At 48.6% G+C, this 57,671-nt stretch carries 55 protein-coding genes, 2 tRNA genes and 1 pseudogene (2 of these 58 cut by a window edge); 20 read left to right on the forward strand and 38 right to left on the reverse strand.

The genetic code is table 11. From position 1 onward, the window contains the following. On the forward strand, positions 1-407 hold the 3' portion of the coding sequence (locus tag HCX92_RS11240; RefSeq protein WP_169295066.1) for a TIGR00730 family Rossman fold protein. 262 nt of this gene lie to the left of the window's left edge; only the last 407 of its 669 coding nucleotides appear in the window; its start codon lies beyond the left edge, outside the window; the stop codon is at positions 405-407. Between the two features lie 50 nt (positions 408-457). Here the strand turns inward: HCX92_RS11240 and HCX92_RS11245 are convergent, their stop codons facing one another. Further along, positions 458-736 (reverse strand): hypothetical protein, encoded by a 279-nt coding sequence (locus HCX92_RS11245; RefSeq protein ID WP_169295067.1) that lies wholly within the window; start codon positions 734-736, stop codon positions 458-460. Between the two features lie 190 nt (positions 737-926). Here HCX92_RS11245 and HCX92_RS11250 point away from each other — a divergent pair, with 190 nt between their 5' ends. The 14 genes from HCX92_RS11250 (at position 927) to HCX92_RS11315 (ending at position 16,523) form a co-directional block, all read left to right on the forward strand. Next, the gene (locus tag HCX92_RS11250; protein WP_169295068.1) at positions 927-1,652 is read left to right on the forward strand and encodes a helix-turn-helix transcriptional regulator; all 726 of its coding nucleotides are present in this window, start codon (positions 927-929) and stop codon (positions 1,650-1,652) included. Positions 1,653-1,810: 158 nt separating this feature from the next. Then, positions 1,811-4,468, forward strand: a complete 2,658-nt coding sequence (gene leuS / locus HCX92_RS11255; RefSeq protein ID WP_169295069.1) for a leucine--tRNA ligase — start codon at positions 1,811-1,813, stop codon at positions 4,466-4,468. 7 nt (positions 4,469-4,475) lie between these two features. Beyond that, positions 4,476-5,057, forward strand: a complete 582-nt coding sequence (gene lptE / locus HCX92_RS11260) for an LPS assembly lipoprotein LptE (RefSeq protein ID WP_169295070.1) — start codon at positions 4,476-4,478, stop codon at positions 5,055-5,057. Position 5,058: 1 nt separating this feature from the next. Beyond that, positions 5,059-6,111, forward strand: coding sequence for a DNA polymerase III subunit delta (gene holA, locus HCX92_RS11265; protein WP_169295071.1), 1,053 nt, complete (start codon positions 5,059-5,061; stop codon positions 6,109-6,111). A 22-nt stretch (positions 6,112-6,133) separates the two neighbouring features. Next, on the forward strand, positions 6,134-7,396 hold the full coding sequence (locus HCX92_RS11270) for a glutamate-5-semialdehyde dehydrogenase (RefSeq protein ID WP_169295072.1): 1,263 nt from the start codon (positions 6,134-6,136) through the stop codon (positions 7,394-7,396). Between the two features lie 9 nt (positions 7,397-7,405). Continuing rightward, positions 7,406-7,828, forward strand: coding sequence for a CopD family protein (locus HCX92_RS11275; RefSeq protein ID WP_169295073.1), 423 nt, complete (start codon positions 7,406-7,408; stop codon positions 7,826-7,828). A gap of 12 nt (positions 7,829-7,840) precedes the next feature. After that, positions 7,841-9,385 (forward strand): class I SAM-dependent RNA methyltransferase, encoded by a 1,545-nt coding sequence (locus HCX92_RS11280; protein ID WP_169295074.1) that lies wholly within the window; start codon positions 7,841-7,843, stop codon positions 9,383-9,385. Positions 9,386-9,387: 2 nt separating this feature from the next. Then, positions 9,388-9,879, forward strand: coding sequence for an RDD family protein (locus tag HCX92_RS11285; RefSeq protein ID WP_169295075.1), 492 nt, complete (start codon positions 9,388-9,390; stop codon positions 9,877-9,879). A 145-nt stretch (positions 9,880-10,024) separates the two neighbouring features. Beyond that, positions 10,025-11,035 carry a hypothetical protein gene (locus HCX92_RS11290; RefSeq protein WP_169295076.1) on the forward strand — a complete coding sequence of 337 codons (1,011 nt, stop codon included), beginning with the start codon at positions 10,025-10,027 and terminating at the stop codon, positions 11,033-11,035. Continuing rightward, entirely contained in the window at positions 11,032-12,438 is a 1,407-nt protein-coding gene (locus HCX92_RS11295) for a hypothetical protein (protein WP_169295077.1), read from the forward strand. Before HCX92_RS11290 ends, HCX92_RS11295 begins: the two co-directional genes overlap by 4 nt. Before the next feature lie 128 nt (positions 12,439-12,566). Beyond that, positions 12,567-13,928 (forward strand): AMP-binding protein, encoded by a 1,362-nt coding sequence (locus tag HCX92_RS11300; RefSeq protein WP_169295078.1) that lies wholly within the window; start codon positions 12,567-12,569, stop codon positions 13,926-13,928. 11 nt (positions 13,929-13,939) lie between these two features. Continuing rightward, a complete protein-coding gene (locus HCX92_RS11305; RefSeq protein WP_169295079.1) occupies positions 13,940-14,461 on the forward strand; it encodes a gamma carbonic anhydrase family protein in 522 nt (173 codons plus the stop codon). A 29-nt stretch (positions 14,462-14,490) separates the two neighbouring features. Further along, positions 14,491-15,411 carry an Hsp33 family molecular chaperone HslO gene (gene hslO, locus HCX92_RS11310; protein WP_169295080.1) on the forward strand — a complete coding sequence of 307 codons (921 nt, stop codon included), beginning with the start codon at positions 14,491-14,493 and terminating at the stop codon, positions 15,409-15,411. An 83-nt stretch (positions 15,412-15,494) separates the two neighbouring features. Then, a complete protein-coding gene (locus HCX92_RS11315) occupies positions 15,495-16,523 on the forward strand; it encodes a TadE family protein (RefSeq protein ID WP_169295081.1) in 1,029 nt (342 codons plus the stop codon). 23 nt (positions 16,524-16,546) lie between these two features. Here HCX92_RS11315 and ftsB read toward each other — a convergent pair whose 3' ends face one another. The 7 genes from ftsB to HCX92_RS11350 form a co-directional block, all read right to left on the reverse strand. Further along, a complete protein-coding gene (ftsB, locus tag HCX92_RS11320) occupies positions 16,547-16,906 on the reverse strand; it encodes a cell division protein FtsB (protein ID WP_169295082.1) in 360 nt (119 codons plus the stop codon). A 15-nt stretch (positions 16,907-16,921) separates the two neighbouring features. Continuing rightward, complete coding sequence (gene eno, locus HCX92_RS11325) at positions 16,922-18,214, reverse strand: phosphopyruvate hydratase (protein WP_169295083.1); 1,293 nt, start codon at positions 18,212-18,214, stop codon at positions 16,922-16,924. A 43-nt stretch (positions 18,215-18,257) separates the two neighbouring features. Further along, positions 18,258-18,683: a MarR family winged helix-turn-helix transcriptional regulator gene (locus tag HCX92_RS11330; RefSeq protein WP_169295084.1), complete on the reverse strand. Its 426-nt coding sequence runs from the start codon at positions 18,681-18,683 to the stop codon at positions 18,258-18,260. After that, positions 18,684-20,291: an MFS transporter gene (locus HCX92_RS11335; protein ID WP_169295085.1), complete on the reverse strand. Its 1,608-nt coding sequence runs from the start codon at positions 20,289-20,291 to the stop codon at positions 18,684-18,686. It abuts the gene before it with no gap. Positions 20,292-20,444: 153 nt separating this feature from the next. After that, the gene (gene kdsA, locus HCX92_RS11340) at positions 20,445-21,296 is read right to left on the reverse strand and encodes a 3-deoxy-8-phosphooctulonate synthase (protein ID WP_169295086.1); all 852 of its coding nucleotides are present in this window, start codon (positions 21,294-21,296) and stop codon (positions 20,445-20,447) included. Continuing rightward, positions 21,293-22,951 carry a CTP synthase gene (locus HCX92_RS11345; protein ID WP_169295087.1) on the reverse strand — a complete coding sequence of 553 codons (1,659 nt, stop codon included), beginning with the start codon at positions 22,949-22,951 and terminating at the stop codon, positions 21,293-21,295. Before HCX92_RS11345 ends, kdsA begins: the two co-directional genes overlap by 4 nt. 616 nt (positions 22,952-23,567) lie before the next feature. Further along, positions 23,568-23,957 (reverse strand): cupin domain-containing protein, encoded by a 390-nt coding sequence (locus tag HCX92_RS11350; protein ID WP_169295088.1) that lies wholly within the window; start codon positions 23,955-23,957, stop codon positions 23,568-23,570. 242 nt (positions 23,958-24,199) lie between these two features. On the opposite strand from HCX92_RS11350, the gene HCX92_RS11355 reads away from it, so the two are divergent. Then, positions 24,200-24,613: an Hsp20/alpha crystallin family protein gene (locus HCX92_RS11355; protein ID WP_200232934.1), complete on the forward strand. Its 414-nt coding sequence runs from the start codon at positions 24,200-24,202 to the stop codon at positions 24,611-24,613. Between the two features lie 70 nt (positions 24,614-24,683). Next, complete coding sequence (locus HCX92_RS11360) at positions 24,684-24,872, forward strand: oxidoreductase-like domain-containing protein (protein WP_169295089.1); 189 nt, start codon at positions 24,684-24,686, stop codon at positions 24,870-24,872. A 6-nt stretch (positions 24,873-24,878) separates the two neighbouring features. Here the strand turns inward: HCX92_RS11360 and HCX92_RS11365 are convergent, their stop codons facing one another. Continuing rightward, positions 24,879-25,370, reverse strand: coding sequence for a YciI family protein (locus HCX92_RS11365; protein ID WP_169295090.1), 492 nt, complete (start codon positions 25,368-25,370; stop codon positions 24,879-24,881). 304 nt (positions 25,371-25,674) lie between these two features. On the opposite strand from HCX92_RS11365, the gene HCX92_RS11370 reads away from it, so the two are divergent. Next, positions 25,675-26,034: a hypothetical protein gene (locus HCX92_RS11370; RefSeq protein ID WP_169295091.1), complete on the forward strand. Its 360-nt coding sequence runs from the start codon at positions 25,675-25,677 to the stop codon at positions 26,032-26,034. A gap of 128 nt (positions 26,035-26,162) precedes the next feature. Here HCX92_RS11370 and HCX92_RS11375 read toward each other — a convergent pair whose 3' ends face one another. The 5 genes from HCX92_RS11375 to HCX92_RS11395 all read right to left on the reverse strand — a co-directional run bounded on the left by HCX92_RS11375 (position 26,163) and on the right by HCX92_RS11395 (position 33,810). Further along, positions 26,163-28,463, reverse strand: coding sequence for a nitric-oxide reductase large subunit (locus HCX92_RS11375; RefSeq protein ID WP_169295092.1), 2,301 nt, complete (start codon positions 28,461-28,463; stop codon positions 26,163-26,165). Between the two features lie 287 nt (positions 28,464-28,750). Then, entirely contained in the window at positions 28,751-29,704 is a 954-nt protein-coding gene (locus tag HCX92_RS11380) for a hypothetical protein (RefSeq protein ID WP_169295093.1), read from the reverse strand. Next, entirely contained in the window at positions 29,701-30,699 is a 999-nt protein-coding gene (locus HCX92_RS11385) for a hypothetical protein (RefSeq protein WP_169295094.1), read from the reverse strand. Before HCX92_RS11385 ends, HCX92_RS11380 begins: the two co-directional genes overlap by 4 nt. Positions 30,700-30,813: 114 nt before the next feature. Further along, positions 30,814-31,887, reverse strand: coding sequence for a response regulator (locus HCX92_RS11390; protein WP_169295095.1), 1,074 nt, complete (start codon positions 31,885-31,887; stop codon positions 30,814-30,816). 177 nt (positions 31,888-32,064) lie between these two features. Further along, entirely contained in the window at positions 32,065-33,810 is a 1,746-nt protein-coding gene (locus tag HCX92_RS11395) for a VWA domain-containing protein (protein WP_211182378.1), read from the reverse strand. A 514-nt stretch (positions 33,811-34,324) separates the two neighbouring features. On the opposite strand from HCX92_RS11395, the pseudogene HCX92_RS11400 reads away from it, so the two are divergent. Next, a pseudogene (locus HCX92_RS11400) lies at positions 34,325-34,441 on the forward strand (transposase domain-containing protein); the annotation flags it as partial. A 372-nt stretch (positions 34,442-34,813) separates the two neighbouring features. Here HCX92_RS11400 and HCX92_RS11405 read toward each other — a convergent pair. The 15 genes from HCX92_RS11405 to HCX92_RS11475 form a co-directional block, all read right to left on the reverse strand. Then, the gene (locus tag HCX92_RS11405; RefSeq protein ID WP_211182379.1) at positions 34,814-35,635 is read right to left on the reverse strand and encodes an IclR family transcriptional regulator C-terminal domain-containing protein; all 822 of its coding nucleotides are present in this window, start codon (positions 35,633-35,635) and stop codon (positions 34,814-34,816) included. Between the two features lie 20 nt (positions 35,636-35,655). Beyond that, positions 35,656-36,816 (reverse strand): C4-dicarboxylate TRAP transporter substrate-binding protein, encoded by a 1,161-nt coding sequence (locus HCX92_RS11410; RefSeq protein WP_169295097.1) that lies wholly within the window; start codon positions 36,814-36,816, stop codon positions 35,656-35,658. A gap of 44 nt (positions 36,817-36,860) precedes the next feature. Then, positions 36,861-38,315: an NAD-dependent succinate-semialdehyde dehydrogenase gene (locus HCX92_RS11415; RefSeq protein WP_169295098.1), complete on the reverse strand. Its 1,455-nt coding sequence runs from the start codon at positions 38,313-38,315 to the stop codon at positions 36,861-36,863. A gap of 24 nt (positions 38,316-38,339) precedes the next feature. Continuing rightward, complete coding sequence (locus tag HCX92_RS11420; protein ID WP_169295099.1) at positions 38,340-39,650, reverse strand: TRAP transporter large permease; 1,311 nt, start codon at positions 39,648-39,650, stop codon at positions 38,340-38,342. Continuing rightward, the gene (locus tag HCX92_RS11425) at positions 39,647-40,165 is read right to left on the reverse strand and encodes a TRAP transporter small permease (protein WP_169295100.1); all 519 of its coding nucleotides are present in this window, start codon (positions 40,163-40,165) and stop codon (positions 39,647-39,649) included. The genes HCX92_RS11420 and HCX92_RS11425 overlap by 4 nt, the downstream gene beginning before the upstream one ends. 78 nt (positions 40,166-40,243) lie before the next feature. After that, positions 40,244-41,320, reverse strand: coding sequence for an alcohol dehydrogenase (locus tag HCX92_RS11430; protein WP_169295101.1), 1,077 nt, complete (start codon positions 41,318-41,320; stop codon positions 40,244-40,246). A gap of 321 nt (positions 41,321-41,641) precedes the next feature. Continuing rightward, complete coding sequence (locus HCX92_RS11435) at positions 41,642-44,383, reverse strand: cation-transporting P-type ATPase (protein ID WP_169295102.1); 2,742 nt, start codon at positions 44,381-44,383, stop codon at positions 41,642-41,644. A gap of 276 nt (positions 44,384-44,659) precedes the next feature. Then, positions 44,660-45,619 (reverse strand): ectoine hydroxylase, encoded by a 960-nt coding sequence (gene thpD / locus HCX92_RS11440; RefSeq protein WP_248290047.1) that lies wholly within the window; start codon positions 45,617-45,619, stop codon positions 44,660-44,662. Between the two features lie 12 nt (positions 45,620-45,631). Beyond that, positions 45,632-46,027, reverse strand: coding sequence for an ectoine synthase (locus tag HCX92_RS11445; protein ID WP_169295104.1), 396 nt, complete (start codon positions 46,025-46,027; stop codon positions 45,632-45,634). After that, positions 46,024-47,331: a diaminobutyrate--2-oxoglutarate transaminase gene (ectB, locus tag HCX92_RS11450; protein ID WP_169295105.1), complete on the reverse strand. Its 1,308-nt coding sequence runs from the start codon at positions 47,329-47,331 to the stop codon at positions 46,024-46,026. The genes HCX92_RS11445 and ectB overlap by 4 nt, the downstream gene beginning before the upstream one ends. 85 nt (positions 47,332-47,416) lie before the next feature. Beyond that, positions 47,417-47,983, reverse strand: coding sequence for a diaminobutyrate acetyltransferase (gene ectA, locus HCX92_RS11455; RefSeq protein WP_371808418.1), 567 nt, complete (start codon positions 47,981-47,983; stop codon positions 47,417-47,419). Next, a complete protein-coding gene (locus HCX92_RS11460) occupies positions 47,980-48,519 on the reverse strand; it encodes a MarR family winged helix-turn-helix transcriptional regulator (RefSeq protein WP_169295106.1) in 540 nt (179 codons plus the stop codon). Before HCX92_RS11460 ends, ectA begins: the two co-directional genes overlap by 4 nt. A gap of 356 nt (positions 48,520-48,875) precedes the next feature. Further along, a tRNA-Asn gene (locus HCX92_RS11465) sits at positions 48,876-48,951 on the reverse strand. 124 nt (positions 48,952-49,075) lie between these two features. Beyond that, a tRNA-Asn gene (locus HCX92_RS11470) sits at positions 49,076-49,151 on the reverse strand. A gap of 161 nt (positions 49,152-49,312) precedes the next feature. Further along, complete coding sequence (locus HCX92_RS11475; protein ID WP_169295107.1) at positions 49,313-50,221, reverse strand: polyphosphate kinase 2 family protein; 909 nt, start codon at positions 50,219-50,221, stop codon at positions 49,313-49,315. A gap of 138 nt (positions 50,222-50,359) precedes the next feature. Between HCX92_RS11475 and HCX92_RS11480 the strand changes: the two genes are divergently transcribed. Next, positions 50,360-50,608: a hypothetical protein gene (locus tag HCX92_RS11480; RefSeq protein WP_371808419.1), complete on the forward strand. Its 249-nt coding sequence runs from the start codon at positions 50,360-50,362 to the stop codon at positions 50,606-50,608. Positions 50,609-50,763: 155 nt separating this feature from the next. Here the strand turns inward: HCX92_RS11480 and HCX92_RS14790 are convergent, their stop codons facing one another. The 9 genes from HCX92_RS14790 to infB all read right to left on the reverse strand — a co-directional run. Beyond that, on the reverse strand, positions 50,764-50,976 hold the full coding sequence (locus tag HCX92_RS14790) for a hypothetical protein (RefSeq protein WP_211182380.1): 213 nt from the start codon (positions 50,974-50,976) through the stop codon (positions 50,764-50,766). 216 nt (positions 50,977-51,192) lie between these two features. Further along, entirely contained in the window at positions 51,193-51,825 is a 633-nt protein-coding gene (locus HCX92_RS11485; protein WP_169295108.1) for a copper chaperone PCu(A)C, read from the reverse strand. A 54-nt stretch (positions 51,826-51,879) separates the two neighbouring features. Further along, entirely contained in the window at positions 51,880-52,380 is a 501-nt protein-coding gene (locus HCX92_RS11490) for a copper chaperone PCu(A)C (RefSeq protein WP_169295109.1), read from the reverse strand. A 34-nt stretch (positions 52,381-52,414) separates the two neighbouring features. Further along, the gene (locus HCX92_RS11495; protein ID WP_169295266.1) at positions 52,415-53,008 is read right to left on the reverse strand and encodes an SCO family protein; all 594 of its coding nucleotides are present in this window, start codon (positions 53,006-53,008) and stop codon (positions 52,415-52,417) included. A gap of 236 nt (positions 53,009-53,244) precedes the next feature. Continuing rightward, complete coding sequence (locus tag HCX92_RS11500; protein ID WP_169295110.1) at positions 53,245-53,595, reverse strand: hypothetical protein; 351 nt, start codon at positions 53,593-53,595, stop codon at positions 53,245-53,247. A gap of 293 nt (positions 53,596-53,888) precedes the next feature. Next, positions 53,889-55,715 carry a translational GTPase TypA gene (gene typA, locus HCX92_RS11505; protein WP_169295111.1) on the reverse strand — a complete coding sequence of 609 codons (1,827 nt, stop codon included), beginning with the start codon at positions 55,713-55,715 and terminating at the stop codon, positions 53,889-53,891. Continuing rightward, positions 55,712-56,464 carry a tRNA pseudouridine(55) synthase TruB gene (gene truB / locus HCX92_RS11510; RefSeq protein ID WP_169295112.1) on the reverse strand — a complete coding sequence of 251 codons (753 nt, stop codon included), beginning with the start codon at positions 56,462-56,464 and terminating at the stop codon, positions 55,712-55,714. The genes typA and truB overlap by 4 nt, the downstream gene beginning before the upstream one ends. Before the next feature lie 23 nt (positions 56,465-56,487). Beyond that, positions 56,488-56,901 (reverse strand): 30S ribosome-binding factor RbfA, encoded by a 414-nt coding sequence (gene rbfA, locus HCX92_RS11515; protein ID WP_169295113.1) that lies wholly within the window; start codon positions 56,899-56,901, stop codon positions 56,488-56,490. A gap of 8 nt (positions 56,902-56,909) precedes the next feature. Next, on the reverse strand, positions 56,910-57,671 hold the end of the coding sequence (gene infB / locus HCX92_RS11520; RefSeq protein ID WP_169295114.1) for a translation initiation factor IF-2. Its footprint extends 2,340 nt past the window's final position; the window shows 762 of its 3,102 coding nt (coding positions 2,341-3,102); its start codon lies beyond the right edge, outside the window; the stop codon is at positions 56,910-56,912.

The following is a 57,671-nucleotide window of genomic DNA, read 5'->3' on the forward strand; positions in this document are numbered from 1 at the left end:
CCAGCATTGGGCTCAACATCAAGCTCCCGCACGAACAGAAAGACAATCCGTTTCAGTCACAAAGCATTTATTTCAAATATTTCGTTTCAAGAAAAACCACATTTTTCATGAACAGCTCTGGCTATATCATTTTACCGGGCGGGTTTGGCACCCTTGATGAGCTCTTCGAAGCGCTTACCCTGATCCAGACCGGAAAAGCCCATAAAGCCCCCATTATTTTGGTGGGCACCGAATTCTGGGATGGTCTGCTGCAATGGATAAAAAAACAAATGCTGGGCAACCACTATATTTCACCCAGCGATATGGATCTGTTCGTGGTTGAAGACGACCCGGACCGCATCGTCGCCCTCCTCCAGGCCCATCACCAACAACATCTGGAAGAAAAATTCCAGCTTGGGCTGTGCTAATTCCACTTCAGGATAGCATCTGAATTCATAAACGCCCGAACGGGCGTTTTTTAATTTGCGGTACCGGCCTGATCCCCGGTGTCCGTTTGCGGGGGACGGCACACGACATAAGCGACCGGCACGTCTTCCTCTCTTATTTCGCTCTCCATCACCCTCCCCGACAATGTATTGACACAGCGGTCTGTCATTTTCTGCAGGCACACACTTTCATTCTGATAACAGGGAAGAATAAGATGGACATCGGTCTTCTCATATAAAATTTCACCGCTGCCACATCCCGTCAACAAAACAGCCACCATCCCGGCCACCTGCGCTTTGCTCAATTGCACGTCTGCTCTCCTGTTTATTCTCCTGAACAGAAAAATCATTTTCAAATAATTCACTAATGCTCATCATTTCAATTTATTTATTGAAATAAATCAAACAAACAGACATTATCGGGCTCACATCACTGCTTGCAGGCTAATATTAACAAAAATTAACCATGCATAACATATATTGTCAAAAAGAGAAACAAGAATGACAACCGATAAAAACCTTGATGCCGTCTTTGATCCATTTGACCAAATAGAACAGCAGGCGTTTTTAGAACAATCATTGCAAAAGGCCGATTTTGAATATTATATTTATATCCAGAACACGCCTTTTCCCTTCAATAATACCGAATCACAATTCCTGTGCGCCAGCAATCTGCCCCATTCAAGCCTGAAAAACCTGCAGGATGGCATTGTGCTCAATAAAAACCCACTGGCCTGCCTCAACAACGACTCAACAGCCCATTACCAAACATTCTCCTGGAACAGACATGCGCTTTCCAATCCTCCCGAGCTGACCAGACTGCTTAAAGACTTCCCACAATTACACGGCCTGCATTTTCCGTGCCGGAATATTTCCGGCCATAAAAAAAACTCCCTAACCCTGCTCAGGGCCTGCCATCCTGTTTCGATGCAGGAAATCAGGCAAAACCTGTTCCCCCTAAGGCATCTGGTTTTTTCCGCCCGCTATTTGATCAGACAAAATCTCATCAGTCATTATTTGAACACCATGCATCCAACCCTCCCACCACGGCAAATGGAAATAAGCCGGTGTATCGTGGCAGACATGAGCAATAACGATATTGCCAGGCTGCTTCGAATCAAGAACGAAACCGTGACCTATCACGTAAGACAGATTCTCAGAAACACAAACTCCAGTCGCCGAACGACAGGAGCGTTCAAGGCACTATTGCCGGAATTGATCACCTAAATACCCTGCGCCACTGAAGGCACTGCCCGCAACCCTGTCCTGGCCCCTTTATTTCTATTCAATCCCAAGTGGCAAAACAACCTACTTAAATCAGTAAAGACTTATAATAATACGTTTTACGGGATTTATCCCTGGCCCATTTTTTACCGCAGAAAGTCATGTTGGAACAATATAACCCACTAAAAGTAGAACAAAACGCTCAACGCAACTGGCAAGATGCCAATGCCTATCTGGTCAGCGAGCATGCCAAAGACAGCAACGGCAACGACAAACCCAAGTTTTATGCCTGCTCCATGCTGCCCTACCCTAGCGGCAAGCTGCATATGGGCCATGTCCGTAACTACACCATCAACGATATGATGGCGCGCCAGCTGCGCATGCGTGGATTCAACGTACTCATGCCCATGGGCTGGGACGCTTTCGGCATGCCGGCCGAAAATGCTGCCATCAAATCAAAGGTCCCTCCCGCAAAATGGACTTACGACAACATTGCCTACATGAAAAAACAAATGCAGGCAATGGGACTGGCCATCGACTGGTCACGCGAAATGTGTGCCTGCGACCCCGATTACTACAAATGGAACCAATGGTTCTTCCTGAAAATGCTTGAAAAAGGCATTGCCTACCGTAAAACCCAAACCGTTAACTGGGATCCGGTCGACAATACCGTGCTGGCCAATGAACAGGTCATTGATGGACGCGGCTGGCGCTCGGGTGCACTGGTTGAAAAACGTGAAATTCCCGGCTACTACCTGCGCATTACCGACTACGCCGAAGAACTGCTGCATGAAGTCAAGCACAATCTGCCCGGCTGGCCCGAGCGCGTACGCCTGATGCAGGAAAACTGGATCGGCAAAAGCGAAGGGGTCCGTTTTGCCTTTACCCATGACATCAAAAACAATGAAGGCCAGCTTATTCAGGATGGACGCATGTATGTGTTCACCACCCGCCCCGACACCATCATGGGCGTTACCTTCTGTGCGGTTGCCCCCGAGCACCCGCTGGCTACCCATGCCGCGCAAAACAACCCCGACCTGGCGGCCTTCATCGAAACCTGCAAGCTGGGTGGCACAACCGAGGTCGAAATGGCCACCCGTGAAAAAGAAGGGTTGCCCACCGGCCTGTACGTGACCCACCCCATTACCAATGAACAGATTGAAATCTGGGTTGGTAATTATGTCCTCATGAGCTACGGTGATGGCGCCGTCATGGGCGTACCTGCCCACGATGAGCGGGATTTCGCTTTTGCACTGAAATACCGGTTGCCGATCAAACAAGTCATCTCGGTTCAGGACAAACCCTACTCAACCGAACAATGGCAGGAATGGTATGCCGACAAACAAAACGGCATTGTCATCAACTCAGGCCTGTTCAACGGCCTTAACCACCAACAGGCTGTCGATGCCGTTGCCGAAGTACTTTCCGGCAAGGGTCTGGGCGAAAAGCAAACCACCTGGCGCCTGCGTGACTGGGGCATTTCCCGTCAACGTTACTGGGGTACCCCCATTCCCATCATCCATTGCGCAGACTGCGGTCCGGTTCCCGTACCCGAAAAAGACCTGCCAGTCAGACTGCCCGAAGAGCTGATTCCCGATGGCAGTGGCAATCCGCTTAACAAGCACGAAGCATTCCTGTCTTGCGCCTGCCCCAAATGTGGCAAGCCTGCCCGTCGCGAAACCGACACCATGGATACTTTCATCGACTCCTCCTGGTACTTCATGCGGTACACTTCGCCCGGCAACAACAATGCCATGGTTGATGCCCGCAACGACTACTGGATGCCGATGGACCAATACATTGGCGGCATTGAACACGCCGTGCTGCATTTGCTGTATGCCCGCTTCTGGACCAAAGTCATGCGCGACATGGGCCTGGTCAAATTTGACGAGCCTTTCAAGAAACTGCTTTGCCAGGGTATGGTGCTTAACCACATCTACTCTCGCAAAAACGAAAAAGGTGGTATTGAATATTTCTGGCCAGAAGAAGTTGAAAATATTTACAACGAAAAAGGCAGCATTATCGGTGCCCGCCTGATCAAGGACAACTCACCGGTCGACTACGGCGGCATTGGCACTATGTCCAAGTCCAAAAACAACGGGGTAGACCCGCAAGCCCTTATCGACACCTTGGGTGCCGATACCGCCCGTCTGTTTGTCATGTTTACCAGCCCCCCAGAACAAACACTGGAATGGTCCGACTCCGGTGTGGAAGGCTCTCACCGTTTCCTCAAGCGTTTGTGGGCCATGGCTTATAACCACAAAGAAATTATTAGCCGTGCACCTGCCACTGCCCCCGACTGGAGCAACGCACCCAAGGCCGTGAAAGAACTGCGCCGGATCGCTTACTCCCTGCTCAAGCAGGCCAATTACGACTACGAGCGCATTCAATACAACACCGTGGTTTCTGCCAACATGAAACTGCTCAATGCGATTGAAGACGCCAAACTCGAAGCCGGTCCCGAAGCCGATGCCGCCATCAAGGAAGTAATCAGCATTCTGCTGCGCATGCTTTACCCTGTGGTTCCGCATATTACCTGGCATCTGTGGAATGAGCTTGGCTATGCCCAGCAGCACGGTGACCTGCTTGATGCACCATGGCCGGAACTTGACGAACAGGCGCTGATTGCCGATGAAATTGAAATGATGCTGCAAATCAATGGAAAACTGCGCGGCTCGGTTAACGTACCTAACGGAGCCCCCAAGGAAGACATTGAAAAACTGGCAATGGCACATCATTCAGTAGAGAAATTCCTTGAAGGCCGTGCGCCCAAAAGGATCATCATTGTTCCCGGCAAGCTGATCAACATTGTAGGATAAGTAAAAAATGCAGACACAAGCACGCTTCATCTTCCCACATACCAAACGTGTACAACTGTTACTGGCAGCAGGTGTTCTGCTGTGTCTGCTCATTGCCGGCTGCGGCTTTAAAATGCGCGGTCCCACACCACTGCCTTTTTCCACCCTGTATACCAATATCCCGCAAAACTCCGCCTTTGGCTCAAGAGTCTGGCGTGCCATTCAGGCCAACTCGCCCGGTACGACCGTCACTGCCGATGCTGCCCTGGCACAAGCAAAGCTGATTCAGGAGGATTTTAGCCGCTCACGGCGTGAGGTTTCCCTGGACGCCCAGGGTAAGGTCGAGGAATACGAACTCAACCTGGTTCTGACCTTCAGCATGACAGACAGTCATGGCAATGAACTGATCCCAACCTCACGGATTGAGGCCACCCGCCAGCTGCCTTACGATGAAGATGATGCATCGGCCAAGCAGGAAGAAATGGCACAATTGTATACAGACATGGAAAAAAGCATCGCAGACCGCCTGATCCGTCGCATTACATCCCCGGATGTCATCACGACCTATCTGCAACATAACCCGACGCCGGGTTTTGTACCTGCGCAGTAGTATGGGGCAAACCTTTAATCATGATTCGTTTGCCAGTCATATTATCCAGTCTGCTACCGCACTGGATACGCTTTATTGTGTCTGCTCCGATGAACTCTTGCTACGCAATGAAACCGTTGACAGCATACGTCAGGCCTGCCGGGACAAAGGGTATAACGAACGAACCAGCCTCATTCTTGACGCCAATGGCAACTGGAATGCCATTCAGGAATGCACCCAAAGCATTTCCCTGTTTGGCGATCTGAAAATCCTGGAAATCACCATTCCCACCGGCAAACCCGGTAAAACCGGTGCCACGGCACTTATCAATCTTGCAGCACAGGTCCAGAAAGGTGAAATTACCGACACCATTATCGTTATCAGCCTGCCCAAACTGGACAAAACCACGGCCAAAACCAAATGGGCCCAACAGTTGCTGGCAGCCGCTACCGTTGTCAATATTGCCAACATTGATCGCCAGCAATTGCCCGCCTGGATCAAACAACGCCTGAAAAAACAAAATCAGTCTGTCGATGACGCCACGCTTGCCTGGATGACCGACAAGGTAGAAGGCAACCTGTTTGCCGCTCATCAGGAAATTCTCAAGCTGGGTCTGCTATACCCCGAAGGTCAAATCCAGGCGGAAGATATCGAAAAGGCCATTCTGGATGTTGCCCGTTACGATGTTTTTTCCCTGTCCAATGCCATGCTTGAAGGCAATGGACAAAGAACGGTCAGGATGATACAGGGATTGAAAGCCGAAGGCGAGGCGCTGCCGCTGGTACTGGGCGTCATGACCCGGGAAATACGTACCCTGTACACGCTGGCAACTGCCCGTCAGCAAGGTGAAAACATCTCCGGACTATTCAGGCAATTGTATATTTTTCCGCCACGCGATAAATTAATACGTCAGGCACTTGAACGGCTTTCACTCAGGCAATTAATGGGCATGATCCAGCACGCCCATGACATAGACCGCCTTTTCAAGGGCTATCCCGTTAATGGCCGCATGGACGACGCCTGGGAAGAAATTACCCGTCTGGCCTTAAAGGTCGTCAATCCGGCCATCTTATGAATAACAAGGTAGATATTTAACAATGACCCAATCTGTAGATCAGCTCATGGAGCAAATCGGTGCACAGGCCCGCAACGCTTCCAAATACATCATGCAAGCCTGCGATGAACAAAAGTCGGCGGCTTTGCGCTTCATGGCACAGCGTTTGCTTGAAAAGGCCGACTATCTAAAAACCGAAAATGCCAAAGACCTGGAAAATGCCCGCAAGAACAACCTGGAACCTGCCCTGCTTGACCGCCTGACCCTTTCTGACAAGGCCATCGGCTTAATGGCTACCGGACTCAACCAGATTGCCGGCATGGCTGATCCGGTAGGCAGCTTAAGTGCCACACGTGTGCTGCCCAATGGCATCAACATCGCCCAAATGCGCGTACCGCTGGGGGTCATCGGCATCATTTACGAATCGCGCCCCAACGTCACGATTGATGCCGCCGCACTTTGCCTGAAGTCAGGCAATGCAACTATCTTGCGCGGCGGCAGCGAAGCTTTTCATTCAAACCTGGCCTTGGGCAATATCATTCGTGAAGGCCTGGAACACGCCGGCTTGCCTGAAACCGTGGTACAGGTTGTCAGCACCACCGACCGCGCCGCGGTTGGCAAACTGATTACCATGACCGAATACGTGGATGTGATTATTCCCCGGGGTGGCAAAAACCTCATCAAGCGGCTTAGCGAAGAAGCCCGGGTTCCCCTGATCAAGCACCTGGACGGCAACTGTCACATTTATATTGACCAGTACGCTGATCCCGAAAAAGCCTTTCAGATTGCCCTGCATGCCAAAACCTTCCGCTATGGTATTTGTGGCACCATGGAAACCCTGCTGGTGCACGCCGCCATTGCCCCTGAAGTATTACCCCGTCTGGCACAGGCCTATGCCGAACACCAGGTAGAGCTGCGCGGCTGCGAAAAAACCCGCTCCCTGATTCCTGCCGTCAAACCGGCCACCGAAGAGGACTGGGATACCGAATACCTGGCACCCATTCTGGCCATCCGCGTGGTGGACAGCCTTGATCAGGCCATCGAGCACATTGCACGGCACAGTTCAGGCCATACAGAATCCATTATTACCGAACGCATTCACGAAGCCAGCCTCTTCCAAAGACAGGTTGACTCAAGCTCGGTCTATGTCAACCTGCCCACCATTTTCGCCGATGGCTTTGAATATGGCCTGGGTGCGGAAATCGGCATTTCCACCAACCGGCTGCATGCCCGCGGACCTGTCGGCCTTGAAGGCCTGACCACTTATAAATGGGTCTTGAACGGTAACGGTCAACTTCGCAAATAAGAGAAAAAAATGTTGTACTTATGGCTTAAAACCCTGCATATCGTTTTTGTCACTTCCTGGTTTGCCGGGTTGTTTTACCTGCCACGCATTTATGTCAACATGGCGCAAACCACAAATCCCGATACGTATCAGGCCATGCTGGGCATGGCTGCCCGCCTGCTGCGTTTCACCAACAAACTGGCCATCCCCGCCGTCATCTTCGGTCTGTGGATGATGATCCAATTCAAAATCGGTCTTACCGACGGCTGGATGCACGCCAAACTGCTTTTGGTCGCTGGTGTGCTTGGCTATCATTACTCCTGCGCCCGTATTTACCGGCAATTCGAACAACACAAAAACACCCGCTCTCATGTTTATTACCGCTGGTTTAACGAGATACCTGTCTTTTTGCTGCTGTTGATCGTTGCGCTGGTCATTATCAAACCTTTTTAAAAAACAATATACATGTCAGAAGACAACACACCACCCCGCAAAAAGCTCGTACTAAAAAAGCCATCCGGCCAAAATGAACAAAGCCCAGCAGGCGAATCCCAAAAGCCGCGCCTGCGTTCAGGGGCACGTGCCCGCAACGTGGCACTGGCCAGTTTTGCCGAATCCAGCACAAGCGCCGACAAAACCATCAAAAACAAGATTCAGTCACGCCCCCTGCCCCGCACCGCAGGCTATGCCAAGCATCGCCCCAGCCTTGCCGACCGCTTAAGCCGTGGCGCTGAAACCATCGGGCAATTTCCCGATACACAAAAAAACACCCGCAAACCCGCTGTGGTCAAGGGTGACTCGTCCTACGAAGCGTCTAGAAACCCTCGCAAAGAGCCACGCAGACAAAGAACCCAGTACCAGCACACCGAAATATTCCGGGTATTTGCTCCCTGCCCCCAAGGGCTTGAAGACGTCCTGTTCGAGGAAATCAGCGCCCTGGGCTTTGAAAACGTGGAAAAAGGACGTGCCGGCTGTGCCTTTAGCTGCGACTGGATGGGTATCATGCGGGCCAATCTGTATTCACGATTGGCCACCCGGATTCTGGTACAGGTCTCACATGCTCCCATCATGACCGAAGATGATATTTACGAACTGGCTTATGACACGCCTTGGGAGCAATGGTTTGGTGCTGAACACACGCTACGGGTAGACACCTCTGCCATCAAAAGCCCCATGAAAAGCCTCATGTTCTGTAACCTGAAGGCCAAAGACGGCATTTGCGACCGCCTGCGTGACCGTGAAGGCGAACGTCCCAGCATTGACACCGTCCGACCCGATGCCAAGGTTCACCTGTTTCTGTCCAGCGACAGCGCTACCCTTTATCTGGATACCTCTGGCGAATCCTTGTTCAAGCGTGGCTGGCGCCTTGACAAAGGCGAAGCTCCACTTCGGGAAAACCTGGCCGCCGGCATTCTGGCCCTCTCGGGCTGGGACCCTTCCATGCCCCTGTATGACCCATTTTGCGGCAGTGGCACCATTCTTATTGAAGCGGCCTGGATTGCCCAGGGCGTACCGCCCGGTATTTCACGCCCGTTTGGCTTCGAACGCCTGCGCAATTTTGACTACCGTCGCTGGAAAGACCTGAAAGCAGATGCGCTAAGCCGCATGGCACCCAAACTGGAAACGCCGTTATATGGGTCTGATATCAACCCGCACGCCATTGCAGCGGCCAAAGACAACCTGCACCGGGCCCGTCTGTCCGACGCCTCTATTTTCTTTGATGTCAAGGATGCCCGCTTCACCCAGGCTCCGGCCGAACGTGGCTGGCTAATCACCAACCCGCCTTATGGCGAACGCATGGACCCTGAAGACGACACCCTGTGGCGCGAATGGTCTTCCTGCCTGAAAAAAGAATTTGCCAACTGGAACGTGCATATTATTTCCAGTGACCTTGACCTGCCCAAAAAACTCAGGCTCAAACCCAAACAGCGCATTCCGCTTTTTAACGGCGCGCTTGACTGCCGCCTGTTTGCCTTTGAAATGGTCAGCGACAGCTATCGGAACAAATAATAATGACTTACCCTGCCAGACTGCGAATTTTTGCCTGCATGATGTACGAAGGCGTACTTTTGTTTGGCCTTGTTTTTTTCGCTTCCTATATTTTTGACACCTTGACCCAAAGCCGTCACGGCCTGATGTACCATGCCCCCCGGCAAGCCCTGCTGTTTTTGGTGATTGGTCTTTACTTCATTACTTCATGGAAGCGCAAAGGGCAGACGCTTCCCATGAAAACCTGGAATATTCTGCTTTGCGATAAAAGCGGGAACAAACCCGGAACAGGCCAGTTAATTTTAAGGTACCTGCTGTGCTGGCCCATTCCCCTGCTGGGTGCCGCGGGCATTTACTTTCTTTCCCAATCCCTGGGCTGGGCCTCGATAACCATGTTCATTATTGTGACGCCCTTCCTGAATTTTGTGTATAGCTGGTTGGACCGTGACGGTTTAATGATGCATGATCGTCTGGCCGGTACTCGTTTAATTAACATAACCGGCAAGCGTATTTAAATGTTAAAATGTGTATATCAGAGTATTTATTTATAGTACTGGTATACGTAACAAACGTTTAACGCTGGCTGTCAGGGTTCTGGCTTGCATCCGGCAATGCCATCTTGTAACAATACGCTTAATTCACTACAACCGGAAATTTGCCATGCGATCACTGACCCTTTTATTTCGGCCCCTGATCCTCGCTGTTGCCTTGATGCTATGTGTTATTCCCCGCCTTGCACAAGCACAAGCACAAGCACAAGCACAAGCACAAACACAAGATCAAAAACTCTACCTTGAGCTCTGGGCCGAAGCGGAAGCGTTCCGGTCCCTGGCATCAAAAAATTTCCTGGCAGCCCTGAAAAATTCATCTACCCCTGAGGCCAATCTTACCTTTGCCGAATTGGGTGAACTGCTTTGGCTTGATCAGGACAATGCCGATGACTGGTCGATTTTTTTCCGCCACTCACTGGTCAACTTTGTCGCGACTGGCAGTGAGGTTGAGTTTGTTTACTTTCAGCACCCCTGGGCCGATATTACCTTATTGACCCTCTGGTCACGAACACCCAAGGATAATCGCCTGCGCATTGTGGATACCGGCATTCTCCTGAACAGTGTCATCCGTGGCGCCAAAGTTCCGTTCCAGATAGGCCGGGGATGGATGCAAGAAAAAGCTTCGGCACCCGTAGCCATTGGACAAGTAAACGCAAAAACCACCAGCCAGATCGTTGCTGCCGGAATGGGCCAAATCCCAAACCCGCTGGCCTCCTTAAATGTTGAACAGGCAGAAGCCATGGTTGCCGGCGCTGCCCTGCAATGGATGGAGCACCAGACTAGCCTGTTGCCATTATTCGTCGATGAAACCGGTGTGGCCCATGCCATGCGCATTGCCTGGAACAGGCTGTTGCTTGCCGCCCGAAAAGGGCAGTTGGCCGATGTATTGCCGCCCAATACCCCAATCAAAGAACTTAATGCCGTGGATTCTGCACTGTGGGCTTCTTTGGAACCGGTTGCCTATGTTGAAGACGGGAAAAATGCAGTATCAATCTTTGCCTCCTCGCACAACCCCAACATTTATGCGACCCTGGCAATTAGTGATGATAATAATAAAGTAAAAATCACCCATTTTGATTTTTACCGGTTTTCCGATTTTCTGGACAAGGACGCGAAATGAATTATTCGGTTTTAACTGCGTTGGGACTCTCGCTTTGCATCACTAATATAGCCATGGCACAAAAAACGGCTACCGTTATCATACCTCCCCCCACTCATTTCAATGCAATTCCCACTGCTCAAAGCCAGAATGAACAGCCTTCCCCCCTCTGGGTTGTCGCGCAAGATGAAGCGCCTGCAAGTGACAAATTAAGTACCGTGGAAGAGGTCCTGTACGTAACAGGTGAAACACTCAGCGATGAACCTGTACAGCAAAGCATTAAAATAGCTGAAAATTACGCACTGAATAACCAAATAAAGCTGGATGAAATTCATAAAGAGAACACCAAGGAATTTAACAAGCTAAACAAAAGTATACAGACGAAAAGCAGTAAGGCACCAGGTTACGTGACCCCAAAAAAAACACAAACCAAACTGGATAATCTCAAAAATAAAGCCAAACTGTCCGGCAAACAACAAAGCCAGGCCGCGGCAAAAACAAACTTCCTGTCAAAACTGGGTAAAGTACTTAACGCCCTTGACGTCGTTTCAGTTGCGGCCGAAACTACCGGCTACCTTTCAACCGGTGACACCACAGGCGCTGCCGGTGCCTTAGTGAGAGGAGGCGTCAAGAAAGGGGCTGAAGCAGGCGGTGCACTGGCCGGCTCTTTCATACCCGGTGGTTCAATCGCTGGCGCCTGGGCTGGCGGCCAAGCCTATACAGAATATGTCGAACCCAGGATCAATGAAATCGAAGATGCCGTCCGTGATGAACAAACCCGTCAAAAATACATAAACAAGCCCTGGTACACGCCTCAACCGTATATGGACAGCAATGGCAATATCAAATACTTTGCTGAAAACGAATATATGGACAAGAAAACCGGCACTATCTACACGCGCAGCCCAGAAGAGCAGAAAGAATACGAGCATCAACAACGCGTTAACTGGAATAACCAAAATACCTTGCAAAAACTTGACGACACCATCTGGAACCCCGAAGCCGATACAGAACAAGAAGCACCCCCTGCCACTGAACCAGCCACCACTGATGAACTCATCGCCCAGATCGCACCGGTCCAGGTAAAAGCCTCAACGACAGTACACGAGATCATCGGCGAAATCGCGGGTAAACCTTTAGTAATGAAATCAACACTCACCTTCACTTTCTGGAATCTAGGTGCCTATGCCCCCCAATACAGCAAAGTCCGCCTCGACGTAATTAATTCAACTGATACCACCTCTGATAAAAACGTCATGAGTGGAACCTTTTCGGGTGGCCCAAACGGTGTCATACGCATACAGAGCGATGATGAGACCATATTGTTCCAGTTAAACAACGGCACAGAATTGATAGGAAAGGGCATAACCATCCCGGTGTCAAATCCTGCCGCCTTTGCAAACTGGCCCAAAGACCTGAGGTAAACCTGTTTAATCTACATAGCCGGGTCAGGCAATTAAATGTTAGAATGAGCCTTATAGTGGAAAAGTGGGTCAGAAATGGCCCTTTTATTTTCCTTCAGCATCAAAAAACAGGCCTCTCAAACAGTCATATGACAGATCAATATAATTCACTGTATCAATCATTTGAATGGTTAGTTCCATCACATTTCAATATTGCGGATGCCTGCTGTCATCGCTGGGCCTCCAGTCCGCACGAAGCCCGTCAAGTTGCCATTTATTTCGAAGACCAGGTGGGCCAGCTCACCATGCTGACTTACGGCCAGCTTTCAGAACAAGTCAATAAACTGGCCAACGGTTTCATCCGCATGGGCATACAACCCCAGGATCGTATTGCCATTGCCCTGCAACACTCGGCAGAAAGTGCGGTAACCCAGTTGGCGGCACTTACCGTGGGTGCCATTGCCGTACCGCTAACCGCAACCCTGACCGCGGCCGAATATGCCGAACGCATTCACGATTCACAAGCCAGGGTGGCCATTGTTGACAAGCATTCCATTGCCCCCATGATGTCGGCCATCGACAATCATTCTCCGGTCAAACAGATTATTGGCATTCATACCGAAGATGAGCGTATTATTTCATGGCGTACCTTGCTGGCAAGACAACCCGGGACCTTCACGCCGGTTATTGTGGCATCCAACTCACCCGCCCTGCTCATCTACCCGCATCCCTCTGAAAACAAACCACTCAGGGGAACTTTGCTGCACCATAGTACGTTAATTGGTACGCTGCCCGGTTTTGTAGCCTCCCAAAACTGGTTCCCCAAAGGCAAGGATATCCTCTGGACCTCTTTTGACTGGAGCACGCCCAACGGCCTGCTCAATGCCCTGCTGCCTACGCTTTACTTTGGCCGCTCCATTGTTGGATGCCCCAGCGGACGCACTATTCCGCGCCTGTTCACCCTCCTGGAGCACTATCAGATTACCAATATGCTCGTCTCGAGCTACGAACTGGAGCGCATCAGGAATCACCCCGATCCGTTGCTCGAGTTCCAAATTGCCATCCGTTGCATTACCTGTCCCGACACCGAAATCACCCGGACACTGCGCGACTGGGTCAGCGAACGCTTTAATGTAAGCATCAACAGTGTTTTCGCACCACTGGGTTTTGGGTATATTATTGGTGAAAGCCATGAAAAGTGGCCATCCAGGTACGGCAGCATTGGCAAACCCTACCCCGGACATAGCGTTGCCATTATCAACGAAGACGGTGAAGAGCTGGAAGTCGGCCAGTCTGGTGAAATTGCCATTCACACCACCGATCAATATGACTATCCCGATCCAAGCGTTTCCCTGTCATACTGGTCCAGCTCACAAATTCACGAAACACCCAAAACAGGTGAGTGGATCGGCACCGGGGTTATAGGCTATGCCGATGACGATGGTTATATATGGCGTACCCCCATTGAGCCCACAAATCTCACAGACACTGTCAGTGAATCAACTTCTTGAAAGGAAACCGAATGGCCATTTACCAACTTGAAAACCTGGTACCCCATATTGATCCCAGTGCATTTATCTTTGAGAATGCAACCCTGATCGGTAATGTAACACTGGCCGCCAATGTCAGTATCTGGGCCAATGTTTCCATTCGGGCCGATAATGCCAGCATTATCATCGATGAAAACAGCAACGTACAGGAAGGCAGTGTCTTGCACGTTGATGAAGGAGTACCGCTATATATAGCCAAAAATGTAACGGTAGGCCATCAGGCCATGCTGCACGGCTGTACCATTGGTGAAGGCTCATTAATTGGCATGCAGGCCATTGTGCTTAACAATGCCGTTATTGGCAAAAACTGTATTATTGGTGCGGGCGCCATCGTTCCCGAAGGAAAAGTGATCCCCGACAATTCACTGGTTATTGGTGTGGCAAAAATTGCCCGTACCCTGACCAATGAAGACCTTGCCGGTGTGCATGCAGGCACCCGTCATTACGTAGAACAAGGCAAACGCTACTCTCAACACCTGAAACGCCTTGATTAATCCGTCTCAGGATATATTTTCTTGCTGTCATGAACGATTCCTTAAAAAAATACCTGTTTGAAGACCGCAGTACGCGAGTTCAAACCGTCAATCTTACCCAAACCTGGGCCGAAGCGCTGGGCCACCAGCACTATCCGCCCACTATCCGAAGGCTCTTGGGAGAATTAAGCGCAGCAGCCGTCCTGCTGACATCAAACATCAAGTTTGATGGCTCCTTGATTCTTCAATTGCAAGGTGATGGCCCCATTAGCCTGATTGTGGTCGAGTGCGACACTTCACTTCACGTGCGTGCCACCGTTAAAATGCGACAAGAGTTTGTTTGTCCTGAAAACGGTACCCTGCAAACCCTGCTCAATGCCAACGGCAATGGCCGGTTTGCGGTCATTCTTGACCCCAAAAACAGATCTGAAGGCATGCAACCCTACCAAGGCATTGTACCCATGCAAGGCAACTCGGTGGCACACGTACTTGAACACTACATGAAGCACTCCGAACAGCTGAATACCCGATTATGGCTTGCTGCCAATGATGAAAAAGCCTGCGGGTTCCTGCTGCAGCAACTGCCTTCAACAGGCGGCATACTTGCGGCCACGCAAACCACCGATGAGACCTGGGAACGCGCTGTTCAGTTTGCCGAAACCCTCAGCACCGAAGAGCTGCTTTCCACCGATGAGGACACCCTGATCCACCGTCTGTACTGGGAAGAAACCTTGATTGCCTATGAACCGATTGCTGTCACCTGGTTTTGTCCCTGTACCCGTGAAAGGGTTGCCAACATGCTTAAAATGCTGGGTAGCGAAGAAATTGCCAGCATACTTAGTGAGCGGGAAAACATCGAGATCTCCTGTGATTTTTGTGGCAAACCCTATGTTTTTGATCCGGTAGACTGTGCAAAACTGTTTGTGAATCCAGACAGTTTTGTGGTCAAGGGCAATACCTCAAGCCACTAACCACACAGCGAACTATTGGATCAATCCATCCATTTGTAAAACTCACAATTTACAGCCTTCAAGAGTAAGCACAGACTAACGTCATGCTTACTCTTTTGTTTTTCTCCCCAACGATAAAACACCCTTTACCCGAACCGGCTCATACCCAAAAAAACAAGGGCTTTGGTTCGGTAGAGTTCTTGCTGGTTGCCACCCCCCTATTAATGCTGGGCATGGGCTCACTGGAGGCCTCATATTGGTATATTACCCGTCAGGCAAGCAGCCTTGCACTGTTTGAGGCTGCCCGTGCCGCCGCCACCCACCATGCCAGTCCACAACGCATAGAACTGGCTTTTGAAAAAGCACTGCATCCTCTTTTCACGCCAGCTGGCCAATATGCGAACCCCGCCACTCGCATGCAGGCCTATTTCCAACGCATCACACAAAAAACCGGACAGGCACCATGGCGTATCGTGATCAAAAGCCCAAACCAGACCGATTTTACCGATTTCCAGCGTAAAGACCTGCTTATAGCACAACAAACCGGTCGGCCTGCCATTGACAACAATTATCAGTACGAGCAATACCTGCGTACCGGTACGGGCAAGTCTTCAGGCCATAACATTTTTCAGGCCAATACACTGCAAATAGAGCTAACCTACCCTTACCAGGCCCTTATTCCCGGCATAAGTCAATTATTCAGGATGCTGGCAGGCAAGGGGTCCGCTTACGATGCTCAACTCATGGATCAGGGCATCCTGCCCATCAAGCAGACCTTGTCCATCAGCATGCAATCCCATCCTGTTTTATGGCCGGTGGATCCCGGTGGAAAAGTGCTTTACAGTCACAACCTACTCAACGGAAACGATATTTTCCACCCACAAAGCAACAACAACCAAACCTGTACGGGTTTATGGTGCGGACCACTCAGCGACAGGGCAAAAACCTTACCCACATCATCCGGCAACACAAGACCTGCGGCCCAACAAATGCCCGCTGCCAATCATCCGCAAACACCCGCCAAAGACGCAGGCACCAGCTCACCAGCAGCGTCCAAAACACCGGCTCCGGAAGATGAAATTTCAGTAGATGGGCAAGATCCGGCCTGTGGCATCAACCTTTGCTGTACCTAGCAAACGTTAGGCAGAACCTGTATTTATTGTGCGGAAGGAGCGGCGCTGACGGCCGGTTTGGATGCTTCGGTTTTTTTACCGATAGGCAGGGTAATGGTAGGCACTGCCTCATTGGGAACCAGGATCTGCACCAGGGTTTCACCCTCATTTATCATCCCCATTTCGATGCGTGCACGATCTTCAAGGGCCTGGGTGCCTGATTCCAAATCCTGGACTTCTGCTTTCATGGCATTGTTTCGAGCCAACAATGCCTTGTTTTTTTCATGCTGCTCTTTAAGCTGCTCTTTTAATTCCGCCACCCGCAACCAGCCCGACTCTCCCTTCCATAAGGGATACTGAATGGCGATACATGCCAGCAGAAGCAACAAAAAAAGCAAACGCATGAGATAAACAGCCGATTAGCGGTTACGCAAATTATAAAATGCGTCTACCCCGGGGTAATAAGCCACTTCAGCCAATTCTTCTTCGATACGAAGCAACTGGTTGTATTTGGCCATGCGATCGGAACGGGACAGTGAACCGGTTTTGATTTGCATGGCATTGGTTGCCACGGCAATATCGGCAATGGTTGAGTCTTCGGTTTCACCTGAACGATGAGAAATAACGGCAGTATAACCGGCACGTTTGGCCATTTCAATGGCAGCAAAAGTTTCAGTTAGCGTACCAATCTGGTTGATCTTGATTAGGATGGAGTTGCCGATGCCCTGGTCAATACCCTGCTTGAGGATTTTGGTGTTGGTCACGAACAGGTCATCACCCACCAGCTGTACTTTCTTGCCCAGCAGATCGGTCAGGATTTTCCAGCCTTCCCAGTCATTTTCAGACATGCCGTCTTCAATGGAGACGATGGGATACTTATCGCACCAGGAAGCCAGCAAATTGGCAAATTCGGTTGAGGTCAATGAGATACCACCCTCACCGGCCAAATGATATTTACCGTCTTTGTAGAATTCGGAGCTGGCGCAATCAAGTGCCAGGGCAATTTGAGAACCGGCTTCGTAGCCTGCGTTTTCAATCGCTTTCAGAATGAGCTGAATGGCAGCTTCGTGATTGGCCACGTTAGGTGCAAAACCACCTTCGTCACCCACTGCGGTTGACATGCCCTGGTCGTGAATGATTTTTTTCAGTGCATGAAAAACTTCTGCACCCATACGCAAAGCCTCACGGAAGCTGCTGGCACCGACCGGCAGAATCATGAACTCCTGCATATCAAGCGTATTATTGGCATGCGCACCACCGTTGATCACGTTCATCATGGGCACGGGCATGCTCATGGGGCCGCTACCACCGAAATAACGGTACAAAGAAAGGCCGGATTCATCGGCCGCGGCACGGGCAACCGCCATACTGACTGCCAGCATGGCATTGGCACCCAAGCGCTCTTTGGTTTCAGTTCCGTCCAGATCAATCAGGGTACGATCAATAAAAGTTTGTTCCTGGGCATCAAGTCCAATCAGGGCTTCGGAAATTTCCGTGTTGACATTTTCAACAGCTTTCAAGACGCCTTTACCCAAATAACGTGATTTATCACCGTCACGCAATTCAATGGCCTCACGCTCGCCGGTTGATGCGCCAGAGGGAACCGCTGCACGCCCCATGGCACCGGATTCCAATAAAACATCACATTCAACAGTCGGATTTCCGCGAGAATCCAAAATTTCACGGCCGATAATATCTACAATAGCACTCATGGTTATGAATTTCCTGCCTGTTCAAGTATTACAAAGGTTTTTGTCATAGGCTGAATTGTACATGACAAAGACGGGCTTGTATTTTATCAAGCGTGGCAATCAACACATGAATTTCATCTTCAGGAAGATCAAGCGTTATTTTTGCCAAAAATGCATCGCGCTTGTTCCAGGTTTTGGTCATGAACTCCCGTCCCTTCGCTGTCAACAACACATTGGTAACCCGGTTGTCATCTTGATTCATGGAGCGTTTTACCCAGCCTTCTTTTTCCATGGCTTTTACATGTCGGGTCAGCGTCGCCGCATCTACATCCAGCGAACTCACCAGTTGCTTTTGTGAAACAGGCGTGTCGCCCAAAGCCAGCAGGATCCTCCATCTTATTCCCGGAATGCCTACTTCAGCTTCAAACAGCCTTGCCCAGGTTCGGTAAATGCGACCCACGCGCTGCATCATCTCAAGTTCCAACGCCATTTAGACTCCTTTTTGCTTATCTGTTTTCTTATCTTTCAGGTCTATCAAAGGCAATCGATACACCCAAACAGTTGCCAACAAGGTCAGGGCAAATACGATCCAGAAACCCGAATGAATGGCAGCGACCAGGGTTTCACGACCGGCATCTATCCAGAATTGAATATCGCCCACCCCGATTTGTTGAGCCTGTGCCTGCAAGGCTGCTTGCTGGACGGGATTCACCAGGACTTGCGCATCAAACAGCCCCTGCAGTGAATCGGGAGGTATTTTATCGCCTATTTGCCGCACCATGCCTGTTGCATACAAATAATTAACCAATGAGCCCACAACAGCAATACCCAGCATGCCCCCTATCATCCGGATGGATTGAACCAGGGCGGTTGCAATACCCAGGTTTGACTTACCCGCCACTTCCTGTGAAAAAATGGTCAGATTGGGCATAATCATACCAAGCCCTACGCCCCCCAGCACCATATAAGCCATAAACACATATGATGAACCCTCACGATTGGAAAAAATCGTACCCAGAATACAAACCAGTACCAGTACAAAACCGGCATATAAAATATGATTGGGGCGTTTAAGACTGGTAACGACCTTGCCACTTAAAATACTGCCCACCGTTACACATACCACCAATGGCGTAATCAGAATACCAGCCTCATTAGGAGACAACGCGAATCCGCCCTGCAGAAAAAGAGGTATATAAAACAACAGGCTGAACAAGGTAAAGCCAAGTAAAAGCGATAACAAAAACAGCACATTCATGCTCTTTATGCGAAAAAGTTCAAGTGGTATCAGTGCATAAGGACAATGGGCTTCCCATTTGAACAAGAGCAGCGTAAACAATATAAATACCAGTCCCAGCATGACCACGTTCCAGCTCATGCCATACCTTCCCAGAAACTCAACAAAAAACTGCAGGCTACCCAGTACCAAGGTAATTAACACGGCTCCGACCCAGTCCAACCTGATAACCTGTTTATGCGGGTAACGGATAAGCGGCAAGTATTGCCAGATAGACCAAAGCCCCAACAGACTAATGGGCACATTCACAAAAAAAATAGACCGCCAGCCATAATACTCGGTAAGAAAACCACCCAACGATGGCCCCACGACACTGGCAATGCCATAAGCAGAACTTAAAAAAACCTGCCATTTAAGCCTGACAGCCGCTGACGGAAACAGGTCGGGAATACAGGCAAAGGCCGTGCCCACCAGCATGCCCCCACCCACCCCCTGCAAGCCTCTGGAAAGAATCAGCTGCAACATGCTGTCTGCCATGCCGCTAAGAATGGAGGCCGTTGTAAAAATAATTATGGAAGCGATGACAAACGGCTTACGCCCGTAAAAATCACCCAGACGCCCAAAAATGGGAACCGTAATGACCGAGGCCAGCAAATACGAGGTTCCCACCCAGGCATACAAATCAAAACTGTTCAACTCTGCCGCAATGGTGGGCATGGCCGTCCCGACAATGGATTGATCAAGCCCAACCAGAATAGTCACAAAACACAAGCCCAGAGTGGCCAGCAATGACTGTCGAAAGGGAAGCCTTCTTCCGGTACCTGAATCCTCATCATCAATATGAATAGGCTGTGCAGACATGATATGGCAAACACTTAAAAAATTAATTGATTATGAAAACATTTTATATGAAACTATTTTACTGTCAATAAATCAAACAAGAAAAAACCGTTGCACCAATGAGATTATCATTAACGCAACGGACTTATTCAAATACGCTTTGTTAAGCTGTGCTTAAAACCGGTCTTCCATAAAACCTTGCTGTTTCACGATCCGGTCAATCGCAACCAAAGAACTCAGTAAAGCTTCCATATGCTGCAAAGGTACTGCATTGGGACCGTCCGACAAAGCCTGAGCAGGATCTGGGTGGGTTTCCATAAAAAGCCCGGAAATACCCACTGCCACTGCCGCTCGCGCCAGTACGGGAACAAACTCACGCTGACCTCCTGAAGAAGTACCCTGCCCACCCGGCAACTGTACCGAGTGAGTGGCATCAAACACAACCGGGCAAGCGGTTTGGCGCATAATGGCCAATGAGCGCATGTCAGATACCAGATTATTGTAACCGAACGAGGCGCCACGTTCACAAACCATGATATTGGAACCGTCACCACCGGCATTAATGGCCGCTTCTCGTGCCTTGTTGACGACCTGAATCATATCGGCCGGGGCCAGAAACTGCCCCTTTTTGATATTCACCGGCTTCAGCGTCGCTGCACAGGCCTGGATGAAATCGGTTTGGCGACACAGAAACGCGGGCGTTTGCAACACATCAACGACTGCAGCCACATCCCTGACCTGGCTTTCATCATGAACGTCGGTTAACACCGGTACTTTCAGAGTATCGCGGACATCTGACAGGATTTGCAAACCTTCTTCCATGCCAGGGCCACGATATGACTTGCCCGAACTGCGATTGGCCTTATCAAAAGAACTTTTATAAATAAAAGGGATCTGTAGACGGCCAGTGATTTCCTGAAGCATGCCTGCCGTATCGAAGGCCATTTGTCGGGACTCGATAACGCAAGGCCCCGCAATCAGAAAAAACGGCTTGTCCAGACCGACTTCAAATCCGCATAAATTCATACCTGATCCTTTTGGGCACGCTGACGCTGGTTCTCCAGGGCAGCCTTGATGTAACTGACAAACAAGGGATGTTCCGCACGGGGCGTTGAAGTGAACTCAGGGTGGAACTGCACACCCATGAACCAGGGATGAGACGGAATCTCCATGATTTCAGGCAGGTTCTCGGTGGGAGTACGGGCACTGATCACCATGCCGGCCTCTTCAAGACGGGGAACATACACATTATTCACCTCATAGCGATGACGGTGACGTTCATTGACTTCAGGACCGTATATTTCATAAGCACGAGTGCCTTCCTTGACGGGGCAACGCTGCGCGCCCTTGCGCATGGTGCCACCCAGATCGGAATTTTCGCTACGTGTTTCCAGCTTGCCTTCCCGGTCTTGCCACTCGGTAATAAGGGCCACCACCGGATGGGCTGTGGAAGGATCCAGCTCGGTACTGTTGGCACCACCCAATTGCGCCACATTGCGGGCAAACTCAATCACCGCCAGTTGCATGCCCAGGCAAATACCCAGGTACGGAACACCGTTTTCACGGGCATATTTAATCGCCTGAATCTTGCCTTCGGTACCCCGTTTACCAAAACCGCCGGGCACCAGGATCGCATCCATCCCTTCAAGGCAGGCCGTACCGTTTTCCTCGATATCTTCGGAGTCGATATAGTTGATCACCACCCTGGACTTGGTATAAATGCCCGCATGCACCAATGCTTCGGTTAAGGATTTATAAGACTCGGTAAGGTCAACATATTTGCCCACCATGCCAATCTGAACTTCATGCTCGGGGTTTTCCAGTAAATGCACCAGGTTATCCCATTTGGACAAATTAGCTGCTGGTGCGGTAATGCCTAGTGCATCACAAACGATGGAGTCCAGTTTTTGCTTGTGCAGCATGGCCGGGATTTTATAAATAGAGTCTTCATCCCAGACAGAAATGACGGCATCCAGTGGTACATTGGAAAACAGGGAAATTTTGGCCCGCTCATCGTCGGGGATGGGGCGATCGGCACGGCACAGCAAGGCATTGGGATAAATACCGATTTCACGCAATTTTTGCACTGAATGCTGGGTTGGCTTGGTTTTCAATTCGCCCGCGGAAGCAATAAACGGCACCAGTGTAAGGTGCACAAAAGCCGCTCCCTGGCGACCCAGGCGATGGCTCATTTGACGGGCAGCCTCCAGGAACGGCAGGGATTCGATATCACCCACCGTACCGCCAATTTCAACAATGGCAACATCGGCGTTACCGTCGTAGGCTTTCTTGGCACCACGAATGATGAAATCCTGGATTTCGTTGGTAATGTGAGGAATGACCTGGACTGTTTTACCCAGATAATCACCACGGCGCTCTTTACGCAATACCGATTCGTAAATTTGCCCGGTGGTGAAGTTGTTGGATTTATGCATGCGGGCGGAGATAAAACGCTCGTAATGACCCAGGTCAAGGTCGGTTTCCGCGCCGTCTTCGGTAACAAAAACCTCTCCGTGCTGAAGCGGGCTCATGGTGCCTGGATCGACGTTAATGTAGGGATCCAGTTTTAACATTGTCACACGCAAACCGCGTGATTCCAGAATGGCGGCCAAAGAAGCGGCAGCAATACCCTTGCCTAAGGAAGAGACCACACCACCTGTAACAAACACATACTTAGTCATTGTAAAAAAGCCCTTGGACCGGGCTGTAGCATGAAATGGAAATTATAACTGAGGTGCATTTTTTTTTCTCCCCCTAAATTGACTTTCTGCAAAACCGATTCGGGAAAAAGCCATCTTTTTCATTCGAGCATTTGTTGTACCCAACAAATTACTTTGCCATTTTTTTATAGTGCTTTCATGAATTGCCCTTCTGCCAAACCACCCACATAATCGAACTTGGCTGATGAACCACCGCCACCCAACCAGTAAGGCTCAGGTGGGTGAATGCAGCAGGACTTATTCAACTTTTAATGGCAAGTAAAAAATGCAGACAAAAAGAAAAATCATCACCCTGACCATTGGCTTTATTATTGCTTTTTTTAGCGCAATTGGCCTGCTTTCGCTTTGGGCCAGTTCCCTGTATTAGGGAATGAAACCCCTGTTGACAAGGCAAACAGGGGCTTTTACCTAACCCCCTGTCATTGACCGCTCATGACAGCCTAAGCACGGAAAACCCCGCCACAGAAGGTGCCCTTCTGCCGTGCGAGGTTTTTAATGCATTATGTTGCTTTATTTATATAAGAGCCGTTTTTATGACGTTGCGGGCAATAAAACGCCCTACCGGCCATAAAGGACATTATTCGGTTGTTTTACCATCGAAATGTTCTTCAACCTCATCGGCCTTGGTAGGCTGCAACACGCCATCACGGTGCTCTGGAGGACCATAAATTGTGTAAAGTTTCAAGGCAACCGTGCCGGTATTTACCACATTATGCACGGCACCGGCCGGCACAATAATGGCAAAATCATCCTCAACCTGATGCGTGGCGCCATCCAGGTACAAAGTACCTTTACCCTCTTCGATCCGCAAGAACTGGTCGTGGGTTTCGTGCACTTCCTGGCCGATTTCCTCTCCGGGCTGCAGGGTCATCAGTACCAATTGCAGATTTTTGCCCGTGTATAAAACCTTACGGTAATTTTCGTTTTCAACGGTCAGTTTTTCAATATTATCTACAAAGCCTTTCATTCATATCTCCAGTCAAGAGTTTACAGGACTACTGTTAAACGATTATAAGCATGATTGCAGTTAATTTCTTTAATCAAACATACAGAAACATAAATTAAATCAAATCAACAAGACTTGAAATTGCAAACATGATACTCATATACTAAACAGGTTGTTACAGCGCTGTTCAAATTTATTATTTCCCTAACCAAAATGCTTCTTTATATCATAAAGAAACCTTTAACCTGGAGTATGTAAATATCATGAGCAATCTGACACGTTACGAAGATTTAAATGATCTGTTTAACGGTTTTTTCCTGAAACCCGTTGGTTTTCCCAAAAATGCCCCCGCGCTTACCATCAAAACAGACATCTCGGAAAAAGAAGATGCCTTCCTGGTAAAAGCAGAACTGCCTGGTGTCAAGAAAGAAGATATTAAAGTCAAAATTGAAGGTGATACACTCAGCATTAGCGCTGAAGTCAAGCAGGAGTCTGAAAAGAAAGAAGGTGAACGCGTCCTGCACAGTGAACGCTACTATGGTTCGGTCAGCCGCAGCTTCCGTCTTGGCAATGAAATTGACCAGGCTGCGTCCACGGCAAAATACGAAGATGGTGTCCTGAACCTGGAGCTTAAAAAACTCGCCAACAAGCCTTCATCTCACCTGACGGTTGAATAAACCCGGGCAAATTTATGCCAAGCAACAAAAAGGCTGCCGGTAAAGCAGCCTTTTTTATTGGGAGAAAACCTTGCAGAAAAAACCGCAAAAACAGGATCAGCCAGACCCCAGGCCAGTTCCTCCGGTACGTCCTGACAATGATGAATGCTGCCATAGCGGGTGCGACCCCTGCGTATTTGACCTTTACCAAAACGATCTGGAACGTTACCGGGAGGCACTGAAACAATGGCAAAAGCGCCAACCCAAGCCCCGGCATTGATTTTGCCTAACGGCTTTCCAGAATGGCGCCGCCCTCACCCTCCCAATTTTGTTCACTTTCATTCAACGGTTTTTTTTGGGCATATTTTTTAATCCGGGCATGAACATCCGGATATTTTTCAAAAATGGCCCGCGCCTCTTCAGAAAAATCATCGGTTTCATGAAGCCGCCTTACTTCAATAACATCACCTTCCTGCAAGGGACATAGCAAAGCCCATTCCACCGCCTGGTCTATGGAGTTTACTTTAAGCATCCAATAGACTCCCAATGTTTCAGTCACCCCCTCATACGGAGAATGCTGGATAATCTGCTTGCCTCCTTCGTATTTAATCCTGACTCCTGAAGCAGGCGGATGCAGGGCATTCAATGACAGCAATACTCCTGCCTTGAACAGCAGGTCGTTATACTTCATCATGGATTCCAAAGCCACGTTATCAGATACGATCGACTTGCTCGCCCTGTCATAACCTTTGGGAATCATTAAAATAAGCACTCTCATGACAATACCTCCTTATAAAAAGGGGCCTACATTTCACGGGTTTGCTCCCGTTGTAAATGGTTATCCACTTTTATTGTTGAAATCCTTGTGAACAACTTTCAAATAAGATTGTACAGCCATTCCAAGCAATTGAAAAACCAGCATTTTTTTATTAACGCTCTATTTTTAACCAATACCCGACATACCCTTTATTCTTCACACTTTATACATGGCAATACAAAAATCGCTGTTACAATAAACAGCTAATCTTTGTACCATCACAATTACCTAATAAAAACACCAAAACCAAACTGAAGGAAGCGCCATGAACCAAGAAATCACCCCTACCCCATCACCCGCAACCGATCCCAAAACCTATACCATCATTATTTACATTTTAATGACGCTGGGTCTGTTTACGGGTGTTTTTGGTCTGGTGGCCGTTATCATGGCCTACATCAAAAAAGAAGATTTCAAGGGAACGGTTTATTATGACCACATGGTTTACCTGATCAAAACCTTCTGGGCAGGCTTGGCAGCGGCTATTGTGGGTATTATTCTCATGATTATTCTTATTGGCTGGATTATTTTCATTGCCGCCTATATCTGGTTCATCTACCGTATCACCCTGGGCTTCATCAATTTGCTTGATGGCAAACCGGTTTCCACCACCTCATGGTTTTAAGGAAGCAAAATAGGACTGAACGCTGCCAGTAACAGCGTTCAGTCCTGGAAAAAGTTTGGGCATTACCGGTCGTTAAACCCTTCACACCCAAACCACGCTTGACCTGACCTCTTCACATTACGCCAAAATTACCACTCTTTTCTGGCCGAGGCCCTGGCATGGGTGCCTGCACCCGCCATCACAGTGGCATCATGATCTCCCGAATGAAGCAGGCCCAGCACAACCTGCCAGCCAACTGAGAAGGCCCCCACAATGAACACTACATCACCAAAGGTGCGGATCCAGCGCAAGGTTTCCAAAAACCCCTGCTGCAAAAAAGTATCACTGCGTGCATACCACATGCCCACATCCACACTGGCTTCAAACTGGAACAGGCCGACCGGCAGCAGGCTGGTTAAAATCATTAACACCAATCCCGCATTCAGCCACCAGAACCCGGTGCCCATCAATTTATCGCTAAACACAAAACCTGGCTTGATATAACGCAGTACCAGCAATACAAAACCAATGGCCAGGAACCCATAAACGCCAAACAGGGCCGCGTGCGCATGCACCGCTGTCGTGTTCAGGCCTTGCAGGTAGAACAAGGCAATCGGCGTATTAATCATGAAGCCAAAAATACCGGCACCCACCATATTCCAAAATGCAACAGCCACAAAACACATCAATGGCCATTTCACTTTTTCCATCCATGGTGCCCGTGCTTTCAGGCTCCAGTGCTCCCATGCCTCATAGCCCAGCAGAATCAAAGGCACCACCTCCAGGGCGCTAAACGCGGCACCAATTGCCATAATAGGCGTTGTGGTGCCCGAGAAATACAGGTGATGAAAAGTGCCGGGCACGCCCCCCACCATAAACAGGGATGCCGCCGCCAGGCTGGCCGTGGTTGCCATACGACGGGAAACCAGGCCCATACTGGAAAACACAAAAGCCAAAGCGGTGGTGGCAAAAACCTCAAATATTCCCTCTACCCACAAGTGCACCACCCACCAACGCCAGTATTCCATAATCGTGATATGGGTGCGTTCGCCATAAAACAGGCCTGTACCATAAAACAGACCTATCGCAATGGTAGACGTGCATAGCAGGGCCAGCAGGTTTTTATCACCGCCCTGCTTCAGTGCAGGTATAAAGGCCCTGAGCATTAGCCCCAGCCAGAAGACAATACCAATAAACAAAGCCAGCTGCCAAACCCGGCCAAGGTCCAGATACTCATACCCCTGGTGGCCCAACCAGAAATTCAGGTACTCTGGCATAACCTGCTTGATGGCCAGGAAATTACCTGCCAGCGTGCCCACGACCACCACAATCAAGGCCACAAACAGAATATTCACCCCCAGCTTTTGATACGGAGGATCTTTCCCGCCGTTCACCAATGGCCCCAGAAACAGGCCAACACTTAAGAATGCCGTGGCAATCCAGAAAATGGCCAGTTGCAAGTGCCAGGTACGGGTTAATGAGTAGGGAAACCACTGTGAAACATCAATCCCGTAAAAATGCTGCCCTTCAATAGTGTAGTGCGCGGTAAACCCGCCCAACAGAACCTGCGCGGCAAACAAGGCAACCACAACAAACAAATATTTGCCCAGGGCCCTTTGTGACGGGGTTAGTCCTGCCAGCGAAAGCGGGTCATTGGCAGGCGCCTGGGGCTCTGGTTCATGGCGGCGTAAAAACGCCCAGCCCATAACCAGAAAACCGGTTCCGGCAATCAGGATAATCACACAGGCCAAAGACCACAGTACATTTTCTGTTGTCGGATGGTTACCCACCAAAGGCTCGGGCGGCCAGTTATTGGTATACGTAGCCACACTGCCCGGCCTTTCGGTAGAAGCTGCCCAGGATGTCCAGAAAAAGAACTTGGTTAATGCCTGCCTGCGTTCATCATTAGGCAGGGTATTTTCCTTCATGGCATAGTTGTCGCGCATTTGCCGTAACGCAGGATCATCCCCATAGAGTCTGAAATAATGGTCTGCCGTTTGCTCAATGGCCTGTGCCCGTCGCTCGGATACAGTCATCACACCCGTTTCGGCATTCAGGGTATTGGCCCTGAATTCTTTTTTAGCCGCATAAATCAGGCTGGCCTGGCTATCAAAATCCAACTCATCATAAGGTTTGCCGTATTTGTCCAGCGCAGCCAGATTCAGCCAGGCCAGCAATTCCCGGTGCAACCAGTCTGCCGTCCAGTCGGGCGCCTGGTAAGCACCATGCCCCCAGATGGAACCTACCTGCATACCACCAGTACTTTGCCAGGCCGTTTGCCCATCCAGAACCTCATCTTTGGTCATGACAACCTTGCCCGAAGGCGTGACCACCTGATTGGGAATGGGAGGAACGTGCTTGTAGACCTCTACACCAGCCAAGCCCAGAATTGCAAAGGTTATCGCCAGAACGGCAATTAATGTCCACCATAATGCCTTGTACTCTCTCATGATCCTTCCTCCCTCATGCCTGCTTGTGAAACCATATTTGCACCGACAATCAACTTTGGTACCGAACCAATGAAATCGCAATTAAGTGGTAGAGCCGATTATTGTTTTTTAATACTTATATATTTTTATTATTTACTTGAATAAAAGCGATGGCGCAAAATGCGTCAATCTGTACGTGGCACCCCATATTCGCATTGAACTCCATAGATACGATAAGCGTCAAGCAACATCTGAATTAGCGTTACATTTATTACCGAATTATTAAAATGCTTTCCTTTTGCAAACAGTCAGTCACGCGGTACATAAAGACTTGAAAAATTGGCGGGGCTTTGTGCCATTTCGTAGCGCTGCGTCCAAATTTCGGACACCGAATCATCCATCACCGGGAACTGTCTGGCCAGGCCTGAAACCGCAACATCCTGACCGGCAGTATTCCAGGAAACCACCAACACAAAAGGCGGCTGATCTTTAGTGTACGGCATGTCATCCATGCCATCAGATGACATGCTAGCCCAAAGTTCTTCGATGACCCGAGCCGGCCTGGCAACATCTCCATCACTTTTTCCGGCATAAGCCGGCGGTGCCAGCGGTGCTTGCTGAACCGGCATCCAATCCATGTTAGGGCCTACCGGATCAACCAGGCCAAGACAAGGCTCACCCAGACAATCAGCAGCCTGCGCCTGGGCATCAGGGATCTCTTTGCGGCTGGCATGCAAAAGACCTGCCCTGGTACCCATGACCGGCGCCATGACAAATCGCCAACTAACATTCGGCCCAACACCAAACTCCGCAGGCGCAGCCACCTGTGCTTCGGGCACAAATGCCAACAGCTCGTTGCGACGTGCCGGCCCCACGTTATAGCGTGTGACTTCCACATAGTCCTGCCGTGCCTCCGGAACCTCAGAAGAAGCATTCATGCTGTAAGCAACCCGATAGCGGGCATGCGGTAAGCTGGCTTCTTTGGCATCAAACAGCAATATTGCGCGAGTAATGGGATCCAGGTCCGCATCTGGCAAACTTATCGACGCGCGCCCATTTGGCGCTCCAGGAAAATTTCTTTTTGAATAATAATGATCACCGGTTAAGCTATCGGGATCAACAATGACATAATCCTGAGCCTGGACAAATTCCCGGGCGTTAACGTCAAGCGCTGCCAATGCCTGCTGGTAAACCTGACTGGCTGCCGTTGGCCCTGCTAGCAAGAACAGGCCTGTCACCCCAAGTATCAGACGTGTACTCATGACTGGCTACCTCCGGTTTCTACAGAAACATCCCGGGCCTCAGGCGTACCTGAAGTCCAACGGGCTGCCCTGTCTTTCAACTGGCCGAACTTGCTGGACACCCCTTCCAGACGGGATGTCCAGGTGGGGTCCGGGCTTTGGCCCTCAATGGCTTTAAAATAAGACTGCAACAGGCATGCAATGGCAAAAGGCTCAATGACCGCAACCTTGATCGACCAGGCAAACAACAGGGCAAATACAACACTACCTGCCGACCAGGTGCCGGGCATGAAATAAACCAGGGCGGCAGCCGGTGCCAGCAACACCAGAAACACCAGCAACGACAGCCCGTACATCAGCAAGGTAAGCCAGGCCGCATTCCTGAGCATTCCCGGTGCATTCTGTGCGTACAAAACCAGGGCCGTTTGTGCCGACGTCCAGGGATTGCCACTTTCCGTTTTGATGGCATAGGCAAGTATGATTTCATCAATTAAACCCACCGACACCCGAAGAAAGACGCGCACCACCCCCATCACCTGTTGCATGCCCGGGATGGGAAGAATACTGCCCAGCCCTTGCAACAAGCCTGTAATGGCAGTAATGACACCCTTGACAAGCTGGTCTATCACGAACAGCACATTGGCTTGAGCGTAACGGCTTTTCACCACCGAGCCGGCGTACTCAATTTGCGACTTGCCACCCGGTATGGGCTTGCTGTCAAGCAACTGCACCATTGCCGCGATATGGGCAGCCTTAACCATGTACAGAATGTATTCCCTAAGAAAATACATAATTCCCGCCGTTACGCCAAAACCAATGGCTCCTCCCCAGAACGCGGCCGTTGCCTGAAAACCCTCGTCACCCAGCCCGCCAATTCCCCAGCCAATCCCAGAGCCTATACCGGTCATCAGGATATACGCCAGCGTAATGCCAAAATACACCGCACAGCGCAATAAAATGAAGGGCATGGTTTGCATCATTAATGTCAAGGATCGCCCAATACTGAAATCCCACATATACTTTCTCCTTAACCTGTTTTTATCAATTGACCCTGCCCAAGCAATCACCATCACCCAGTGTATCCAAAGTTCACAGGAAAGAAACCGTATTAACAGACGGGATCCCCTGGCTCACTCTTGGGCAACACTCACCGGCAGGGTCAATAACAAGGCAATCAGGTCGGCCTGACGGTTGGTATTTGTTTTCTGAAAAATATTACGTTTATGAAAAGCCACCGTGGTCAGGGAAATGTCAAAAGTTTCAGCAATCTGATCGGGCCGCAACCCCTGGGCGAAGGCCCAGGCAATCCGCGCCTCGGTCGGGGTCAACTTGAACAGGGCGTCAAGCGCCCTGACCGGCACCGGTTCATTATTACCTCCTGCACTAATGAATAATGCCGCCACACAGGTATCCTCTTTGCTGTCCACACCCTCTAGCGCACAAACGGTCACCAGCAAATCACGCTGGCCATTCAAACGGGGAAAAGACAGGAACTCGGTATATTCCCGTCCATTCAAAGCGGCATCAATCGCCACCTGAATCACAGAAAACAAACCTTCAAAACCCGGTATTTTTTCAGCACTGAATACTCCCCGGGAGACAGAATCGGCACAATCAAACATTAAGCGCTGCGCTGAAATATTGGCAAACTGGATCCTGCCCTCTCGATCCAGAAGAACCACACCCGCCGTTATCAAATTAAACATGCGAACCAGGCAATGAAAAGACTGGCTCTCAAGTTGCCGTCCGGCACCAGCCGATGCTGCCCGCCAGCCCTCATCACCGGCCAGCTTGTTGCGCATACGCCGGACCTGCCGAAGACGTGCCGCAATCGTTGCCAGCATCAAATCAAAATTAACGGGCTTAACCAGATAATCATCGGCACCGGCATACTTGCCTTGCGCAATCTGATCCGAACCATCCTGGGCGCTCAGGAAGACAAAAGGAACATCTGCCAAATCAGTCATGGATTCCCGAATTACACGCAACAGCGCATAGCCATCCATCACGGGCATGGCAATATCACACAATATCAAGTCGGGACGGCAGTCTTCAAGCCGATCCAGTGCATCCTGGCCATTCACGGCCTGTACAACGACATAACCGGCATCCTCTAGCTCATTGCTTAATATCTCTCGTAAATCCCGCTCATCTTCCACCCATAAAATCGTTGCTTGCGTGCCATCAATGGCAACCCCTCTCATGCCCCTTTCCTCCTTGTCTGGCATCTGTTTTATTCATGCGCGTCGGGCACCGGATCACCTTCATGATCACCAGGAAAACATGATTATTATTTTAAACAGGGCTCTGGTATAAGAGCCCTGCCGTTATTGCCTGAACTATATCAAGATTCAATTAAATAAACAAATGACAAGACCCGCTTAAAGGTTGGGCTTGACCTCCACCTGCCTGCTGGTCAAGACCTCTTTGGTATCACGCATCATGTACCTGACCTGGTAAATACCGGGAATTGCCGGTGCATGCACCGACAGTGGGCTGCCCTGGCTGACTCGCGTTGCGGCAAGCGGTGCGGTTTCAGGTGTGGCATCCATGGGTACGACCTCAATGAAATCCTGTCGGTTACCCGGGCCGCTCCAGGTGACTTCAATAACCGAACCGGCCACCACGGAATCGGGGACGGTAATCGTGCCAGCCGTTTCTGCCAGGGTTACCGGCAAACTGGCCAATACCCGTGTTGAGCTATTCAGCACATAGCGCAACTCATACTCACCCACCTGGGCCGGCATTTTAATCACAAGCGGTGAACCAGAGGAAGTCCGTGCATAATCCAGGTATTTATTGGCGGGGGCACCTTTGGGTACAACGGTCACGTAGTCTGATTGATTGTCCGGCCCTGTCCATGCCACAGTTACTTTACCGCCCGGCACAGCGGTATTCAGCAGCTCCAGTCGCGCCGAAACCGGTGTTATGTTGATAGGTTGCGACGCCAGCACACGCTTGGAATTATTCAAAACATAACGGATTTCATAGTTCCCCAAACCATCAGGCACCACAAGGCTGACGGGATTTCGGGAAGCCGTACGGGCATAATTGTTATATTCTTTATCGGGAGCACCCGCTTCAACCACCGTAATGTAATCACCGGGGCTATCGGGCCCCGTCCATTGCACCTCTATGGTTCCTCCTGCCCCAACGCTTTCAGGACCGGACACCGTCGCTTCTACAGGGGTCAATTCAACCGTTTGCCGGGCCAGTACCTGACGGTCTTTGTTCTGGACATAACGGATTTCATGCGTTCCCAAGGCATCAGGGACCTGTAAACGTAAAACCTCACCGCTGGCCGTACGTTTGTATACGCCATATTCTGAATCCTTGGCCTCGGGCGTGACAATGGTAATGTAATCACCTGAGCCGTTCGGCCCGCTCCATGTAACCTCAATAACGGTTCCCGCTTGGGCGGTTTCTGGTCCCGAAACGGTTGCCAAAGGCAGGTCTGGCGTTGGCAATGGTTCTGGCTGTACTGCATTGGCAGATGATGCGGTTTGCACCGCCTCAAGCGCAGCGTTCATTGCCTTGCTTAAGTTCACCGCATCGTTGGCCGCAAAGTATTGTCCGCCCGTATTGTGCGCCAGACAGGCAACCTGCTCTCCCTGCTGCCTGCTCAGACCAAAGCCCACAACATGTGCAGTGAAATCAACACCGCTTTGCTTAAGCTCGGCACCCAAGGCACAAGGATCAGCCTGACAGGTCTCCTCACCATCTGTAATCAAGATCACGGTTGCCTTGTCTTCGGTATAGCGCAAAGCATCTGCCGCCTGCTGAACCGCTGCGGACAAGGGGGTTTTGCCAAGAAAACTCATGTTTTGCACGGCCTGCAAGACTGCCGTTTTATTGTTCTTGCCGGGCGTCACCAGCATTTCAATATCAGTGCAGCTGCCTTTCTCACGATGGCCATAAGCCATTAAGCCCAATTCCATCGTATCGGGGACGGTTTCAAGCATGTTGCCCAAAGCCTGACGGGCGATTTCATGCTTGGGCTTGCCATCTATCTGCCCCCACATTGAACCAGAGCCATCAAACACGATAATGGCCCGTTCATTAGCCACCGCATAAGCACTTGCAATCAACATCATTAACAGGGCAACCGGTTTACATATTTTCAACACAAAACACTCCAGACCACCAGGGTTGTTCAAAGGAATGTACAAGAAGAAGAGCCAGTCGCCATGAACAACCACATATATTAACCAGACACAGCCATTCTAATGACGTCCCTGCAACCTGTCACCGTCTGTTTGAACAGGCTTGGCGGCACATTCTAAATCTACGATACTGCGCACTAGTAATGGACATTTAAACCAACTCCATTATGGCCAACAGAATAGGCTTTCTCTTTATTTCCATTTTTTTGAATATTGATTCGAGGACCACCTTTCCATTGTGTTTTGAAAATAATATGGCTTCCACCTGATGATGGTTTCCGTCCAAAAATACTGCTTGTGATGCGCCCTCAACAATGGGGATCCAGAAGTTTGATTTATTCCACCAACCACGTATCATTTTCCAGCGTATCTTCGTAGCTTAATGCCGATTTCACACTTGACACTTGCTCAAGCAATATCCTTTCAGCATCCTCAGTACCATAAGCCAGCTCATAAAATTTTTTGAGGTTTGCCAGATACGGTCAAACTGAACGGGATCAATCCCGAGGCGTACCTGCGTCATGTGCTGACGGTGATTGCCGACTATCCGGTTAATCGCGTCGACGAATTATTGCCCTGGCGAGTGCTGCTGTAAAAAAGCTTTAAGCTGTCAATACGGTATGGGGCGGATGCTTACTGATATTCTAAAAAAACAACAGGTAATATTCATAAGCGAAAAAGTAATTTGTCTTGGTTCAGGTTAATTAATATACTTACCCACTCTGATATGAATAAATCAAATTAACATATAGCTGCTACATGTCACGCTTCTTTTTGTTCTTAAAACTCAGCAGCCTGGTTTTATTATTGCCTGCGATATCTGCCAAGGCTCTTAATTTACATGCCACCAAATATCCCGGAAGATGGACATCCGCGTCCCGTACTCCCTGGTCAATTAATCAATCAATAACCGATTAAGGTTTTCGGCAAACACAAGCTGGTGGTTACTTTATGAACAAAAAATCACTTAAGGTAATACCAAAGTTATCTCTTGAGCGGCACTTTTCAAGACAGGCAAAAAACGTTGCAACATTTCCTCTGGCGATATCAGCCAGGGATTACAACTCACAATTAAGGCCAGTATCAATTGATGGCTGCGGTTATAAACAGGCACTGCAAGTGAACACATCCCCAGTTCCAGCTCTTGATTCACCAGACAATAACCTTGCACACGCACCTTCTTGATTTCCGCGATAATTTGCTTTGCCGTCTTGGTGTGTTCCGTTAATTTTTTACAAGCCTCATCCCTGAAAAATTCATCCAGTTGCTCATCACTTAAAGTTGCCAAAAAAATACGTCCCGTTGAGGTCACATACGCCGGCAGACGCGCGCCTATCTGCAGATTCATGGAAACAAGCCTGCTACGGCTGGCCCGTCCAATATAAACAATATCCTTATCCTCAAGAACAGTGACAGAGCACGACTCATTCAGGTCACGGGCAACCTGCTCAATAATGGGCGTCACACGCTCCATAAAATTAAGTGACGCCAGATATGAATATCCCAGATCAAGAATTTTGGCGCTTAAACTGAACTGTCCATTGTTTTGATTTAAATACCCCAACTTAGACAAAGTCAGCAAAAAGCGTCTTGCCGCAGCCCGGCTAAGGCCCACCTTTTGCGCAAGCTCGGTAACTGTTAAACAGGGGGTTTCATCGTTAAATGACTTAATAACCTCCAGTCCCTTGGCAAAGGTTGTCAAAAAATCCTTGTCGGAATCATCTGTTTTTATGACCTTAGACAAAACCCTCTTTCCTATGCAGATAAAACATAGGGTGACATTGGCCACCCTATGAATCATATTAAAACTTAGTTGCCGTATTTGTCTACATCAATCTTGGAATAAACTTCATCCCAGTATAATTTTTGCAAATCTTCAGCAGACTGGATATCAGCCTTGGCAACAATATCACTCCATTTATCAACCAATTTGGACATTGTGCCAGACAAATCTTTCAGTCGGGCAGGGTCCAGCTTGTATTCCTGCGCATAAAACTCAGGGATATAAGCCAGGTCTTTACTGATGAATTCATGTGATTTCTTCAACAACTCAGGATCAGCCTGCATGACATTAATCCCTTTCTTACGTGCTTTTTCGAGATCATCCATCGCTTGTTTCTGATAGCGATAAGTTACCTCAGAGGTCATGACTGAACCGGCTTTTAACAAGGCCTCTTTTTCAGCCGTGCTAAACTTGTCCCACTTGGTTTTATTTAATGTAGCCGCACCACCCGCTGCATACAAACCACCTGGCACATCTGTCACAATATTTTTCACCACTTCAATCAAATTAAAGTTGGTCAACTCGGTTGCCGAGAAGAATGTACAATCCACCACCCCTTGGCTTAAGGCCTCGTAAGCTTCACCAATTGGCAAGGCAACCGGCTGGGCGCCAAATTCACGTGCCCAACGTGCCCAGGGCGCACCTGAAATACGAATACGCTTACCCTTCAGCTCTTCAACGGTATCCACAGGGGCATTACAGAACATGGTATACACAGGCGTTGAAACCACACCGGTATATACCTGATTGTTTTTCTTGAACTCTCCCTGGCACTCAGGACAATTGAGCATAATGTACTCAAGCATCGCCCCTGAATAAGCCATCCCTTCTTTTTCAGGAATCTTGTCATTGAGCGCAACCGACATACTCATATCTGCACCCAGGTTTGAGAATGGGTAGTCTGAAGGACTGTAAGCGGTTAACAAATAGCCTACATCAGCCAGACCCTTGTTAATCCCCTCATTCATTTCAGCATGACTGAGCAGTGAAAGCTCAAAAATACGAACCCGATGTTTGTTATTCGTTAACTCTTTTACCGCTTCAGCATACTTTTGCGCTGCTTCAATGGGGGCACCTGAAGGAAACCCAACCGCAAAACGCAGCGTATCTGCTTTAGCCGGCATTGAAAAAGACGCCGCTACAAGCGCACCGCCAACCAGACCTGTTAATTTTTTCATAGAAAACATGAAAGGCTCCACCTTAGTTATAAATTACAAAAAAATTTGATTGCTTAATTTTTAATGCAGACATAGTGCATTTCCAAAAACTCGTCAATGCCATGCACCGAGCCTTCGCGACCGACTCCTGATTCTTTCACCCCGCCAAAAGGAACGGTTTCAGACACAAAGCGGGGAGTATTGATACTCAACATGCCATATTCCATTTGATCGCTTAAACGGAAAATCCGACCTTTGTCTTCCGTGTAAGCATAAGCAGCCAAGCCATAATTGGTACTATTGGCAAGGCGAATCACCTCCTCTTCCGATTCGAAGCGATAAACGGCAGCCACAGGGCCAAAGATTTCCGTTTTGAAAACATCCATCTCGGGTGTGACATCGGCCAGAATAGTGAAGTTGAAAAACTGTTTGCCAATTTCCGGAAGATGAGCACCGCCCTGAACAAGACGCGCACCTTGCTCCACGGCTTTATTCACAATTGAACTCACTTTCCGGATGGCTTTTTCATTGATCAGAGGGCCATGTGTTGAATCAGGCTGCAAACCATTGCCCAGGCGCAATTTACCCAAGGCCTCTTGCAGCTTGGCAATAAAGGCCTCATAGACACCATCCTGCACCAGCAAACGATTGGCACAAATGCATGTTTGCCCCGAGTTATAGAACTTGATGGCAATGGCACCCTGAACCGCAGCATCCAGATCGGCGTCATCAAAAACCATGAACGGCGCATTGCCACCCAATTCCAGACTTAACTTTTTAACCGTATCTGCACACTGGCGGCTAAGAATCTTGCCAACCTCGGTAGAGCCCGTAAATGACAGTTTTCTGACAATCGGGTTGGCGCACAGCTCCTGTCCAACTTCATGGCCAGAACTGGCGGTAATGACATTGAGCACACCGGCAGGAATCCCGGCCTGTTCAGCCAGGGCTGCCAACGCCAGTGCTGACAAGGGAGTGTCTTCCGCTGGCTTGATGACCACAGAACAACCAGCAGCCAGGGCCGGTGCAACTTTTCGAGCAATCATCGAATTGGGGAAATTCCAGGGTGTAATGGCAGCCACCACACCCACCGCACGTTTTTTAACAAACTCGAAATTACCCGCGGCACTAGGTGGTAAAACATCCCCATTAACACGCATCGCCTCGTTGGCAAACCAGTCAATATAGTTGATTGATGAAGTGACTTCGCCTTTTGCCTCGGCCAGGCTCTTGCCTTGCTCGAGGGTTAAAATGGTGGCCAGTGTCTCAAGATGGGCCTCAACCAGTTGAGCCCAGCGCTTTAAAATAATCGAGCGTTGCTTGGCGGTTTGTTTGAGCCACAGTTTTTGTGCCTGCTCCGCCTTTTCAATCGCCAATCGGGTATCTGCCTGCCCCATATCAGGAACCAGCACGATTTGTTCGCCTGTGGCAGGATTGAATACCGGATATTTTTTTCCGCTAATCGCTTCAAGCCACTGACCATTAATCAAGGTCTTGTCCTTGATGAATTCAGTTACTGTGTCATTCATTGTTATGCCTCCAATATAATCTGTTTACTTTGATGACAAGTTGGGTAAATAGAGGATGATTTCCGGAAAAAGCAAAAACAATCCTACTATGGCCAGGTCTATCACCAGAAACCACAAAATGCCCTTGAACACTTGTGATGTTGTCACTGCATCACCGACAACACTTTTTACAACAAACACGTTCATGCCAACGGGTGGTGTAATCATGCCAATTTCCAATAGCTTGGTAAGCAATACACCAAACCAGATCAGGCTGAATGAGGTCGTCTCGATAATGGGCAACAGCACTGGCAAGGTCAACAACATGGCACCAACGGGTTCCAGGAACATGCCCAGTACCAAATAAATCAGAATGATACCCAGCATGACCCACATATCACTGGCTTCAAGGCTAATAATAAAGTCAGCAATAAAATCACCGGTTCCTGATAGAACCAAAAAGCGGGTAAGCAGACTGGCGCCTACGGCAATAATCAATAAAGCACTGGTGGTGACTAATGTTTCCAGGGCCGCAGCCTTGAAAGCAGCCCATGTCATTGCCCTTTTCAAAATAGCAACCACACAAGCCAAAAACGCACCAATCGCACCGGCCTCATTGGGGGTAAACACGCCGCCAAACAAACCGCCAAAAATACCGATCATGATCAGAAAAATAGGCCAGGTATCTTTTAAGGCAACTACTTTATCCTTGAATGAAATTTCCTCCTTAACGTCCTGAGCCAAAGACGGATTAAGCTTCACCCGGACATAAACAACCAGGACATAACCAATAATCGTTACCAGACCCGCCGTAATACCTCCCAGAAACAATTGGGAGATGGACGTTTGCGCAATTACCCCATACAAAATCATGATAATTGAAGGGGGAATCAGGGCACCAATGGTACCGGCTACCGCAACCGTACCGGTTGCCAGGCTGGGATCATATTTGTAGCGAAGCATTTCCGGAATAGCGATCCGGCCCATGGCGGCAGAGCAGGCAATGGAAGATCCGGAAACAGCGGCAAAGCCTGCCGAACCAAAAATAGAGGCGATCGCCAAACCGCCAGGCACGCCTGCCAACCAGGCCCTGGCAGCCTTGAACATACCTTGGGTAAGGTTGGTGTGATAGCAGATAAAGCCCAGGAACAAAAACAATGGTACTGAACTAAGGGTCCAGTTAGCGGCAAAGTTGTAAGGAATGATACCCAGTGAAGACATGGCAATATCAACCCCAACAACAGCCCAAATACCCACAAACGAGACGGCTATCAATGTAAAACCAATGGGCATTTTTAACAATAACAGTACAAATAAAGCAATAAGCCCTATAAACCCGATGCCAATATCGCTCATTTTTGCTCCCCAATCATCTGGTTATTTTCTTTGTTCATTAAGTAAAGCAAAAATTTCACCAGGCAATAAACACCCAATAAGCCAGCCCCAAAGCACAAGATGAAGTAACTTGGCCAGGTAGGAATTGTGTAATCACCTTGCATGACCGAGGTTTTGGACGCCAGATTTTTCAAGGCGACCCCCCAGGATACATAGGCGATTAAAAATGCGGTGACTGACACAAACAGACTGCCGAACATATCAACGGCCTTATTCATTTTTGGCGAGAAAAAGCCAGAGACAAGCTCGACTGAAATCGCCGCTTTGGTTTGCTCGGTATAGGCCAACGGCAAAAATATCGCGATAATCATGTAGTAGTGCGCAACGAACGTGATGGTTCCTGGCAAAGGTTTATTGATAAAAAATCTTGCAACGATGTCCGCTGTCACATGGATCATCATTAATGCAATTGCCGCCCCACCAATCAAGGTAATCACTTGATTGATTTTTTTTAAAAGTATTTCTATGTGATTCATTATTCATGCTCTCTAATTTCATATCCATCCAGGACGGGTTTTCTCCAAGCCCATCCTGGCCTTTGAAATAACGTTCAGCTATGAATTTTCCAAAACCAGACGGCCTTCAACCTGCCCTTTGGTCAGCTGGTTCAAGGCATCATCGGCCTCATCCAGTGGCCTGATTTGAATAGGCAGATTGATCAAGTCGTGTTTGTTGGCAAACTCAATCAGCTCTTTCAGGTCCCCCAGTGACCCCGTGTAAGAACCAATAATTGAAATGGCTTTGGTAATGATGTAGGGAATGGGGTAAGACAGCTCTCCACCGTGCAAACCAACAATAATCAGTTTGCCACCTTTGCGGGCCAGGTTAAGACCCATTTGGACTGTCGCATCACCACCCACAAAATCAAGAACAGCGGCACAATTGGCATTGCCTGCCTGCAACACCGCTTCCAGCACATTTTCCTGGGAGGAATCAAAGACGGATGTGGCACCGACTTTCAGGGCAAGCTCACGTTTTTGCTCGGACAAATCCAGGCCAATAATGTTTTTCACACCCAGCAAAGACAAGGTTCTAATGGCAAGCAAACCTAAACCACCGCAACCAATCACAACAACGGCTTCATCGTCATGAACATCCCCCATTTTTTTAATGGCTGAAAAAGTGGTTAACCCCGAACATGCCAACAAAGAAGCATGGGAGGGATTCAAATTACCCAAGTCCATTAAATAACGTGGATGCGGCACCAATACATACTGGGAATAACCACCCGGTTTAAAAACGCCTAACGCGGCAGGCTTGGTGCAAAGATTTTCTTCGCCTCTTTTGCAAACAGAGCACTCACCACATCCAATCCATGGATAAACCAGCATTTGTTTGCCAGGCTGAATTTCCCCAGCCTGATCGCCGGCGGCTTCGATCGTACCCACAATTTCATGGCCCAAGGTGACAGGTAATTTGATTCCACGCTCTTCCAGCGATAATTTTTTGCCTTGCCCAAGACCATAATAGCCTTCATAAATGTGAACATCACTATGACATACACCACAATAATTCACGCGCACCAGAACCTCGGTTCCTGTGGGTTTAGGCAGTTCCACTTCCGTTCTTTTCAGGCCCATGCCAAACTCATTGAACTGGTACCGCACGTAAGTATTGATTTCAGTCGTCATATTTCGAGCTCCCCCAAGGGTAAATATTTTGTTTAATGCTAAAGCGATATGGCTTACTTAAAAGCAAATTTGTTCGCATATCGCACATTTATTACGCTAATCGCACAAACGAATATAACTGCACCCATTCTGACCGTCAATTCTTTTGTCCCCTAACCTAGGGTAAGTCTGGATATAAAAATGTTCTTTTTCACAACAGATTTTTACTGATCATTTATTTTTAGACTTTTGAACCCTAAAACAATGATTTCTACTTTTATACGTATTTACACCAAAATAAAAGCCGCACATGTGCGGCTTTTTTTAAAAAAAATCTTTACGCTACTGCAACCCCAACCTTTTACCTAGGCCAGTACGTCGGATAATAAACTTCTCCAGTTCTGCCAGCAGGAACAGTAACAACCCCGCAGCCAGTACCTTGCCCCATTCCAGCAGCGACAGGCTGGCAGAATTAAAGATGGTTTGCATGATTGGCAAATAGGTATAGGCCAGTTGCAAAGGGATGCAGGCGGCAACCGCAAACAGGATATAGCGGTTGCCGGTCAGGCCCTCGCGGCTTAGCACCGATTTAAGAAAAAAGCGGCTGTTGAACAGGTAGAATACTTCACAAACCACCACAATATTAACCGCCATGGTCCGGGCCACCTCAAGGCTGGTGCCCGCATTCAATTCCCACAAAAATACCCCCAGCGCACCAATCATAATAATGACCGACACTATGAAGACACGCCAGATAAAAAAGCCCGAGAGCAAGGCTTCGCCGGGCGGACGGGGCCGCCGGTCCATAATGCCCCGCTCGGCCGGCTCAAACGCCAATGCCAGACCCAGCGTACCCGATGTGGCCATATTAATCCACAACACCTGGGCCGGTGTTAATGGCAGGGTCAATTCAAACAGGATGGCGGCAATCACCACCAGGACTTCCCCACCGTTGGTGGGAAGCATGAAAAGAATGAATTTTTTCAGGTTATCGTAAACAGCCCGACCTTCACGCACGGCACTGGCAATGGTGGCAAAGTTGTCATCGGCCAGCACCATATCCGACGCCTCTTTGGCGGCTTCGGTGCCTTTCATGCCCATGGCTACACCAACATCGGCACACTTCAGGGCCGGGGCATCATTAACCCCGTCTCCGGTCATGGCCACCACCTGCCCACTTTCTTGCAAGGCCTGCACCAGACGCAGCTTGTGTTCGGGTGCTGCCCTGGCAAAAACATCCACCTCCATGGCCACATTACGCAAGGTCTCGTCATCCATCACTGCCACTTCCGCACCGGTCAGGGCAGGCTTGCCAACGCCAATATTCAGCTTTTCACCAATGGCTCGGGCAGTTTCCACATGATCACCGGTAATCATTTTGACGCGAATACCGGCACGATGGCACTCACGTACAGCCTGTACCGCCTCTTCACGGGGCGGATCCATAATGCCCAGTAATGCGATCATGACAAAATCCGACTCCATATCGTTATGGTCAAGTAAATCACTTTTTGGTGCAGACCGCTTGCATGCCAGTGCCAGCAGGCGCAAGCCCTGGGCTGCCATATCGTTGGACATGCGCCGCCAGTAATCAACATCCAGTTCCTGTTCACCATTACTACCCAGCTGCGTGCGGCACATATCCAGGATACGTTCCGGTGCGCCCTTGACAAAAATCCAGGGTTCTTGCTGGCTGTCACAGTGGTAAGTGGCCATGAAGCGGTGCTGGGATTCAAAGGGAATGGCATCAATCCGGGGCCAGGCATTCTCATTGGGCTCATTCAGGGTAAGGCCCGCTTTTGCCCCCAGTACCAGCAAGGCACCTTCAGTGGGATCGCCCTCTACCCACCACCTGCCCTCTTCATTCAACAAACGGGCATCATTACACAACACACCAGCACGAATGGCCAGAGCCAGTTCGGGGTATTCGGCAGCCGTAATACAGCGCCCGTCAATGCATAATTCACCGCTTGGTTCATAACCCACGCCCTCTACATTGACTCTGTGCTCGGCACATATAATGCGCTGCACAGTCATTTCGTTACGGGTTAAGGTACCTGTCTTGTCAGAACAAATAACGGTTACCGAACCCAGGGCCTCGACGGCCGGCAACAGGCGAACAATCGCGTTGCGCCTGGCCATACGGCGCACGCCCAATGCCAGGGTGACGGTCATAATGGCTGGCAAGCCTTCAGGTATGGCAGAAGCGGTTAACGCCACAACCATCATGAACATGTCCTGGGGACTGTGCCCGCGCCATAACGTGCCCAGAACAAAAGTCAGTGCCGACAAACCCAGAATAAAGAAGGCCAGTTGACGGGCGAAATAATCCACCTTGCGTAGCAGGGGTGTTGCCAGGTTACGAATTTCTGACAGCATCTGGTTGATTTTACCCAGCTCTGTTTGGGCGCCGGTTGCCACCACCACCCCTACCGCCTTGCCATAAATAACCAGCGTGCCCGAATAAGCCATGCCATAACGGTCACCCAAAGGCGTATCGGGCTCGGCAGTTTCCGTATTTTTTTCTACCGGCAGGGATTCGCCAGTCAGGGCAGCCTCTTCAATACGCAGGTCTCGTACATTAATCAGACGTAAGTCAGCAGGCACCCGGTCTCCCGAGACAAGAGCCACCATGTCGCCGGGCACCAGATCGCCAGCGTCAATGTCATGGTGCTGGCCGTCCCGGATGACCGTAGCGTGTGGGGAGAGCATATCGCGGATGGCATCCAGTGCCGATTCCGCCTTGCCTTCCTGGATAAAACCAATAATGGCATTAAGCACCACCGCCATCATCAGCACGCCAGTATCTATCCAGTAACCAAGCGAAGCCGTGATAACCGCAGCACCCATCATGACATACAGCAGAAGGTTATGAAACTGCAGCAGAAAGCGTAGCAGCGGCCCGCGTTTTTTGGGCGGTGCCAAACGGTTGAAACCATATTTCGTTAAGCGCTGCCGGGCCTCTTCTTGTGCCAGGCCGCCTCTGCCAGTTTGCAACATTTGCTCTACCTGGCCGGGTGTTAAGGTATGCCAGTCTGTGGGGGACAACTGTTGGGGTAAGTCTGTGTTTACACGGTCTGTCATTAATGAAGCCTTGGCTGATCGTAGCAACTTAAGGAAGAGTTAGTTACGAATTGAACGAAAATACAAGCAGATTTTACATGGCCGTGATGACACCGTCCAGCCGGGACTTTTGAGTTTTAAGCATTACTGAGAACAGTGAAAGCATATTCCAGACAAAAAAATCCGGCACACCAGGCATGCAATGCATGAACGCCCTGTGTGCCGGATTCCTGTTTAAGCCGAATAACCATCGCCAACACTCACCATTGTCCAATGGCAAGAAAACTTCAATGCCAACTAGAACGGTGTCTGGCTGTTAACACTGTCTAACGGTTCCAGTGCTGAAAAATCCGATCGTGTGGCAATATACTCAGGCCGTGGTGCCAAGCCATACCTGGGCTGCTCAAGCGTATTTTCAACACTGTTATACACCATGAATACGTTTGACCTTGGCCAGGGAGATATATTGCTGCTTGATCCATGCATGGTATTGCAGTCAAAAAACACCACCGAACCGGCCTTGGCTTGCATGGTCTTAATACCGCCCTGCTCTACCAGCAAGCTTAAGGTAAGTGGATCTGGCACCCCATATTGCTGTTTTTTAAGCGACTGTTTGTAATGCTCACCCGGTGTTTCACCAACACATGAAATAAATTGCATCTGTGAGCCCGGCACCAGCATTAGCGGACCATTGCATTCATTATTATCAGTCAGCAACACAGAACAGCTTAACGCACGCATTTTCGGCATGCCGTCTTCCACGTGCCAGGTTTCAAAGTCTGAATGCCAATAAAACTCCTTGCCGGTAAATCCCGGTTTAAGGTTGGCCCGGGATTGGTGGATGTATACTTCCGAACCCAGGATTTGCCTTGCCACATGAATAAGTCGCGGGTCACGGGCAAGGCGGCCAATAGACGCATTCAAGGCATGTACCTTGAAAATGGAACGCACGGCATCACTGCCCGGCTCTGTAATGGCCTCATCCATGCCGGCAATAGATTCATCCTTGCTCATACGAACAACCTCTTCAAGCAAAGCCGCTACTTCTTCCGGTGTAAAGACATTTTCAATTAACAGGAAGCCGTCACGCCGGTAAGCGTTCAGTTGCCCTGCCGAAAGCGCATCCGCATAATTGCCGTCATTCCATACCACGTCCTCATTTCTGGCCATAATGGCTGCCGTGCTATTGGTACGTGAAGCATAAGTGCTATTGGTACGTGAAGCATAAAGATCAGTCATAGATGATGTGGTTATCATTGCATTCTCCCATTAAACGGTATCAGTCACCAATGGGTAAACACCTTCTTCATCATGCACTTCAAGGCCCGTAAGCGGTGGGTTGAAAACGCAGATCACCCGTAAGGGTTCTTTACCGCCACGCAGCCAGTGCTCGTCATGTTGATCCAGTGCATAAACCACCCCTGGGCCCAAGGCGTATTTTTTGCCATCAGCCACGGTTTCAATTTCACCGTCACCTTCAACACACCATACGGCTTCCAAGTGGTTCTGATAGTGAATATGTGTTTCGGTACCCGGAAAAATAACTGTTTCATGAAATGAGAATCCCATGCCGTCTTTTTTCAATAACACACGACGGCTCAGCCAGTTCTCAGTGACCACTTCTTCCTTGGTACCAATCACATCTTTCACATTCTTGACAATCATTTCTTTATTCCTCCAAATTTCAATACCTGGGCATTAATACCCTGGTTTTTTAATACTTCCGTTACACTGCGCTCGATAATTTCCAGCCCACGAATCAGAATTTCGTCTTCGATCGTCAAGGCCGGAAGAATTTTCAGCACCTCATCACGCGCACCCGAAGTTTCTATAACCAAACCATGGCCAAACGCTTTTTTGACTACTTTATTGGCCAGTTCAGGTCTGCCTTCGAACACCAGCCCCTGGATCAGGCCTCTTCCACGCACGCTTAAATCAGCACCGGGAAAGCTGTGTACGATATTTTCCAGCCAGTCACGTACCAGTCGTTCTTTACGAATGGTATTGCGGGCAAAGTCATCCTTGGCCCAATAGCTGTCAAGCGTTTGCGCTGCCGTAACAAAAGCCAGATTATTGCCCCTGAAAGTACCGCTATGGGCACCGGGTTTCCAGATATCCAGCTCTGGCTTGATAAGCACCAATGACATGGGCAAGCCAAAACCCGACAAAGATTTGGACAGGGTAATAATATCGGGGCGAATACCGGCCGTTTCAAAGCTGAAGAAATTGCCGGTTCTGCCGCAACCCACCTGGATATCATCCACAATTAACAGCATATCGTAACGGTGGCAAAGCTTTTCCAGCTCTTTAAGCCAACGCCAGCTGGCAACATTAACACCCCCTTCACCCTGCACGGTTTCCACAATAATGGCCGCCGGTAAATCCAGGCCACTACTGGCGTCATCAAGCATTTTTTCAAGGTAAACAATGGTGTCTACATCGGGGCCAAAATAACCGTCAAATGGCATGAAAGTGGTATTGCTCAGGGCAACGCCAGCCGCTTGGCGAAATTTCTCATTCGCGGTTACAGCTAGCGAACCACCGCTAACACCATGAAAACCATGGGTAAATGAAATGATATTGGAGCGTCCTTTAACCTGACGGGCCAGCTTAAGCGCCGCTTCGACGGCATTAGTGCCGGTTGGACCGGTAAATTGCAATTTGTATTCCCAGTTCCTGGGCTTAAGCAAAACGCGATCAACCGTTTCAAGAAATGTTTGTTTGGCGCATGTAGCCATATCCAGACTGTGGACAAGGCCATCGGTTTCCAGATATTCAATCATTTTTTGCTTAAGTACAGGATTGTTGTGACCGTAATTCAAGGTACCGGCACCGCTGAAAAAATCAACGTATTCCCTACCTGTTTCATCAAATAACAATGACCCTTTGGCCTTATTAAATACAACTGGAAACGACCGGATGTAGCCTCGGACCTCCGACTCCATCCGGTCAAATATTTTCAAGTCCATGATATTCTCCTTTTTAATCATGATATGTAAAACACTTACTATGACCGACCCGCCGCAAACTGCCCGCTAGCCGGTTAGTGCTGTATTAAACCGAAAATGGCCCAATACGTATTAATTTCTCGTCTTCATGCGCTTCGGGGCCAAACAGGCTTTTCTCAAACAAGTCACTTTCATTCACGTTAGCCTTTAGTTTTCGCGCCAGGCTGCCAAACATACTGCGCGAAGCAATATTGTCTGGGCCAACCGTAGTTTCTATAAACCGTACGTTAGCCAGTTCGGGCCGATGCAACAGATTTTGCAGCATTTTCCTGCCCAGGCCTTGGCCGCGTGCCCGCTCATGAACAGCTACCTGCCAGACAAATAAAACGTCTTGCCGGGTGGGATGAATGTAAGCAGAAATAAAGCCATCCAGCCCATGCGCGGATTGGGCGACAACACAGGTATTTGAAAAGTGCTCGCACAAGAGCAAATAGGCGTACACCGAATTAAGATCAAGTGGCGGGCACTTTGCGATTAGCTGATAAATAGCGTAGCCATCGGTCTTGCATGGGGCCCGCAACAGGGCTGTGTTTTCTCTTGCGAGGCCATCTGGCAAGGCAGATGGGGTTTCAGGCAATGGAGGTGTGGGGTTGGGTGTTCGTGTTGTTGTCAAACCATAATTCCAGATTCAGGGTGAGCCCCACCAACGGGAACATCCAGAATGGGTGAGGCGGGTTCTTTGTGAACCTCGGCAGGCTCTGTACCGCTGGCCTCCATCAGTGTCACGATACGTTCAAGCGACAGCGTGATGGTGGCTTGCTCAAGTTCCGGCAACGCATTAAGCGCATCGGCCAGTTTTTTCTGCAATGGAGACGGTGTATTCTTAACCAGTTCAGCTCCTGCTTCGGTAGCGGTAATAAACACAGTACGCCTGTCCTGGCGCCCTCTTTCACGTTTGATGAAGCCTTTGTCTTCAAGGCGGTCAAGGATGCCCACAACCGTACTCGGACTGACGTGAATTTCACGACTGATGGCGGTTGCGGTAATGGGGCCTTTGGCCACAACCGCCCGCATGCAAATAAGCTGTGGCGCCGTAATATTGCTATACGACGCCAAATGCCGCGAATGCAAGGCGATAGACCTTGTAATGCGGCGCAACGCATGCAAAATGCGTAAATCGTACTGCAGACTTGATTCTATTGAATTCATAATGACACGAATGATTAGTGTTAAATTAATTTCTATGCGAACTATATTAAAGCAAAAATAGCTATCCAGCCAATAGAAAATAACTAAGATTTGATAGAAAATGCTACGAAAGACTGCTTTAAAGCCTGAAAATTCCTGATTAGCCTCTTAAAGCAAACAAAAAATAATATGTAAATATGATTTCAATAGAAACCATATTTAAACGAAGACTGAAAAATTTAGTGGGAAAACAGGACGCTGCCCTTAAGTGCCAATTGGGTTTAATTTATTATTGATGATTAAAAGACAAGAGATACTTAAAAGACAAGAAAAAAGCCGGCAATCATGATTGAATGATTGCCGGCTTTTTTGAATTTTGGCTCCCCGAACTGGGATCGAACCAGTGACCTGCGGATTAACAGTCCGTCGCTCTACCGTCTGAGCTATCGGGGAATAAGAAAGCTATTATAACAACAAAAACTATAAAATTGCAAGAACATGACGCGCAAAATATAATTTTTGGATTTTCGGAATTTAACTTCCAGATTTAAAATCTGGAAAAACAGATTTTAAAATTTGGCTCCCCGAACTGGGATCGAACCAGTGACCTGCGGATTAACAGTCCGTCGCTCTACCGTCTGAGCTATCGGGGATCAAATAAGAATGAAATTATGCAACAAATCAGCCAACATGACAAGCCCCTCGTGATTTTTATGCATTTTTTTTTAATTTTTGTGGTTTAAAAGTATCAATCATTCTGATTGTGTCGAAAAACACGTCCTACACACCCAATCAAACCCCATAATCCTGCCATTTATATTTTATAAATTCCCCGCTCTTCTTTATCCAGAATATCCTTGTAAGACTCAAGGGATACAAGAACTTCATTACTTAAACTGGGATACTGCAAATCAAGCTCTTTCAGGGTGGATAACACCGCATCTGCCACTGCCAGCCTGGCATATGCTTTATTATCAGCTGGAATCACATACCAGGGCGCATGCTCACAAGCAGTATGTCTGATGCTTTCTTCATAGGCATGCATGTACTTTTTCCAAAAAGTACGCTCATAAAGGTCATTTTTATCAAACTTCCAGTTTTTCTTGGGATTTTCGATCCGCTCGATAAACCTTGCTTTTTGCTCTTCAGGAGACAGATAAAGAAAGAATTTTAAAATCCTGGTGCCATTGCGTGCCATATGTTTTTCAAAAGCACAAATATCATCAAAGCGCTCTTTCCAAATATTTTCCGTCACCAGCGTGTCAGGTAAATTCTGCGCTTTCAACAGCTCAGGATGCACACGGGTAATCAGGGTTTCTTCATAGTAGGAGCGATTAAAAACGCCAATATTGCCCCGTTGTGGCAAACATTTCGTGGTGCGCCATAAAAAATCATGCCCCAGCTCTTCTGCGGATGGACGCCCAAAGGCATAAACCTCACACCCCTGAGGATTAACGCCAGACAATATATTTTTAATCGTAGAGTCTTTACCTGCCGCATCCATGGCCTGAAAAATCAGCAATAACGACCATTTATTATCCGCATACAAAATATTCTGGAGATCGGAAATTTCGTCAACCATTTCCTTGAGCATTGCTTCGGCATCGTTCTCGTTAATTTTCTCATCAGGAGCGGTTTTACAGTTCCTCAACTGGAACTGCCCCCCCTCTGTAACCCGATACTTCTTTGAGAAATTACGCTTGCCTTTATTGTTTTTCGCCATTGATCCACTCCATTTGAATCACCCTTTTTAACATAAGACACTCATCTATGCCAAAAGCATGGCAAAAGACAAAACCCGAAATTGCATCAATTAGTGTATGTACTTGCAGTCGCCCAAGGCTTAAGGTAACGTTAAAAAGTGGATGAAATTATTAATGTTTCTAACCAACAGGAGCAAACTATGACGTCTCACTCAAAAGCCAATGATAAACAAGAACCTCACACCGGCAAAGTAAGCAATGACACCAATCAACAAGGCAACAAACGACCCACTCAGCTAAACCAAGGCCAGCGAACCCCGGATAGCCGCAGCGATCGTGAAGCACACATTGGTGGTAACAATCAAACCCAATCACGACGGGGATCTGGCGCACATCCGAAGCGCTAGCGCTTGCCGTCATATTCATGATAAAAACCGTCTTTTTTGCGCAGACAAACTAAAATCCGGAACAGGCAAACCAGTCGGTTCCGGAAAATATGTGCCCTATAAACTCACAAAAGAATTAAATCCGTGCAAATATCACTTCAGACAATGGCGTTGAACTAGCCCGTTCTACTCCATTGGAATATCAATATTAAAAACAACACGCCCGCCAGGAAAAACATGAATTTCATCATGCGTGCACCATTGTCAGTGATCCACTGCATGGCCGCTCCGATGGTTCCTGCCCAAAGCTGATTGATTTTTCGGCTAAAAAAACGTGCCAGCCAAAACAGCACTAAAAATATAATCAGGAATTTAAAAAAAATGGCCATTGAGCTCAAAAATATTTATTCACAAGACACTCACAGCTTACACACAATTTACCAACAGTGTTGTTAACATTTTTGGAAATTATTGAGTTATTAACAAAAAAAGAGAACAAAAATGTGAATAGTACTTTAATAATTCTGTAAAAGAATCATAGCCCATTGAATTTTAATAATATTTTATTATTTGCTTATTTTTTGATCAAAATCGAAATTCAATGTCTAATAACTCAGGGAATTGGGTGAATTGACTTTGCACTGCACTGTTTTCATGCCTTCATCCTGAAAATAGAATTGCAATGAGATGAAATCACCCGGCTTGAGATTTGCCTGTTTATTTTCCAGCATAATATGATAGGTATTCAGTGAAAAAGACAGAGATCCGTTAGCGGCAATACTGACTTTATCAAGCCGCTCCATGGTGATCATACCCTGCTTCCTGATGTTTTCATGCATGACGGCCGAAGCATAAGACGGGGTTTTAATCGCGTTTAACACAAGTTCCTTGCCAGAGTTGTTCTTTAATTCGAAATAAGCGGCTGCCGGTAAATGTCCGGGTAATAACCTTACCCAACATTGATCAACCTCTACATGATCCAACTCAATCAGTTTGATTTCGGGTATCTGGTTTTGTGCTTCACTTTGACTTTCTTCCACCAAAAGCAAATGAGCGGGAATTTGGCTGATCCATTCCTCGGCCAGCAAATTACCCTGATCATCGTACTTGACTCTTTTTATCCCCTCGGCAGTACAAATTTCAATCCACTCATACTTGGGCTTTTTGAAGTAATCAACCGCCAACCATGAAATACCGGCCACCAACAGCACCGGGATAAAGAATTTTAAAATTTTCACAAGGGGCTTCATAGATAAGTAAAAAAGATCCGGCATGAAACCGGATCACAAACATTAATGTCCGTGCTTGTGCATTGACATAGGTTCATCATGCTTTGCAGTTTCGGCAGATTTTGTCAAAGGTTTGGCCAGTGCTTTAATATCGATAGTTTCCTTGCTGCCATCATTATTTTCAACAACAAGCTGCAGCTCAACCTCATCATTTTCCTTGACCTGATTATGCAAGTCGATAAACATGATGTGGTAACCACCCGGTTTCAACTCAACCTGCTTTCCATTGGGTAAATCAAGGGCGGGAATTTGACGCATTTTCATGACATCGTCCTGCATGGCCATTTCATGTATTTCCACCGCTTTGGAAATATTGGATTTGGCCTCAATCAGTTTTCCATCCTTATCGGATGTCAATTTCATGAAAGCACCTGTTGCCTGCTGTCCTGGAACAGTAGCGCGTACCCAGGCATCTTCAACAGTGACCGCCGCACTTGCTGAGGCAGAAAACAAAACAGCCGAAACAATCAGCGCCGAATTAATCGGTTTAATCAAAAATTTCATGGTATTCCTCTGTATGGGGATTGGTTTTTTGAAATTATGCTAGCAATTGACGAATATCTTCCGCACACTCTTGCGCACTTTGCGCATGCGACAAAGATAGTCTTAACTTGCCATCGGTATCAAAAACGTAACTAAGCGCGCTGTGATCCATTGTGTAAGAAGAACCGGTTGGCACTTTTTTATAATAAATTTTGAACTCTTTCGCCACAGCCTGTGTTTCATCCAGCGTACCGTAAAGCCCCATAAAAGAAGGATCAAAGGCATTCGTATATGCTTCCAACATTTCCGGGGTATCACGTTCCGGATCTATGGTGATGAACAGCACCTGTAATTTATCGGCATCTTCACCTAACAGACCTTTAATTTCAACCGCTCGTGCAAGGGCTGTAGGACAGACATCGGGACATTGGGTAAACCCAAAAAAAATCATGAGCGCTTTGCCCTTGAAATCATTAAGGGTATAACGTTTGCCATTAGGTCCCTGCAAGTTGAAATCACGCCCAAAATTTGCTCCGGTAATATCCTGTCCATGAACAACGAGCGGTTTTTCTTTACTGCAACCAGCAAGCATCAAAGGCAAGATGCCCAATCCGGTTAGCACCAACCTACGTTTTTGATTTATTGACATTGCATGCATTCAAGTTAAATAAAGCATTCAAATCCACCTTGAACAGAATGGGAAATGACGGGTAAAAACCGTGTTTTTATCAGGAGAAAATATATAAAAAGCGTGGTTTATGCCAATCAAAACTGTTCAAGGCGGAAGCATAGCGTTAAATACAGCAAGCATGGTGAGCTTGGTCTAGAAGCCAACCTTGAATGGGTATTTAACAACATCCCGCTTAACGGGTTTGTTTTTACTTACTAGACTGCCAAAGGAGGTGCCCTTGGACCTAGCGGAGGCCCTGACAGGCGGACATTCATTACCTGAGAATGGTCGAGAGAGGGGGCAACCAAGCCGGGTAAATTGAAAACATCCAGGCCGACACCAGGTGAACCCGCTAGCATTCCTTGCGCGTTAACGACGCTGAAAGGACAACTTAACATGCCATCGTAGGCATTATCCGGGCTGGACTGATTATGCGGGGTTTCGATTGAAACAAAAGTGGACTGGGTACCTGTTGGTGTACAAAGAATGATCTCTATCTTGCCCTGGCCCAGAGCCTGCATATTGGGCATATAACCAACCGGTATGAGCGAACGCAGCGCAAACAAGGCCAGACACAGGTATAAGAATATATACCTGCATGAGATACCTTTAAGCGGAGAAATCCGGTTCACAGTCATCTAAGGAAAGTTAAATTGATCACACTTTAAATTACAAACAGAGGATACCGACTGATACTAACATTGAAATATTATATCGTAAACCATAAAACCACGCTAAATAGATGCTACATGATTAAAATCAATATCCATCACGCACAAATAAACCGCCCCTTCTGCCCAGACTGCAAGCCTGAACTGAAGCGGCGGTTTATTGACTGTGCCGTTTTTACCAGGTCTAATTACAAGCCGGAATTCTCACGGGCGGCACGCTTGCGCTCATGCTCAAGCAGGTAGCGCTTGCGCAGACGTATGCTTTTGGGTGTTACTTCAACCAGTTCATCGTCATCAATGAACTCAACCGCGTATTCCAGATTCAGCTTGATAGGCGGAACCAGGCGCACGGCTTCATCAGTGCCCGAAGCACGGATATTGGTTAACTGCTTGCCCTTGATGGGGTTAACCACCAGGTCATTATCACGACTGTGAATACCGATAATCATGCCTTCATACAGAGGCTCACCGGGTGACACAAACATCCGGCCCCGATCCTGCAGTTTCCACAAGGCATAAGCCACGGCATCACCATTATCCTGACTGATCAGAACACCATTGCGACGCTCACCCACACTACCTTCACGAACAGGAGCATACTCATCAAAAATATGACTCATAAGACCGGTACCGTGTGTCAGGGACATAAACTCGGTTGAGAAGCCGATAAGACCACGTGCAGGAATACGATACTCAAGCCGGGTACGGCCACGGCCATCGGATTGCATATCCAGCAGCTCACCTTTACGGCGGCCCAACTCTTCCATCACACTGCCCTGATGTCCATCTTCAAGGTCTACGGTTAACAATTCCAGCGGCTCACAACGCACGCCGTCAATTTCCTTGTAAACCACACGAGGACGGGACACGGCCAGTTCATAGCCTTCGCGACGCATGTTTTCAAGCAAAATGGTCAGGTGCAGCTCACCACGGCCAGATACCTCAAACACGGTATCATCGTCGGTATCTTTCACACGCAGGGCCACATTGGATTTGAGCTCAAGATTAAGACGATCGCGAATCTGACGACTGGTCACGAATTTACCTTCACGACCTGCCAACGGTGATGTATTAACCATGAAGTTCATGGTCAAAGTGGGTTCATCAATTTTCAGCATTGGCAACGCTTCGGGCTTGGCCGGATCACACAAGGTACAACCGATACCGATCTCATCAATGCCGTTAATCAGGACAATATCACCGGCTTCAGCAGAATCGACCTGCACACGCTCCAGACCCCGGAACTTAAGAACCTGGTTGACACGACCTTTAAAGGTGGCGCCATCCTCACCAAATTTGACCACCACATCCTGCCCGGCACGGATGCGACCACGGTTAACCCGGCCAACACCAATCTTGCCCACATAACTGTTGTAGTCAAGCGAGATGATTTGCATTTGCAAGGGGGCATCTTTGTCATCATTCCGCTGTGGAACATGCTGCAAAATAGCATCAAACAAGGGACGCATATCGCCTTCACGCACATCATCGGTCAGACCTGCGAAACCGGACAGGCCAGAGGCATACACAACCGGAAAGTCAAGCTGCTCTTCTGTTGCACCAAGCTTGTCAAACAAGTCGAAAGTTGTATTGATGACAAAATCGGGACGTGCGCCAGGACGATCAATTTTATTGACCACAACAATGGGTTTCAGACCCAGGGCAAGGGCTTTCTTGGTCACGAAACGGGTTTGTGGCATAGGGCCTTCCACGGCATCGACCAGCAGCAAGACACCATCAACCATCGACAATACGCGCTCTACCTCACCACCAAAATCGGCGTGTCCGGGCGTATCAATGATATTGATGTGGGTACCTTCATATTCGACAGCGCAGTTCTTTGACAGAATGGTAATGCCACGTTCTTTTTCAATATCTCCGGAGTCCATGACACGTTCAGCAATATGCTGGTTATCACGGAACGTACCCGCCTGATGTAACAACTGATCAACCATGGTTGTTTTACCATGGTCAACGTGAGCAATAATCGCAACGTTACGGAGCGCTTGGCTCATAGTATTTCCTTTTGAAGTAGTTTTAACGGCACGAGACCGTCTGGTAGTTCATCCAGGGCTATCAGCGTATCAACCGGTGATTCCATACTCTGCAATGAAGCAAGGTCAATTGCATTATCTATGGTAAACGGGCCAACCGCCGTTCGCCGCAAGGCAATAAGGTGCGCAAAGCAGCCCAATGCCCTTCCAATATCCTGGGCAAGTGTGCGTATATAAGTGCCTTTACTGCAAGACACTTCCAACTCGACCATCTCAGGTTGAACACGCAGCACATTTATTTCGTAGATGGTTACTGTACGAGGTTCACGCTCAAGCTCTATTCCTTGACGCGCATATTCATAAAGCGGACGCCCATCCCGCTTCAAGGCCGAATACATCGGCGGAATTTGCTGTATTTCACCCAAAAAACGGGGCAATACATTGTTTAACCGTTCTGCGGTAATACCGGTAAAATCCGCAGCCTCCTGAGTAACAGTCCCCGTCAGGTCGCCTGAATCGGTTTCCGAACCCAACTGAAGCGTGGCAATATATTTTTTATCCACATTCAGCATGGGACCACATATTTTAGTCGCTTTCCCAAAACAGCAGACTAACAAGCCGGTCGCAAAAGGATCCAAAGTTCCTGTATGACCGGCTTTTTTTGCATCCATAGCACGTCTGGCTCTTTGCAGGGCGTGGTTGCTTGATAAATCTACCGGTTTATCAAGCAGTAGCACCCCGGTAATGTCCAGACCTTTCCTTCGTCCCATTTGTTTACCCAAATACCAGGCAATTATTTTTTGCCTGTTTCAATATCATCAAGATTATCTGTTTGTACAGGAAAATCTTCCGGACGGTTTGCACGATCGATAAGCTGTGTCATCTCGATACCACGCGCCATCTGCTCATCATGAATGAAACGCAAGGTGGGCACCGTATGAATGTGCAGCATTTTAAACAGCAATGAGTGCAACCAGCCTGCCTTTTCATTCAAGGCAGCAGAAGCCACTTCAGGCTCTGCGCCCAGAACGGTGAAATACACTTTGGCATGTGCATAATCCGCACTCAGGTCAACCCCGGTCAAGGTAATAAGGCCCACACGAGACATATCCAACTCACGCTGGATAAGGACTGCCAGATCTTTCTGTATCTGATCTGCCAGTCGCACATTACGGCTGGCAGGTGATTTTGACTTGTGTCGATTCATAATGAAATTTACAGCGTACGGGCAATTTCTTTGATTTCGAAGATCTCAAGCTGATCGCCCACTTCGATATCGTTATTACCCCTTAAAGTGATACCGCAATCGAAACCGGCTTTCACTTCTTTGGCATCATCCTTGAAGCGTTTGAGGGAGTCGATGTAACCGGTCCAGATAACCACATGATTACGCAACAGACGTACTTGAGAGTCACGGCGTACCAGACCATCGGTAACCATACAACCGGCCACTTTACCAATACGGGAAATGCTGTAAACCTCGCGAATCTCAACCATACCAATGACTTCTTCGCGTTTTTCTGGCGCAAGCATGCCGGACATGGCGCTTTTAACATCATCGACCGCATCATAAATAATGTTGTAGTAGCGAATATCGATACCATTGGATTCGGCCAGTTTTTTCGCACTTTGGTCGGCGCGTACGTTAAAGCCAATAATAACCGCATTGGAAGCAATGGCCAGGTTTACGTCACTTTCAGAAATACCACCAACGGCTGCATGCACAACCCGTACACGGATTTCATCGGTAGACAGCTTGACCAGCGATTGAACCAGCGCTTCCTGAGAACCCTGGACATCTGTTTTAACGATGAGTTCAAGCGTTTGCAGACCTTCACCAATGTTGTCAAACATGGATTCAAGCTTGGCGGCCTGCTGACGCGCCAGTTTCACGTCACGGAATTTACCCTGACGGAACAAGGCGATTTCACGTGCCTTGCGCTCATCAATAACCACCTGGACCTCGTCACCGGCGGC

Source organism: Advenella sp. EE-W14, from assembly GCF_012923605.1.
Classification (GTDB): domain Bacteria; phylum Pseudomonadota; class Gammaproteobacteria; order Burkholderiales; family Burkholderiaceae_B; genus Advenella; species Advenella alkanexedens.

Excerpts from the sequence above, each read along its gene's own strand:
- HCX92_RS11375 (WP_169295092.1), bottom strand. The coding sequence starts at position 28,463 with ATGAGAGAGTACAAGGCATTATGGTGGACATTAATTGCCGTTCTGGCG.
- holA (WP_169295071.1), top strand. The coding sequence starts at position 5,059 with ATGGGGCAAACCTTTAATCATGATTCGTTTGCCAGTCATATTATCCAG.
- HCX92_RS11435 (WP_169295102.1), bottom strand. The coding sequence starts at position 44,383 with ATGACAGACCGTGTAAACACAGACTTACCCCAACAGTTGTCCCCCACA.
- HCX92_RS11365 (WP_169295090.1), bottom strand. The coding sequence starts at position 25,370 with ATGAGAGTGCTTATTTTAATGATTCCCAAAGGTTATGACAGGGCGAGC.
- HCX92_RS11490 (WP_169295109.1), bottom strand. The coding sequence starts at position 52,380 with ATGAAATTTTTGATTAAACCGATTAATTCGGCGCTGATTGTTTCGGCT.
- HCX92_RS11280 (WP_169295074.1), top strand. The coding sequence starts at position 7,841 with ATGTCAGAAGACAACACACCACCCCGCAAAAAGCTCGTACTAAAAAAG.
- kdsA (WP_169295086.1), bottom strand. The coding sequence starts at position 21,296 with ATGAATTTATGCGGATTTGAAGTCGGTCTGGACAAGCCGTTTTTTCTG.
- HCX92_RS11305 (WP_169295079.1), top strand. The coding sequence starts at position 13,940 with ATGGCCATTTACCAACTTGAAAACCTGGTACCCCATATTGATCCCAGT.
- truB (WP_169295112.1), bottom strand. The coding sequence starts at position 56,464 with ATGGGACGAAGGAAAGGTCTGGACATTACCGGGGTGCTACTGCTTGAT.
- HCX92_RS11270 (WP_169295072.1), top strand. The coding sequence starts at position 6,134 with ATGACCCAATCTGTAGATCAGCTCATGGAGCAAATCGGTGCACAGGCC.
- HCX92_RS11415 (WP_169295098.1), bottom strand. The coding sequence starts at position 38,315 with ATGAATGACACAGTAACTGAATTCATCAAGGACAAGACCTTGATTAAT.
- HCX92_RS11250 (WP_169295068.1), top strand. The coding sequence starts at position 927 with ATGACAACCGATAAAAACCTTGATGCCGTCTTTGATCCATTTGACCAA.
- HCX92_RS11370 (WP_169295091.1), top strand. The coding sequence starts at position 25,675 with ATGAACCAAGAAATCACCCCTACCCCATCACCCGCAACCGATCCCAAA.
- HCX92_RS11460 (WP_169295106.1), bottom strand. The coding sequence starts at position 48,519 with ATGAATTCAATAGAATCAAGTCTGCAGTACGATTTACGCATTTTGCAT.
- HCX92_RS11390 (WP_169295095.1), bottom strand. The coding sequence starts at position 31,887 with ATGAGAGGGGTTGCCATTGATGGCACGCAAGCAACGATTTTATGGGTG.
- ftsB (WP_169295082.1), bottom strand. The coding sequence starts at position 16,906 with ATGCGTTTGCTTTTTTTGTTGCTTCTGCTGGCATGTATCGCCATTCAG.
- HCX92_RS11330 (WP_169295084.1), bottom strand. The coding sequence starts at position 18,683 with ATGGCGTTGGAACTTGAGATGATGCAGCGCGTGGGTCGCATTTACCGA.
- rbfA (WP_169295113.1), bottom strand. The coding sequence starts at position 56,901 with ATGAATCGACACAAGTCAAAATCACCTGCCAGCCGTAATGTGCGACTG.
- eno (WP_169295083.1), bottom strand. The coding sequence starts at position 18,214 with ATGAGTGCTATTGTAGATATTATCGGCCGTGAAATTTTGGATTCTCGC.
- HCX92_RS11295 (WP_169295077.1), top strand. The coding sequence starts at position 11,032 with ATGAATTATTCGGTTTTAACTGCGTTGGGACTCTCGCTTTGCATCACT.
- HCX92_RS11475 (WP_169295107.1), bottom strand. The coding sequence starts at position 50,221 with ATGGCGAAAAACAATAAAGGCAAGCGTAATTTCTCAAAGAAGTATCGG.
- HCX92_RS11335 (WP_169295085.1), bottom strand. The coding sequence starts at position 20,291 with ATGTCTGCACAGCCTATTCATATTGATGATGAGGATTCAGGTACCGGA.
- HCX92_RS11430 (WP_169295101.1), bottom strand. The coding sequence starts at position 41,320 with ATGACGACTGAAATCAATACTTACGTGCGGTACCAGTTCAATGAGTTT.
- typA (WP_169295111.1), bottom strand. The coding sequence starts at position 55,715 with ATGAGCCAAGCGCTCCGTAACGTTGCGATTATTGCTCACGTTGACCAT.
- HCX92_RS11315 (WP_169295081.1), top strand. The coding sequence starts at position 15,495 with ATGCTTACTCTTTTGTTTTTCTCCCCAACGATAAAACACCCTTTACCC.
- thpD (WP_248290047.1), bottom strand. The coding sequence starts at position 45,619 with ATGATAACCACATCATCTATGACTGATCTTTATGCTTCACGTACCAAT.
- ectB (WP_169295105.1), bottom strand. The coding sequence starts at position 47,331 with ATGGACTTGAAAATATTTGACCGGATGGAGTCGGAGGTCCGAGGCTAC.
- HCX92_RS11345 (WP_169295087.1), bottom strand. The coding sequence starts at position 22,951 with ATGACTAAGTATGTGTTTGTTACAGGTGGTGTGGTCTCTTCCTTAGGC.
- HCX92_RS11445 (WP_169295104.1), bottom strand. The coding sequence starts at position 46,027 with ATGATTGTCAAGAATGTGAAAGATGTGATTGGTACCAAGGAAGAAGTG.
- leuS (WP_169295069.1), top strand. The coding sequence starts at position 1,811 with ATGTTGGAACAATATAACCCACTAAAAGTAGAACAAAACGCTCAACGC.
- HCX92_RS11420 (WP_169295099.1), bottom strand. The coding sequence starts at position 39,650 with ATGAGCGATATTGGCATCGGGTTTATAGGGCTTATTGCTTTATTTGTA.
- HCX92_RS11380 (WP_169295093.1), bottom strand. The coding sequence starts at position 29,704 with ATGAGTACACGTCTGATACTTGGGGTGACAGGCCTGTTCTTGCTAGCA.
- lptE (WP_169295070.1), top strand. The coding sequence starts at position 4,476 with ATGCAGACACAAGCACGCTTCATCTTCCCACATACCAAACGTGTACAA.
- HCX92_RS11410 (WP_169295097.1), bottom strand. The coding sequence starts at position 36,816 with ATGTTTTCTATGAAAAAATTAACAGGTCTGGTTGGCGGTGCGCTTGTA.
- hslO (WP_169295080.1), top strand. The coding sequence starts at position 14,491 with ATGAACGATTCCTTAAAAAAATACCTGTTTGAAGACCGCAGTACGCGA.
- HCX92_RS11425 (WP_169295100.1), bottom strand. The coding sequence starts at position 40,165 with ATGAATCACATAGAAATACTTTTAAAAAAAATCAATCAAGTGATTACC.
- HCX92_RS11355 (WP_200232934.1), top strand. The coding sequence starts at position 24,200 with ATGAGCAATCTGACACGTTACGAAGATTTAAATGATCTGTTTAACGGT.
- HCX92_RS11290 (WP_169295076.1), top strand. The coding sequence starts at position 10,025 with ATGCGATCACTGACCCTTTTATTTCGGCCCCTGATCCTCGCTGTTGCC.
- HCX92_RS11275 (WP_169295073.1), top strand. The coding sequence starts at position 7,406 with ATGTTGTACTTATGGCTTAAAACCCTGCATATCGTTTTTGTCACTTCC.
- HCX92_RS11385 (WP_169295094.1), bottom strand. The coding sequence starts at position 30,699 with ATGTGGGATTTCAGTATTGGGCGATCCTTGACATTAATGATGCAAACC.
- HCX92_RS11350 (WP_169295088.1), bottom strand. The coding sequence starts at position 23,957 with ATGAAAGGCTTTGTAGATAATATTGAAAAACTGACCGTTGAAAACGAA.
- HCX92_RS11300 (WP_169295078.1), top strand. The coding sequence starts at position 12,567 with ATGACAGATCAATATAATTCACTGTATCAATCATTTGAATGGTTAGTT.
- HCX92_RS11285 (WP_169295075.1), top strand. The coding sequence starts at position 9,388 with ATGACTTACCCTGCCAGACTGCGAATTTTTGCCTGCATGATGTACGAA.
- HCX92_RS14790 (WP_211182380.1), bottom strand. The coding sequence starts at position 50,976 with ATGGCCATTTTTTTTAAATTCCTGATTATATTTTTAGTGCTGTTTTGG.
- HCX92_RS11495 (WP_169295266.1), bottom strand. The coding sequence starts at position 53,008 with ATGTCAATAAATCAAAAACGTAGGTTGGTGCTAACCGGATTGGGCATC.